This is a genomic window from Blautia sp. AM29-29, assembly GCF_003480555.1.
Taxonomy (GTDB): domain Bacteria; phylum Bacillota; class Clostridia; order Lachnospirales; family Lachnospiraceae; genus Fusicatenibacter; species Fusicatenibacter saccharivorans.
Genome location: NZ_QUJD01000014.1, coordinates 57672 through 100484, shown reverse-complemented (window position 1 = coordinate 100484; position 42813 = coordinate 57672). Strand labels below are relative to the sequence as shown.

The window sequence follows — 42813 nt, the reverse complement described above, 5'->3', positions numbered from 1 at the left end:
CAGCGGTCTATTGCAGGCTGTCAAAGGACGATGACCTGCAAGGCGAAAGTGCCAGTATCGCAAACCAGCGTGATATGCTGGAAAAATACTGCGAAAAGCAGGGATGGGAGGTTGTGGCAGTCTATCAGGACGATGGCTTCACAGGTCTTAACATGGAGCGTCCTGATTTACAGAGAATGTTGAGAGCCATTGAGCGCAGGCAAATCAACCTTGTCATCACGAAAGACCTCAGCCGACTGGGGCGTAACTATCTGCAAACCGGGCATTTGATTGAGGACTTTTTCCCAAGGAACGGTGTCCGCTATATCGCCATGAATGACGGTATCGACACCCTGCGGGATAACAACGATATTGCCCCGTTCAAGAATATCCTGAACGAGATGTACAGCAAGGATATTTCCAAGAAAGTCCATTCCTCTTATCTTCTGAAAGCGCAGAAAGGACAGTTTACCGGGTGTCTTGCCCCGTTTGGGTATCGAAAAGACCCGGAGGACAAAAACCATCTGCTCATTGACGAGGAAACCGCCCCGATTGTGCGGCTGATTTTCGGATATGCCCTAAACGGTCATGGTCCGAACTATATCCGCAGACGGCTGGAGGAAGAAAAAATCCCCTGCCCTACATGGTGGAACCGGGAACGGGGGCTTCGCAATACCCGAACCAAATGGGAAAAGAAAGACCCGGAAAATGGGCGGTATATGTGGGACTTCTCCGTTATCAAAGACCTTTTGATGAATCCCGTTTACACCGGGGCGATTGCTTCCCAGAAAAAAGACTACCGTTTCAAAATCGGCACGATTGGGGAAAAGAAGCCGGACGACTGGATTGTGGTGGAGGGACAGCATGAACCGCTGATTGACCGCATGAGCTTTGATATTGTGCAGAACAAGCTGAAATCCCGCCAGCGTCCGGGGCAGACCAATGAAATCAGCCTGTTTGCCGGACTGATAAAATGCGGCGAGTGTGGGAAGTCGCTGACGATACGCTACACAAACGCAAAACATCCCCAGCAGATTTATTCCTGCAAGACCTACAATGCCTTTGGAAAGAACCACTGCACCCAGCACCGGATTGATTATGACACCCTTTACAGCCATGTGCTGCGAAAAATCCGGGAATGTGCCAGAGCCGCCCTGATGGACGGGGAAGCGGTTGCCGACCGCCTGACCAATACCTGCGAAGCCGAGCAGCGGGAACAGCGGGAAGCAATGGAACGCTCCCTTACAAGGGACGAGGAACGGATTGAGGTTCTGGACAAAATGGTCATGCGGCTGTATGAGGATATGATTGCAGGGCGTATCAGTGAGCAGAATTTCAACACCATGCTGGAAAAGACACAGACCGAGCAGACGGAGCTTAAAGCAAAAGTGTCCGAGGGCAGGAAGCGGCTGTCCGATGAAGCCCAGCTTGCCAATGACGCAAAACAATGGGTGGAAGCCATTCAGGAATATGCCAACATCACAGAGCTGGACGCAGCCACCCTCAACCGCTTAATCAAAGAAATCGTCGTGCATGAGCGCATTGACGAAGATAAAACAAGACACATTTCTATCGAAATTCATTTTAATCTCAAACCCATCCCGGAGGTGGAACAGGTCACTGCCTGACCTGTCCCGCCGGGACGGTTCTCTTAAAAATACCATATAGATTTTTTGTACGCCGCCGCCCGCCATCGAGCAGAGTTTTACACCTAATTGGGGATAAAACAGTTGATGAGCGGTGGTGGTGTTATCCTGATCGGAACACAGCTAATCCCGCTTCTGAGTGGATTATTTGGTTAAGAGAAAGGAGTAGAGATCCATGTTCAGTCAGATTTTTGATGCGATTGAGGAATGGATGAGGGAACTCTTAACCGGGATGATCACTTCCAACCTGGACACGATGTTTACTGATGTCAATCAAAAGACCGGTGAGATCGCTACCCAGGTTGGACAGACCCCGCAAGGGTGGAACGGCAGCATATTCAGTATGATCCGGAACCTATCGGATTCCGTGATCATGCCGATCGCAGGTATTATTATCACACTCGTACTCTGCTACGAATTGATTTCTATGCTGACCGAGCGTAACAACATGCATGATATTGATACCTGGATGTTTTTCAAGTACTTCGTAAAAATGTGGATCGCGGTTTATCTGGTGAGTAACACATTTACAATCACAATGGCGGTATTCGATGTGGGCCAGCACGTAGTTAATTCTGCGGCCGGTGTTATCACAGGAAGTACCGCCATTGATATTTCTTCGGCATTGACGGATCTTTCCGCAACCCTGGAAAGTATGGAAATCGGAGAACTTGTTGTATTGGCGCTGGAAACCCTTATCGCCGGCTTCTGTATGAGAATCCTGTCTGTACTGATCACAGTGATCATGTATGGACGTATGATAGAGATTTACCTATATACCTCAGTTGCGCCGATTCCATTCGCAACTATGAGTAACAGAGAATGGGGGCAGATCGGCACGAATTATTTCAGAGGACTCTTTGCCCTGGCTTTCCAGGCATTTCTGATGATGGTATGCGTTGCAATCTATGCAGTGCTTGTTGCAGGTATCCAATATTCAGATAATCTGAGTTCTTCATTATTTGGCGTTATGGCTTACACAGTAATCTTATGTTACAGCCTCTTTAAGACAGCATCATTAAGTAAGTCGATATTTAACGCGCACTAAATTACAGGAAGGAGTGAAAATCATGGCATATGTCAGCGTACCGAAAGATTTAACGAAGGTAAAGAATAAAGTAGCATTTAACCTGACTAAAAGACAGCTGATCTGTATTGGTATAGGTGCTGCAATGGGAATTCCAAGCTATTTCCTCTTGCGTAATGTGATGGGAAACAGTAATGCAGCAACGGTCATGGTGCTTTTGATGTTACCGGCATTTTTATTTGCCATGTACGAAAAAGACGGGATGCATCTGGAAGATGTTCTGATGCATATGATCCGGGTGAAGTTTCTTCGTCCATCCGTCAGAAAATATGAAACTGAAAACTATTATGAAACAGATCCGGAACAGATCAGACAGTCTCCGGATGCAGGAAAACCGAAAGGAGGAAAAACGGTTGCGAAAAAAGAAAAATAAGAAAACTGTCGCAGATACCGGATACAAAAAAGTAGACAGAAAAGAGAAAAAGAAAAAAGAAAAGCAGGAAGAGAAACGCAGGCAGAAAAAACTGTCCGTCCAGCAGTCGATCGCTTATAAGGAAATGGGAAGAGATGGAATCTGCAGGGTACAGGGAAAAACTTATTCTAAGTGTATCCGCTTTTATGACATCAACTACCAGCTGGCTCAGAATGAAGATAAAAATGCAATCTTTGAAAACTGGTGTGATTTCCTCAATTACTTTGATGCCAGTATCCATTTTCAGCTGAGCTTTATCAATCATAAGAGCAGCATGAAGGAGTTTGAGCAGGTGATCCAGATCCGGCCACAGGAGGATGCTTTTGATGATGTTCGCATGGAATATGCAAAGATGTTGAAACAGCAGTTGGCAAAAGGAAACAACGGTCTGGTGAAGTCAAAATATATCACATTTGCCATTGAAGCAGAAAATATCCGGGAGGCAAAACCAAAGCTGGAACGTATCGAGTCGGATATCCTGAATAACTTTAAGATTCTGGGAGTTCCGGCATATCCGCTGAATGGCGTGGAACGTCTGCAGATCCTGTATGAGACATTCAATCCGGATGTGATGACAGATTTCCAGTTTGACTATGGATCCATGATCCGGACAGGACTCAATACAAAGGATTATGTGGCACCGACCAGTTTTGTGTTCCGGGACAGAAATACATTCCAGATGGGAAATACCATCGGGGCTGTCTCCTATCTGCAGATCCTGGCGCCGGAGCTTACGGATAAGATGCTGGCAGAATTTCTGGATATTGATAAGAACCTGATCGTCAACCTGCATGTGCAGTCGGTGGATCAGATGAAGGCAATCAAGCTGGTAAAAAGCAAAGTGACGGATATCAATCGTATGAAAATCGAAGAACAGAAAAAAGCAGTCCGGGCCGGATATGATATGGATATTATCCCATCGGATCTGAACACGTATGGCGGAGAAGCGAAAAGGCTTCTGGAAGACCTGCAGTCACGAAATGAGCGTATGTTCCTTGTAACAGCGCTCTTTTTAAATACCACAAAGACAAAGCAGGCACTGGATAATGCCATCTTCCAGACTGCCGGTATCGCCCAGAAATATAACTGTGTACTGAAACGTCTGGATTATCAGCAGGAAGAAGGACTTATGAGTAGTGTTCCGTTGGGAGTAAATCATATCCCGATCAAGCGGGCTCTTACGACTACCAGCACAGCAATCTTTGTTCCATTTACGACACAGGAACTATTTATGGCGGGAGAATCCTTATATTACGGATTGAATGCCCTTAGTAACAACATGATTATGGTGGATCGTAAAAAGCTGAAAAACCCGAATGGATTGATCCTTGGTACACCTGGATCCGGTAAATCCTTTGCAGCAAAAAGAGAGATCACCAATGCGTTCTTTGTTACGAAGGATGACATTATCATCGGAGATCCGGAGGGCGAGTATTACCCGCTGGTCCATGCACTTGGCGGACAGGTAGTACACATCTCACCAACCAGTAAGGATTATATCAATCCGATGGATATCAATATGGATTATTCCGATGATGACAATCCACTTGGTGTAAAATCCGATTTTGTCCTGTCCTTATGTGAGCTGATCATGGGAAGCAGGGATGGTATTGAAGCAGAGGAAAAATCAGTGATCGACCGTTGTCTTCCACTGGTGTATCAGAAGTACTTTGCAGATCCAAAACCGGAAAATATGCCGGTCCTTGGTGACCTGTATGATTGCCTCAGAAAGCAGAAAGAACCCCAGGCCCAGAGAATTGCAACAGCACTGGAAATCTATGTAAATGGATCACTGAAAGTATTCAACCATAGAACCAATGTGGAACTGAATAACCGTATTGTCTGCTTTGATATTAAGGAACTTGGAAAGCAGCTGAAGAAAATCGGAATGCTCATCGTCCAGGATCAGGTATGGAACAGAGTTACGATCAACCGTGGCATCAAATCTACCAGGTACTATATCGATGAATTCCACCTTCTGCTCAAAGAAGAACAGACAGCAGCTTACTCCGTAGAAATCTGGAAGAGATTCAGAAAATGGGGAGGCGTACCGACTGGTATCACACAGAATATCAAAGATCTTCTTGCCAGCAGGGAAATTGAAAATATCTTTGAGAACAGTGATTTTATCCTGATGCTGAACCAGGCGGCAGGTGACAGACAGATCCTCGCAAAACAGCTGAATATTTCCCCATATCAGTTGTCTTATGTGACGAATTCCGGGGAAGGAGAAGGACTTCTTTTCTATGGAACAACAATTATTCCATTTAAGGACAAGTTCGATAAGACCTTGAAGCTGTACAGTTTGATGACTACAAAACCGGAAGAAGTTGAAAAACGAGAGAAAGAAATGGAGGCGGAAAAACATGAAGGAAATCGATAAGATCCGAATCAGGCAGTGGAACCAGGATAATCCTTACATTCAGATGAAAAATCTGGAAAATGCGCAGCCTGGATACCGTGTTCATACAGTCAATGATGAACATCATCTGTATGAGCTTCCGCTGGAAACACAGAACATTATCCTTGACTGGGTATTCTGGAATTTCTATCCGGCACAAAAGATCTACCCACATCTTACTAGTGATGATCTGAAAGAAGTTTTGTATAAACGTACCCAGATCCATCTGCACAACAATCAGTTCAAGGAGGCTATGCTGATCAATGGTTTCTGGCCGAGAGATCCGAGTGAATTGAACTGGGTATTTCATATCCAGGCGAGCTCTCCGGCAATCAGGATACAGGCAGATGGTTATCCTGGTATCCCGATTATTGGACGCCAGGAACTGAATGAGTACAGAAAGAAAAGTTGTGCCTGGAGGTGATGACCTATAGCTGGAAAAAAATTTAAAGGCAAAGATAAAAAGGTCGCAAAGATGACCAGGGATGGTCTGACAGAAGAAAATCTCCGTGATGGCAGCATAAAAGATATCAGTCACAGGAGCCGGGGGCGACCGGAAACTAAGGAAGAATTTGTTCCTGAACGGGAACGAAAAAAGGCTGAAAATGAAGATACAAAATCGGGAAAAGGAAAACGACTGCAGATGGAGAAAGTCCGTAAATCTTCTGTCCGGCAGGAAGCTGTTGAGGATACAGTTGAAGTTACACCGGAAGAAAAAGTATCCGGATATCGAAAGAAACTGCATCGTTATGAAAAAATCCCGGATGATGATAATAATCTGAACAGCCAAAAGAAATCCATTCGGAAGAAACAGTTGCAAAAACAGATGACCAAAGAACAGGCAAAAGCTGGAAGATTATCTTTTGATGATGAAGGAAATCAGATGGTGAAAGGTGCTGGCATGAAACCGGGAGGGACAGCCGGGAAATACATTGCTACACAAGCTGTTATATCTGGCATGAAAGCAGTCTCTTCCGAAGAGGAAGAAACAGATGAAAATGCAGGTGTGGAAAGTGCCAGACTTGTAGAGCGTGAAACAGAAGATGCGTTACGTGGTCTGCGTCATGCTCAGATCCGCAGCAAACGGACGGATGTGAAAACCCATCGCAGAGGTTATCGTGAGGCTACCGTAGAAAAGAAACTGAAATTTGGTTCTGCAGAAAGTATGGAAGGAGTCAAGAATGCAGAAACGGTAAAGAAAGCCGAACAAAAGAGACATTTCTATAACCGCTTCTTCCAGAAAAAACGATATAAGGATGCTTACCGAGCAACCAGAGCCGGAAAATCCGCTGGCAGTCTGGGTGGAGCAACAACCATTTCCGGTGTCGAGAACATGACGGTAAAAGCAAAGATCGCCTTGAAAGAGATCATAAAGCGTAATTGTGCCATGTTCGCAGGCATCGGTATTTTTGCGCTTCTTTTTCTTGTCATAGCGGTATCTCTGGGGAGCTGCAGTGCTTCTATCGAGGGTGCTGGATCTGTGATCGGTATTACAACGTATCCAAGTTCAGACGAGGATATTTATGCTGCCGAAAACAGATATGCTGCTTTGGAAAGTGCCTTGAATCAGCAGATCAATGAGATGGAACGAAGACATCCAAATTATGACGAGTATCAGTACAACATTGCTGAGATTGGTCATAATCCATACCATCTTATCTCGTATCTTACCGCAAAATATGGGGACTGGACGTACTCAGATGTTGAAAATGAACTGCAAGCTCTTTTTGAAGCACAATATCATCTGAATACTGAAGGTCGAACAGAAACGGTGACAGAAACCAGAAATGTTCGAGTCGGAGAATCATTGGGACAGGTAGTGACCAGTGGATATTGTAACTGTCGAATCTGTTGTGGTGTATGGTCCGGAGGACCAACTGCTAGTGGTGCATATCCAACTGCAAACCATACCATTGCTGTAGATGCTTCCAATCCATTTGTGCCGATTGGCACTAAGGTAGTAATGAATGGTGTGGAATACACAGTTGAGGATACCGGAGCCTTTGCACGATATGGTGTGCAGTTTGACGTTTACTATGATAACCATGCTGCCGCTTCTGCTCATGGACATCAGACCTGGGAAGCCTATATCGCAGATGACAATGGCAGTCAGGAAGTAACGGTTACCAGTACAAGCACTAAGAAGATTCTATATGTGACACTGACAAATGGAAGCTTTGATGCTTTGGCAAGAGCCAATCTGAATGCGGAGCAGCTGATCATCTATAATGCATTAAATACGACCTATGGAAACAGAAATTATCTGTGGGATGTAAACAATGTAACCAGTGGATCAGGCGGTAATGGAATGAGCTATGAGATTCCACCGGAAGCACTGCAGGATGAAGAATTTGCCCGGATGATCCGGGAAGCAGAAAAATATCTGGGAGTACCTTATGTATGGGGTGGCTACTCTCCGTCCGGATTTGATTGCTCAGGTTTCGTATCCTATGTCATTAACCACTGTGGTAATGGATGGAACTATGGACGATTGACCGCGGATGGATTAAGAGGCGTATGTACTTATGTATCACCGGAAGAAGCAAAACCAGGAGATCTGATCTTCTTTCAGGGAACGTATAACACATCTGGTGCAAGCCATGTGGGTATCTATGTCGGTAACAATATGATGATCCATTGTGGGGATCCGATCCATTACTCAAATATCAGCACATCCTACTGGCAGCAACACTTCATGTGCTTTGGAAGACTGCCATAAAGGGGTGAACGAAGGGAGGTGAAAGTTTGAATAAAAAGATTAAAAAATATCTGGATGAGATTGCCAAGACAGAGAAAAAGATTGCGGATCTGCAGCAATATCTTAGGGGTGTCCAGGCTGCATTAAAGCAGGAAGAGGACAATGAGATGATCAGGTGCATCCGTGGTATGAAGATGGATAATGATCAGTTATATGATCTTTTGGATGGTATCCAGAGTGGAAAAGTTAAATTTCAGGTAAGCAGGGAGTCTGACGATGAAGGTTCAGGCTCCTTTGTATTCACAGAAGAAAATAAGGAGGAATATCAGAATGGTGAAATGGAAGAAAATGAATAAGAAAATGGCAGGACTGCTGTTGGGAGTCATGATGCTTTTTACAGCATCAACCACAGCATTTGCCTATGTGGATGAATCGGCAGAGGCATCCAAAGTAGAGACAACTCAGACGGAACAGTCAACAGACAAAGAAGAGAAAAAGGACGAGGCGACAAACACAAACGAGGTGCTGCCAGAAGATGGAACAGACCAGGGAACTGCATTTACGACACCTGGAAATGGCGAAGTTAAGGATGACATTACCGATGATTCCACAAAGGAATTTCTTACGGTTACAACGAAGAATAATAATACTTTCTATATCGTGATCGACCGCAGTGCCACATCCCAGAATGTCTATATGTTATCCCAGATTGATGAAAATGATCTGTCAGAGTTTCTGGATAAAGACAGCACTGCTACTGTCGTAACACCACAGCCAGATACATCAAAGGTTGTGCTGGATGAAACAAATAATGAGGATGTAGACAAGGAAGCTACCGTTGATCCGGAGAAAACAGCATCTACCAAAACCAATATGGGTGCAATGGCAACAATCCTGATCCTGGCTCTCGGCGGTGTAGCAGCATACTACTACTTCAAGATCTATAAGCCAAAGAAAGAGGAAGACGAGGATGATCAGCCGGAAGGGTTGGAAACAGGTGGACTGGAAGAAGTTCCGGATGAGGAAGAGTCTGAAGACGAAGATTTTGAAGAAAATGAAAAATAAATATACTTTTTTAGCGGAGGGGGCTGTAAAACATGCTCTCTCCGTTTCGTTATATGAAGGAGGTAATACATCATGTATTTAGTAATTGCAGAAAAACCAAGTGTATCAAGAGCAATCGCAGAAGTGATTGGAGCCCAGGAACGAGAAGACGGATATTTACAAGGAACCGACTGTATGGTCAGCTGGTGCTTCGGACATCTGGCCGAATATGTTTCACCGGATGCTTACGATGAGAAATTTAACCAGTGGAGATATGAAGATCTCCCGATCATCCCGAAAGACTGGAAAGTTACAGTCTCAGAAGATAAGAAAGATCAGTTCTATATCTTAAAAAGACTGCTCAACAGTCCGGAAATTGAATACGTCGTAAATGCCTGTGATGCCGGACGTGAAGGAGAATTAATCTTCAAACATGTCTATGACTTATCCGGAAGTAAAAAGCCGGTGAAACGATTATGGATCAGTTCTCTGGAAGATTCCGCAATCCTTGATGGAATGCAGCATCTGAGATCCGCAGAGGAATACCGACATCTGGCCGAAGCTGCTGTATGCCGTTCTCAGGCTGACTGGCTGGTAGGAATGAATGCAACCAGAGCTTACACCACAAAGTACTTCAAAAAGCTGACCGTTGGAAGGGTTCAGACACCGACACTTGCCATGTTGGTGGAACGTGCCGGACAGATCAGCAATTTCCAGAAAGAAAAGTATTTCAATGTAGAACTGGATTGTGACGGAATTCCGGCAGTAAAGCCAAAGATCTTTGATCCGGATGAGGCGGAACAGTTAAGAAGCAGATGCCATGGAAATGAAGCTATTGTCACTTCAGTAAAAGAAACGGAAAAGAAAGTAAAAGCACCAAAGCTTTATGACCTGACCACACTGCAAAGAGAAGCAAACCGTATCTATGGAATGACAGCCAAACAGACACTGGATACCGCTCAGAGCCTGTACGAAAAGAAACTGATCACTTATCCAAGAACAGACAGCCAGTATCTGACAGAAGATATGGAACAGACCGCAAGAAATGTGGTTCGTCAGATTTATGAGAAATATCAGCTGACAGGTCCGTTTGATCAGCCGGAGCAGCCAGATGTGAAGAAAGTCATGAATAACAGCAAAGTGACAGATCACCATGCAATCATCCCAACGATGGAGCTTGCATCCAGCCATCTGGATGAACTGAAATCCTGGGAAGAAAAGATTCTCTTCCTGATCGCAGTCCATACGGTCATGGCAATGAGTAAGGCTCACATTTACCAGGAAACAGAGATTGAAGTGGAATGCCAGGGAGAAATCTTCAAAGCAAAAGGAAAGATTGTTCTGCAGGATGGATGGAAACTCTTTGAAAACTGCTTCAAGAATAAGGACCGCATGGCAATCGTAGATCCGGATCAGGAAATGAAAGAGAGGATGCCGAAAGTAACCCAGGGACAGACTTTCTATGCTGTAGCTGCAGAAAAGACAGAACATTTTACATCGCCACCAAAACCATACAGCGAAGATACTCTCCTTGCGGCAATGGAAACAGCTGGAAATAAGGAATTCGATGAAGATACGGAAAAGAAAGGATTAGGAACTCCGGCAACAAGAGCCGGTATCATCGAGAAACTGATCTATTCCCAATATGCCACCCGAAAAGGAAAACAGATTCTTCCAACAGATGATGGAAAAGTCCTTGTGGAGATCCTGCCAGACTTCCTGAAATCTGCAAGTATGACTGCAGAATGGGAAAACCAGTTGCTTTTGATGGAGCATGGAGAGATTGCACCGGAACAGTTTATGACCGGGATCAAAAACATGCTGACCATGATGCTGAATGGATGCGATGCGATTTCCGAAGAAGAAACAAGAAGATTTCAGACCAGAGAAAGCATTGGAACCTGTCCGGTATGTGGAAGCCTGGTATATGAAAGTAAAACCAACTTCTATTGCAGCAACCATGATTGTCACTTTGCTCTCTGGAAAGACAACCGCTATCTGCAGAGCATGGAAAAAACCATGGATAAAAAGATGGCTGCAGAACTTCTGAAAAACGGAAGTGTGCATGTAAAAGACCTGTATTCCAGAAAGAAAAATATGTACTTTGAGGCAGATCTCCATATGGATACAGATGAAACCGGAAAGGTGAATTTTTCTTTATCCTTTCCCAAAAAGAAACCAAAAAACAAAAGCAAAAAGAAATAAGAAAACAGATTAGAGGAGGAAACGAAGAATGAATTTTAATGAATTTGTAAATGAAGTAAAGGACAATATCAGACTCTTTTTACCGAAGGATTATGAGAATGCAGAAGTATCAACGATGGAGTGTCAGAAACTGAATCGTGCCTATACGGGACTGATGGTGAGAAAAGAAGGTGAGATGCTTACCCCGACGATCAATCTTAATCAGCTGTATGAAGCATATAAAGCACAGCCTGGCGTAACAATGGAAACTGTATGCAGAAAGATTGCAGATATAGTTATTGAGGCACCGATACAGGTTGATCTGAAATCCATTTTAAATTATGAAGACGTGAAGGACAAGCTGTTTATCCGTGTATCATCAGCCGAAGCAAATAAGGAAGTACTCGAAAATGCTCCACATCAGCTGAAGGAAGACCTCGCAATTACCTATCATGTGGCAGTAGGCAAGGATCAGGATGGATTAAGTTCCATGTTTATCAAGAATGATCTGCTTGAACAGTATGGAATCTCTGCAGAACAGCTTCATGAAGATGCAATGAAAAGTTCACCGCATGTCATGATCCCGGAGGTATCAAGTATAGGTGCATTGATAGATGAAATGTACCAGAAAAATATTCTCATGCTGACACCGGATGAACGTGAAATGCTGCAGGAAACATTGCAGGAATCAAGCGAGATGCCGACATTCTTTGTTGTTACGAATACAGACAGAATTGATGGAGCCGGTGTGATCTTTTATCCGGAATTCATGGATAGCATGGGGGAACTTCTTGGAAATGATTTCTTCATTTTGCCATCATCCATCCATGAAATGCTGGTCTTGCCAGATGACGGGCAAGTGGATGCAGAAATGTTAAGAGATATGGTAAAAGAAGTCAATGCCACTCAGGTAGCCCCTGCAGAACGCCTTACCAATGATGTATATCACTTTGATATAAAGGATCATGTCTTTGAAAAAGCTGACAGATTCACAGAACGTCAGAAAGGAAAAGAAGCACAGGCTGCAAAAACAGAGAAAACAGGAAAAGAACAGCCAGATCAGAAACCGAAAACAAAGAAACATGATATGGAACTTTAATACCAAGCATGAAAACCGTTAAATAAGCAAACGCCCTGCGGCATAAGGAAATGTCGTGGGGCATTTTTGAAAAGGAGAAGATTATGACGAAAGAGAACATTAAAACAAATACAAGCTTAAGATACAGCCAGTATCGAAAAAAATTATTACACACATTTTCGTTTGGGAATTTGAAGAAGCAAATTGAGAAGTTACATGATCAGGAATTTATTATGAATGTGCCGATTGGAGGTGTTGCTGATGGCAGATAAATTAGAGCAGGTAGCAATTCGTATGGTGGAACAGCCACCCCTTTATAGTAAAGAACCAATGAACAATCCGGATGCGGCCATTCGTGTTATGAATGAATTTCTCTCCCAGATGGATCGTGAACTCTTTTGTATCGTTAATTTACAGGCAGATTTAACACCGATCAATATGAATATCGTATCTGTAGGATCGCTGAATGAAGCATTGATTAATCCAAGAGAAATATTTAAGAGTGCAATTCTTTCTAATGCTCATTCAATGATGCTCATTCATAATCATCCGTCCGGAAATCTGACACCGTCTACATCGGATATCCAGACTACGGCAAGAATGCAGGAATTAGGTGAATTGATGGGGATTTCCTTGGTTGATCACATCATTACAGGACGGGATGGAAATTACTATTCCTTTCGAGATAAAGGAGAATTTCCAGATAGCAGGATCCGTTTTTCAACTCGTGTTGAAGACATTGATTTAACTAAAGGAATGGTGACAGAAGCCATCGCACCCTATGAAGAAGTAACAGATACAAAAGAAAAAGATAACGTAAGAGATATTCCAACGGTGCAGACAACAACAATTCCATTACCGGTTCAGGGAAAAGATATGGACAGCATTATGCAGTCACTGGAATCCGGTGTGGAAGAACTTTTTACAAGTAACCGCTATCAGGAATTTCTTAAAACCATGGCAAAGTTTCACAATTATTCCTTTAACAATACAATGCTGATTGCTATGCAACGACCGGATGCCACACTTGTTACCAGCTACAAAAACTGGCAGTCCATGGGTAGACAGGTCATGAAAGGCGAAAAAGGAATTACGATCATCGCACCAGCACCATATAAGAAAATGAAGGAAAAAGAGGTCCTGGATGAAAATCAGCGACCGATCATGGGAACCGATGGAAAACCTAAGACTGAAAAAGTGGAAGTTACGGTTCCACATTTTAAAGCAGTTACCGTCTTTGATATTGCTCAGACATCCGGGGAACCAATCCAGACACTGGCACCGGAATTATTGACTGCAGCTGTGCAGGATTTTGATTCTTTCATGCAGGCTATTCAGAAAATATCCCCAGTGCCGATACGATTCGATGAGATCGATGGCAATGCCAATGGATATTATCACAATGCAGATAAGGAAATCGTGATCAAAAAAGGACTCAGTGAAAGCCAGACCTTAAAGACTGCTATTCATGAAACCGCCCATGCAAAACTGCATGACAGTGAAATCATGGAAAGCCTGGGTGTAGAAAAAGACCGTCTGACAAAAGAGGTCGAGGCTGAATCCGTTGCTTACTGTGTGTGTTCTTCCTTTGGTTTGGATACATCGGATTACAGTTTTCCTTACATTGCAGGTTGGAGCAGCAGCCGGGAAATGAAAGAAATGAAAGCATCTATGGATGTGATCCGCAAGACAGCCGGTGAAATGATTGATCAGCTGACAGAAGAACTGGAAATCATTCTTGAAGAAAAACAGAAAACAGAATTACATGAAAAATACGGCATTCTGGTAGATGCACTGGAAGCAGCCGGATACCGCTATGATTATCGGGAAAGCGAACCGGGACATATTGTACTGGCACCGGATGGGACACATGAAATTGCCGGCTATCTACAGTTTGAATCATGGGGAGATATCCAAAACTGGCTGGAAGACACGATTACAGAAGGGACGGATATTTCGGAGAGAGTTGATCGGACTATGTACCCATTTAAGTATGATTATACCCTAGAGGAAGAAATGTTCAGAGGTAATGGTGACCGCTATGCGATTTATCATGTGGATGAAGACACACCGGGAAAACAACATTTATTTATGAATATGGCAATGGTCAAAGAAGATGGCATTACAATCGATGCAGCAAATTATAAGTGTGTCTATTCTGGCAGATTACATGAAAATGAAAAGCTGGATGATTTGTATGCCGTATTCAACGATAATCCACCGGCAGATTATAAAGCACATTCTATGTCGGTCAGTGATGTTATCATTACAAACCGTGGTGGGGATATGCAGGCATATTACGTGGATCGATTTGGATTTGCAGAACTTCCAGAGTTTGCAGCACAAAGAGAAAAAATACTCGATATTGTCCCGGAAATAGAAAATGTGGATTATGAAAATGATCTTACATGTATCAGCTTTTATGCGGCTGAATGTGCTGAATTTCCTGTAATGGGTGAAGTACATTATGACCTGACATTACCGGAAGCCTTGGAAGCTTATGAGAAAATCCCATCAGAACGTATGCATGGACTGAAATGTGTTGGCTTTGATTTGAAAGACGGAAGTGATTATGAAGGGATGCAGAGCCTGATGATTGAAGGAAAAATACAGAAAGAATTTTTGAATTCGATTCCTGGATTTAGAGAAAACTCTTATGTGCAAAATGCAATCAGTCGTGTGGAAAAGTACTTGGAAGAAAGACATCCAAATGTGGAAAATCCTCTGAAATCCAATAAGAAAGTGGATAACGAAAAAAATATAAGCGAAGAAAAAAACGAGAAGGAGCTGAATATACAGATGAAACCAATACCGAAAAAGAAAAGGGGGGAAATGAGCCTATGAGAAATGTAAACCTGGAAGAAAACGAACTGACTATTACTGCTATCTTCCAGCAGCACACAAAGGAAGAAACAATCCAAACACTGAAAGAAGCTTTGGAAGTTTTGGAACAGGAAGAAAGTGATCCTGAGAATGATGAAATGATTGAGATCATCAATTCTACAGTTGGAAAATTACAGCAGATCGAAGACAAATACTACTATTCTCTGGATCTGAATTATTATCTGAATAACTTGGAGGATGATGCCTATGAAGCTTAATCAATTTGCAGTCTACCGAGTAGATCAGCAGACAGCAGGAAAAGCACTGTGGCATCTGCCATACCAAGAGGCAAGACAGCAGAATGTGTCGATTACTGTCGAAAATTACCGATTAATCTCGATTCATGAAATGCAGGAAAATGAAAAAGTCGCTGACATCTGGAAACGGACGAAAAATCAATGCGAAGTCAGTGACGTGCTCGTATTGAACAAGAATGGAGAAATCAGCTGCTACTATGTAGATGAGAACTATCCACAGTATCTGGCCGGATTTATTCGTATCAACACATCCGGTGCACTGATCACTATGGAAACTGAGAATTATCAGATTGATGGGAAAAAGGGGAACTGGATTGCAACAGACACCGTCATTATTGATGGAAAACAGTTTTATTTGATGGAACATCAGGTATACCGAGATCAGGCCCAGGGTGTTATCCTGGATGCTTATGGAAAAATGGTTGTCGAAGAATGTAAGAAATTCGATGAAAAGACAAAACAAAAGATTCATGATTACATCCAACAGCAGGTACCGCTAAATCCGGTCGAACAGCTAAAACAAGATGGTAAAATCCGTCTGGAACATTACCAGAAATTCTACCAGAACGGCACTTATGAACGAAGCAGAGAATCTGGTACAGAAGCTAACTATGATATGGTGGACGGTCTGGTGAATAATCAGAAGAAGAACCTGGAAAAAATTTCTGATGCACGCAATAACAAACAGACGTCCCGAAATCAACAAAATAATAAACCTAAGAAACGAAGGTCCGTAATCAAACGACTGCATCAGAAACAGATTGCTATTGCTCGCCGGTCCGGAAAGCCGATACCAAAGTACCTGGATCAGGAAATGGAAAGAAAGCGGGGATAGAATATGCGAAGGTTAAAGTGTGAAAAAGAAACGATTATTCTGACTAATGAAGATGATGGATTCTATGATGTGTATACCTTCAATCAGAACTTGCAGAAACGGTTGAGGTCTTTTGCGGAGAAGTATCCGGATGATTGCTGGTTGAAAGGATCTTCGGAGGATGGTAGTGAAACGTATATGATTAAAAAAGGGCGGTTATCATTGAATTTAAGACCACCCTATTCCAAGGATAGAATTCATAAAGCAACCGAACGAATTATTGAAGAACAGAAAGAGCAGTCGAAGGATTCATAGAATGCGATTTAAGAGAAAAAAGCCTCATGACCATGAGAAAAAATGAAAGCAAAATACGTTAGCTGATAAAGTGTATAGGCTCAAAAGGGAAAGTGCCCTTTTGGGCCTTTTTAATTTAAAATAGTTCTAAAGAACAAGTTGACAATCTGTAGATTCTGTATGTTTTAAAGATCAATCGTTATACTAATTTTAGACCGAATTATCGTTCTAAAGGAGGTGTCACAATGGATTTAAAGGCGGTTGGTCAGAGAATAAAAGCTGCAAGGGAAGCTAAGAATCTTACACAAGAAGAATTGGCAGCACTGGTAAACTTGAGTCCAACTCATGTAAGTGTTATAGAGAGAGGACTGAAAGTAACAAAACTTGATACTTTTATTGCGATTGCAAATGCATTAGATGTTTCAGCAGATACACTATTGATTGATGTTGTGACACATTCGGTTAGCGGCGTTACGAATGAATTATCTGAAATGATAGAGAAACTACCTAAAGAAAAGCAACAGAGAATTATCAATGCAGTGAGAGCATTGGTGGAATAAATACGTGAATAAGAAGATGGAAGGGCTTATTGCTCTTCTTTTTTATTTGGTTTAACGTGAAAATATGATATAGTAGTTCTAAAGACTTATATATAATTCTAAGGAACTTGATAAAATGAAGAAAAAAAATATAACACTTGTATTTGTTGCTATCGTTTTTTCGATTATTGTTGGAATGATAATTGGGAAAAGCTTATTAAAGCATAAAGAAGGTGAGCCAGATGTAGTTGGCAGTTTTTCTATGAATAGAGATGAGAATCTTACAGTAGTTGCTAACAGAAAAAAAATTTCTGATAAAGAAGCATTTACAAGACTGCTTTTAAAAATGTACAAAGAGAATTCATTTCATTCAATAAAATTTTCTACAGATCATGGATATGCAACCAGCCTTGATATGACCGTATATTCTTGGAAAGAAGATATCGAAAATGGAAAATCCATTATGCAGATAGAATTTAGACCGATTGAATATGGAAAAGATTATGATATTGTTCATAATCCGGATAAATATGTGCTTTTTATCGATGGAACAGAAATAAAATGAAATATATAGATATGCAGATAAAGCGCAGAAAAAGAGGATTGCTCAACACAGGAGGATATTTTCAATTACCCTCAAAATGATAAAAGCGAGGCAGCGGAAAATCCGTTGCCTCATATCAGTATTATGACAATTAATCTAGTTCCGCCCCTAACTCATACCTCCAATACTCCGCCGCCTCATATTCCCTAGGTTCTGAGAGTACCGGTACAGTAAAGAGTTCAACCGGAACACCGAGTGTTGATGCAAAGATTTTCATAAGATCCTCTTTTGGTGTTCGGACATCGCTTTCATACTGAGCAATCCGGACATCAGCACAGCTGTCGGGAAATCCAACAGCCATGCCAAGTTCTTTCTGGGTGAGATGATTTTTCTGTCTTAAGTGTTTTAATTTTCTTCCAAATGTAATCATAGTATTATTCTCCTGTGCTTCCAAAAGCCCCAGTTCCTCGTTCTTCACCGAGATCCAGGACAAAGTCTGCAATCACAACCGGTGTGATCACCAGCTGACCGACGCGTGTGTCTTTATGAATGATCTGAGAAGATGTGCTCACGTTGCTGATAATGGCATGGATCTCACCACGGTAACCGGAGTCAATCGGTGGAAGTTCGCATACCAGTCCTTTTGCTGCCATGCTGCTTCGTGGAAAGACATATCCGGCAAATCCATCGGGGATGATGAGACCAAATCCAAGTGGAATTCTTGCAACCTCACCTGGTTTTAATACGCAATCATAAGGCATGAATACATCAGCACCGGCATCATTTTCATGTGGCCGGAAGGGATAATGATTTGCTTTCAGACCAAAGTCAATCAGTTTAATCTTTATGGCTGCTCACCTCCCTTCTGATGAGCAATGGATAATCTGCTTTTAAGATATCTGACGGTATCCAAAGTTTTGAAATAGGATTCTGGCAGGACATCTGTTTTTCCATACAGCTTCCTCTCTGACAGAATGGACCGGTCAAATCCGGTGCAAAAAGAATCGGGCTTAATTTGTACAATCTCTGCCAGATCTGTAGCATCACAATCCTTGTTTCATCCGTATTTCTTCTGCAGGTTCTCTGACCGATCATATGCTTCCACTGGTAAGGCGTTGCACTGATGATCAGTACGTTTCGAAGTCCCTGAGGTGTGGCATATCCGGCTGAATCATGATCAATGCCTAAGGCACAGAGTTCTGTATAGTGGTCCAGATCTGACTGACAGCTTTTTTTGTAAATATCCTGGATTTCTTTATCTGCTTTCATGATCCCATATGGAATAGCAAATGCAGCGTGACCGGAATAATTGCTGTACTGCAGAGATGCACTCATGTACTTTACTTCGTTCTGATGCCTTGTGATCTGTGCCAGGAAGCGTCTGCTTGCACCAACAACAGCCACGGTAATGACCATGAATTTCTGTACGGTTGGATGTGGAAGCCCCGCAATGTTTTCTACGGTCTTCTGACTGTAGGATTGATGGTAAAGGTCCATCAGATCTGCCATGCTCTGAATCGTATGACCGTGTTGTGTGAGCCTGGCAGCAAAGACCATATTTTGTTCTGCTTCCCGGATTCCATAGCAGTTTAAGATAGCTGTTTCAATGTGATCCATAGGCCTGTTCCTCCTTTACCAGAGCTTTTAAAAGGATCAGATAATTGATGCAGTCTGTGATTTTTTCATCCCACTGTTCCATGTCAAAATGTAACAGAGTGGAATAACACATATCGTAAAGGGATACGACATGTTTCGACATCATGCCGGCCAGTGCTGCTTTTGGATCACAGTTCTGTAAAGCGGCAGCAATCTTGAATGCACTGAGGCGGTCAATATTATCACCGGTATATTCTTTCTTTTTATGTGCCAGAATATCGGCACACTTTCTCATCTGAAGTTCAAATACAACATTAAATTCTTCTTGTGTCATGTGATAGTTCCTCCTTTGTTTTGTAATAGTTATCGTTCGAGATCTTTGGTTTTTGATTTCACTGGTTCTGGAATCTGCATCTGAAGAATGGCATCAACATTCTGATCGGCAGTGTCCAGATCTTTTAATTTTTCTTTCAAGCTGCTTATTGCTTCTTCTTCGGAAGCTATCTGCTGTTGCAGTTTTTCTTTTTGTAAAGTCAGGGTTTTTAGGCTTGTCATCTTTCCATCCTGATAAAAGGATCTCAGCCAATCTCTGGCTTCTTCATATTTCTGAATTTCTTTCGCATGTTCTTTCCGGTACTTTCCTTTGTACTTTGCATTTGAAAATTGGGAATAAACTTCCTTGTTTGCATAGTACTGTCCGGTGTAGCGGATCTGATCATTGAGAGTCCTTAGATTGGACCGATGCTGAGCAAACTGTGTCTGCATTTCTTTCAATTCCTGCTTTGATGCAAGCAGTGTGTTTTTCAAATCTGACTGCGTATCAAATCCATGTTCCTGCACATAGATAATGGTATTTGCCATTTGCTGCAGATTAGAAAGTTTTACCCGATGAGCATAAGCCGGGCTCTGCATTGCTTTCACATTTGTCTGGAGATTTACAACCAGGCACAGGTGAGATCTGACGTAGAGAATGGCCAATGGATCCTTGCGTAAGAAGGTCTGTTCCAGGTGTTCTTTTCCATATCGTGTTCCAAGTGCACGTTCAGAAATCCGCTTCTGTCGATCAGGATGAAGATAGCTGTATCTGCCACGATGCTCAATCACAGAGATCTGAAATAGTTCCAGAAGTTTAGATTGGAATTCATCAAAATTACTGGAAGTGACAGCACATTCATCAATCGCTTGTCGCAAATATTCTTTCTGCGTAAGGAATACGGTGGATGTTGGTTTGAGACCATCTTCGATAATTTTCCGATTGATCTCATCTATTGTTTGCTGGCCGTGTTTCTGTGCCATATACTCTTTCTGAGTGATTTTTCTTTCAGCCGGAGCAAGAAGATCTATCTGGTGAAGTCCTTCCTGTAGGCAACGATCCATGACAGTTTTCTTAAAAGTGTTCATGAATTTATCCGTGGAACGATGCTTGTATCCGGCAACTTCTTCATGTGGTTTATCCATATAAGGCTGCCTTTCCACTGCAGTCTTCCTCATACTGTTGATGACGATGTGAGTATGGATATTTCCGGATTCATTGTGGCCATCGGTGTGAGTAACTACCAGTGCCTGATATCCAGGAAACATCTGCTTTGCAAGTTCCAAACTGATTGCTTGTGCTCTCTCGCCGGTAAGTCCATTTTCTGTAACATCGGCTGGATCGTAGCTGATAATGTAGTGGTGACTTTTGATATCTTCACGTTTCTTATTTTTGTGAAAATGAGCATTTGTCAGTTCGCATTCCTTGTCAAAAGACATCGGATCACAGTTCAGTCCATCCATATAAAACTCTTTTCGCAGGATGCTTCGTCCGGATTCATCTACAATCTTTTTCCCGGTTTTTTCATCATGTTCAAACAGAAGATAATTGATAGCAGCCGAGTAATTTGCATTTCTGCTTTTAATGTGTTTTACGATTGCCATTCATACCACCTGCCAGTTTCAGTACCTCTTTTCTTAATAGGAATAAGTCCGTGATGCACTGATGAATCTCATTTTCTATAGCACGTGACTGACTGCCACCACTGTTAAAATGCTTGGCAATCTGATTGAGATTCGATCCGATTTTTCCATATTCACTGACCAGTTTTCTGAGATCATTCATGTCTGCAACAACTTCAATCTGATGATGGATTTGCTTTTCCAATAGAAGTTTCCTCAGATATTCTGATCGGCTAACAGATAAACAAGCAGCGCCTTGGTCTAATAAATCCAGTTCGACATCGGTAAGACGTAATCCTATAAAATGTCTGTGATTCAGTTCTTTATCTTTGTTTTCTGTTCTCATATTCCTCCTTTCGCTACGATTATTCCTCCCACTGGGAGTCCACGTATTTCAATATCGGCTGTCCCTTCCGATATTAGAAATAGTGCTGTGAACACCTTTAGGTGGAACCAACAGACAAGTGAAGCGTCTGTTATTGAGAGGGTATGGGGAGATCCCCATCAAGATAAATCCCATAGGATGACAGGATGCCAAATGGCAATACTGTTAAACATGGGTGGATCTTGCTCTGTATGTGTACCCTTCTATATAACGAAACGCTCAGAGGCTGTTTTACAGTGGGGGAAAAGAAAAAATATCAAAAAAATGATGATTAATGGTGAGCTTGTGATAGAATGAAAAAAAGAGAAAAGCATAAAGAATGTAGTTGTGGAGAAATTTGTTATGATTAGAAAGTTGCTGAACGGAGATATCGATAGAGTTGCTGACATATGGTTAAAGACAAATCTGAAAGCACATTATTTTATTTCCAATCAATACTGGAAAAGTAATTATGAATTAGTAAAAGAAATGATGTCACAATACGAAGTTTATGTGTTTGAAGCAGATAAAATGACACAAGGATTTGTAGGACTAAATGATAAATATATAGAAGGTATTTTTGTCTCCGATGAAATGCAGTCATGTGGCATAGGTAAGCTTTTATTAGATTATGTTAAGGATAAAAAAGTTAGCTTACGGTTAAATGTATACCAGAAGAATGCCAGAGCAATTTCTTTTTACCAAAGAGAAGGGTTCATTATTCAATGTGAAGGCTTGGATGAAGCTACTGGTGAAAAAGAGTACACTATGCTATGGAAACGAAAATAGAAATCGGAATTTGTGGAGGAAACAAACATGGAAGATAATAAATCAATGACTGTCAAGAAAACGGTAAAATCAGGAATAACTTTTGGAAGTGCATTAGCTATGGTTATTAGTTATACAACGTGGAAGTCTGTCGGCTGGGCGATTTTTCATGGATTACTTAGTTGGGTGTATGTCATATATTTCCTTTTGCGCTATTAAATTAGAATTTAACGCTTGAAAAAAGGAGAAATAAACATGGCAAAGAAAGAAGAAAGATTTGAAGTTACATTTAGAGACGGAAGTCAGCTTAAGGATGAAGGAGTTCGCCAAATCCTTGTAGATAAGGAGACTGGGGTTAACTATCTTTGTTGGAAATCTGGATATGGAGCGGCTATTACACCTCTTCTGGATTCAGAAGGAAAAGTCATAGTTACAAAGTAAAATCGAAAGTTGTAGTAAAGGAGGTTTACAATGGGGTTTTGGATTTTTATGTTGATTATGGATTTGCTTCTTCCATTTACGATGATTGGTTTTGGAAGATATTTTATGAAAAAGGCTCCAAAGAAAATAAATTCAGTATTTGGATATCGGAGCTCGATGTCTATGAAGAACAAAGACACATGGGAATTTGCTCATAAATATTGTGGTAAAGTTTGGTATGTCTGTGGAATGGTTATGTTGCCGATAACAGTAATATTCATGCTTTTAGTAATTGGAAAAAATGAAGATTGTGTTGGGAGTATAGGAGGAATTATCTGTGGTGTTCAACTTATTCCTTTAATTGGATCTATTCTCCCAACAGAAATAGCATTAAAAAAGAATTTTGATAAGAATGGAACAAGACGATAAATTCCAGTTTTTGAAACTGAGAAATTGGTATTTTAAGAGGAGGTATGTATTATGAATATAGGATTTTGGTCATGTATAATTTTGGTTATACCATTTGTAATTATAGGTGTGTTATTTGCGATTTTTAAGGAAAAAGCAACTAAATTTGTTTCAGGATTTAATTCATTTTCTAAAGAAGAACAAACAATGTATGATAAAGCTCAGATCTCTCGTGATATAAGAAATCAGTGCTTCATATGGACTGTTATAATGTTAGCAGGAGCGACATTATCCTGCCTTTTAACCCCATATATGGCTATACCAACCTATATTATTTGGTTAGTTCTGTTTTTTAGAGAAGTCCACTTTGATAATCATAAAGCGTTTAAAAAATATTTATTAAAATAAATTATTGTTTGCAGGAGATGCTTATTTATGAAAAAAGGGATAAACAAATCAATCTTATTTTACATTGCATCAGTTCTGTTTTTCATAGCGTCAGCTATTGGCTTTACGAGTGGAAATGAAAGTTCTATGGCTATAGTATGGTTATGTCTTGGTTCTTCATTTCTTTGCTTGGGTTCGACTCATAAGAAAAAGGAAAACAATACAGATGATAAATAATTTCCTGCTTGTATTGTTGGAAAATCGGTAGTTATGGAGGTGAAAAATGTATTTCACAGACGAAAAAGACTATATTATGCGAATGATAAAAGAAATGGTAAGAGTATTATTTTCTTTAATGTTTGGGAAAAAGTATGTTTCTGTTGAACTTGAAAAAGAAAATAAATATGAAGTATCAGGGAAAAATTTGAAAGATTTTCTTGATATGATTGATTCTGGGGAAATTAACGAAGCAGAGAATATACTTTTAGATAGCATTGATTACACAGACAGAAATGAGGTAATGGCAGCAGCTCTTTTCTACCAATACCTTAGTGAGAAGGATAGTGAGTTTTTGAAAAATAATAATTATACAAAAGAAGAAGTGATGTCTGGTTTTAAGCAATTACTTATGCAGTCAGGATATACTGATTTGCTATGTTTGGTCAAAGATGAGGAGTAATGTAGAAAATTCAAAGAGATAAGAGTGATTGGTTGAAAGGAGAAATTGTATTATATGTTCTATGATTATATGATCTATATTGTTTTTGACTTTATGATGGCAGTGATTATGTTTTTGTTTGGAATGTGGTTTTATAAATCAGAAGGAAAAGCTGCTAATTTCTTGTCGGGTTATAATATGAAATCAGCGGATGAACGAAAGAAATACGATGAGAATGCTATGTGTAAGGCATATGGAAAAAGAATGATGTTTATGTCAGTTCCTTTTATTATTGGAATAATCATAGATATCCAATATCTAGGAATTGGTTGTTTGATTGCATGGGGGATATGGTTTATTATGTTTGTTTTGTTGCTTATTGATAGGCATAAAAGAGAACGTTAAATTCTCGTTTATCCAATAGAAAAATAAGAATAGATTGGAGAAAGATATGGCTTCAAGTAAAGAATATTTAACCTTTATATTGGAACAGTTATCCGATTTAGAGGGAATTTCATACCGTGCGATGATGAGCGAGTATATCATCTATTATCGTGAGAAAATTGTTGGCGGTATATATGACGATAGGTTGCTTGTAAAACCTGTAAAATCTGCTGTTTCACTTATGCCTAATGCAATTTATGAGTTGCCCTATGATGGAGCAAAAGAGATGTTGTTGGTTGATAATGTTGATAACAAAGATTTCCTGACAAGATTGTTTGTCGCTATGTATGATGAACTTCCTGCACAAAAAAAGAAGAAGTCATAAAATCGGGAGTTGAAGAATTCAGGTGGTTGTGCCATCTTACTGTTAAGAGAGGAGATTGCTTATGAAGAAAAAAGTACTTGCAATTATGTTAATTGCCGTGTCAATAATGTTGATTTCGGTGTGCGAAAAAAAGAAAAACTGTACGAAATTCCTGACCTATCGCAGTATAAGACAGATTATGTAGGAGATTCTTCAAATGTTATAAATATTGTAAGCAGTCAAGAGTATCCAGAAGGATACTCATATGACAGTATAGAGATACAGTCTGAAACAGAACCTTATGGATTAACAGTTTTTCTAAAAGATGAGCCGTCTGCCCCTAAGCTTGAAGATGAATTGCAGGTTAATGCAGATATGACATTTGATTTGATTGGTAATTTGGGAACACTTGATTATAAAATAGCAGATAGCAAAGAAATTATTGCATCGTATGAACGGTAGAGTTATTGCTCTTCAAATTCCGGTTGAACAAAATCGCTGCGCGATGGCCTGCCAAGGCTGTGGCGCAGTTTTATTTTTATTAAAAAAGCAGTGGAATTACTTTCCATAATCCGTTATTGTTAAGTTACCACACGAAACAACTGAACTAAGAAAGCTCCACTGCCTATGATAAGAATAACATTTTCCAGTCTCTTCCGCAATCGGAATTATGACGCTAACGCACCTCCGAATAGGTAGATGTAATTATTAACACTACTTATTCTGGAGGTTTTATTATGTATAAAGATATTTTTGAATCCATCCGCAATGAAGCGGAAAAACGTAACCTGCGTGAAAGAACTATTCAATTGTATTGCTCTGATGTCAGTTACTTCCTTCGTTGGATTGGAAAAAATGTTTCTGATCTTACACTTGAAGATGCGGAAAGTTTTCTTACTGCCAAACGTCTGGAAGGCAGGTCTCCTGAAACTCACAATCACTATCGGTCTGCAATCAAGTTCTTATATAAAAAGGTGCTGAAGATTCTCTGGGATGATGACACTGTTCCGGCTATGAAAAGAGAGCGAAATCTTCCTGCTGTTCTATCCCGTGATGAAATAAATGCAATCATTGACGCCACTCCGAATCTGAAGCATAAAGCGATTATTGCAACTATGTATTCTTCCGGATTACGTGTATCAGAGGTTGTTCATCTTCATTATGATGACATTTCACGTACCAACATGACAATTCATGTTCGTGAAACCAAAGGTAGAATTGACAGGTATACAATTCTGTCTCAAAAAAATTTAGACCTTCTCACAGAGTATTGGTACAAATGTGGTCGCCCTAAAGATATCCTTTTCCCAAGTTCCTGGTCCGGTGGATATCTTGATATAGCCAGTGTTAACCAGTTTTTTAAGAAAAGTGCTAAACTCGCCGGCATTAACCGTCATGTTTCCTCTCATGCGTGCCGTCATAGTTTTGCCAGCCACCTATTCGAAAGTGGCACAGATATAAAATATATCCAGTCACTTCTGGGACATGTTGATCCTCGCTCTACAGATGTTTACCTTCATGTGAGCAACAAGACACTTCTTGGAATCCGCAGCCCGTTCGACAACCCGGAAGGTGGTGAATCATGAGTAAGGATTGTACGATTCAGGATGTTTTTCATCGTTTTTATTCATCTTTTGAATCCACACATAGTATTTCTCCCGCTCAGAGAAAAGTCGCTTACCACATCATGAATTGCAAAACCGGCGCCTTTGGTGTGAATGTAAGCGTATGCGAGGACTGCGGCTGCATATCAGTCCACTATAACTCCTGCCGTGACAGGTGCTGTCCTATGTGTCAGGAGTTTCCAAAAGAAAAATGGGTAGATGCACGGCGTGAGGATATCTTAGATGCTCCTTATTTCCATGTGGTTTTTACAGTTCCGGAAGAACTTAATCCCATTATCTACAGCAACCAGAAATTCTTATACACTGCTCTTTATCATGCGGCTTCAGATACTCTCAGTGAACTTGCTGCTGATAGTAAATATCTTGGGATTGATATCGGCTATATTTGTATCCTCCATACATGGGGAAGTACCATGAATTTTCATCCTCATATCCATGCAATTGTTCTTAGTGGAGGGCTGGATGTGAAAAATCATTGGAAAGACAACGGGAAAGAGTTTTTTCTTCCGATTAAGGTGATCTCCAAAATATTTCGTGGAAAATATATGGCTGAACTTAAGCAGCTCTGGGAAAATGACAGGCTTGAATTTCATGGATCGGCTGCACCTTACAAAAACTACTATACTTTCAAGGAATTGTTAAATACCTGCTATACAAAGGAATGGATTCCTTATTGCAAGAAACCATTTGACGGTGCCGAATCTGTCATCAGATACCTTGGAAAATACACCCACCGGATTGCTATCAGCAACTACCGTATCAAAGACATGACAGAATCTACAGTTACTTTTTCCGCTAAAGATTACAAAAACCAAGGGCTTTGGAAAGAGATCACCATATCCGGTGAGGAATTTATCCGTCGATTTTTAATGCATGTTCCTCCAAAACGTTTTGTACGTATCAGGCACTATGGTCTTCTTTCATCCAGAAATAAGAAGAAAAAGATTACCCTATGCAGAAACATCCTTGGTTGCAAAAAATATATTTCCAAGCTGAAAGATATGGATGCACCTGCCATTATCCGTCTTCTTTATAATAAAGATATATGCAAGTGCTCTTCCTGTGGTGGTAAGATTATTCCTCTGCCTACAGAACAACATTTTATAAAACCAAAACCACATATGCTCTGTTAACGTATCATAACTGTATATTTTTTTAGCTTCCTTAGGGAGGCTTATTTCTGGTGTCATAATACAGGACTGAATTATAAATTCTATGTGTTTCTATGTGTACACGCTATCCTATTATAAATAGAGTGTCATAATTAAAAGTCCATATAGAGTTGACGCGCTTTGTTCAACCAGAAAAAATCGAAATTGATGCAAACGAAAGGGCAGTTAATGAAAAGTCTCCATACTGCTTTTTCGTTTGCACCACCTTCGATTCTTTCCTTAACGATTTATAGAGTTAAAAAATATAAGTGAAGGAGGCATGTATTATGAAAAAAGTAATCTATCTGCTTGTATTATGTATGGTGCTAGGAATGGCTGGATGTGGAACGAATCAAGAAAATAAAGAACCTGTGTCTGGAAATGTGTCCGTAGAAATAGAAAATAAAGAAAATGATGATGTAGTACAAAATGAGCAAACAGCAGATACTGGCTCATATCCTTCATGTGTTATGGTTGATGGTGTTATATATAAAGACACAGGATATGTAGCGTCAATGCCTGGTTGCGGAACAATGGATGGAGAAATTGTGTCAACAGTGGCAGGGACAGAGTTACCATCTGAAAATAATCAATCAAATTTCGGAAGCGGATATCATTATCAAAGGAGTTCTGAAGGTCAGCTCATAGTAGTCATTGATGACGAACGAATCATATTTAGAGATATTGAAAAAGATGATACGTCTATTCCAATAGAGGTTATCAATTTTAATGCAAAAGTAAAAGAAATTACCGATGATGGAGAACTTCTTGTAACGCATGTGAGTACAGCTGAAGGCTTTTGTCAGATGAATGATGGAGAGTATTATGTATCGGCAGAAAATTTAGCGGAAGATGTTCAGGTGGGAGATATCGTTACAATATGGTTTAATGGAATGATTCAAGAAACATACCCTGCTCAACGGGGCGGTGAATTAAGAAAACATTGAAGCAAGGGACGGTATAGCCAAACGGCTATGCCGTTCTTTGCTGTTTTTGAGTTGTATTTTGGGCTTTTTCTTTTGCCCGTTCAAAATCAAATGCACCGATGAAGTTATAAACAATCGTGATTTCCCTTGTCTTGGATTTCTTATCGGTATGGGAAACCTCGATACGGTCTATAAACTCCCGCAAAATGGAAGCGTCAAGTTCCTGCATATCGGTGTACTTCTTTACGACGCTGATAAACGCCTTAACGTTGGTTTTTTGCTTTTCCTGCTGCTTGATTTCTTCCCGCAACACTTCTGCCATTGATTTTAAGTTTTCCTGCTCCAACTCATAATCACGGGACATTTTGATAAACCGTTCATCTGATAATTTCCCGGTTACATTGTCCTCGTATAAATGCTTGAACAGGTTATCCAATTCGGCAATCCGGCTTTCGGCTCTGGAAAGTGTTTCGCGCTTGCGAGAAAACTCCGCGTCGCGCTCCCGTAAACGGCTGTCCGCTGCTTCTTGGATAAACTCGGCTTCGTACTGCGTTACATACTCGATTGCTTCCCGCAAGTTCCGCAAAACAATTTCGTGCAGGACAACATTTTTAATGGAATGGGTCGTACACAAATCTTTGCCTTTCCGATAGGTCGAACAGATAAAATACTTCTGTTCTTCGGTAAAGTTCGTTGCGCGGCATTGATACATCTTGCCGCCGCACTCTGCACAATAAAGCAGCCCGGAGAAAATACCCATATCGCCCATTTTGGTAGGACGGCGGCGTGATCGGCGTATGTTCTGCACAATGAGGAATACGCTTTCTTCCACAATCGGCGGCTGCGTGTTCTCAAAGATCACCCATTCCGACGGGTCGTTCCACAACTTCTTTTTGCTCTTGTAGGATTGCTTGCGGGTCTTGAAGTTTACGGTATGCCCTAAATACTCTATGCGTTCTAAAGTGCGGGAAACCGTTTCATTTGTCCATTTATATGGGTTAGCCGTTGGCTTGTTGGTAACAGGCCGCCCCTTTGCTTGGGAGTAAGCTGTCGGATTATAGATTTCGTGCTTTTCTAACCATTTTGCAATCTGCGTCGGTCCCATGCCGGAAACGCACAATGCGAAAATCTGCTGCACAACGGCTGCGGCTTCCTCGTCTATAATCCACTTCTTTTTGTTGTCCGGGTCTTTCATGTAGCCGTAAGGCGGGATTGTGGTAAGATGTTCGCCGGATTTACCTTTTGATTGCCAAGTAGCGCGTATCTTCTTTGAAGTATCGCGGGCGTACATCTCATTGAACACGTTGCGGATTGCGGTAAACTCATTTTCGCCCCGCGTACTGTCTACTCCGTCGTTGACAGCGATAAAATGCACGCCAAAATCGGGAAACAGCATATCGGTATAAAAACCGACTTGCAAATAATCTCGCCCAAAACGGGACATATCCTTGACGATAACGCGCTTGATTTTCCCCGCCTTAATATCGGCTAACATACGCTGAAAGCCGGGGCGGTTGAAGTTTGTACCGGAATATCCGTCGTCCTCGTCATAGTGCCGATAGGCAGTAATCCCATGCTCCCGGCAGTACCGTTCCAAAATCTTCTTTTGGTTTGCAATACTGTTGCTCTCGCCCTCTAATTTGTCCTCTTGCGAAAGTCTTTCATATAAAGCCGTTATACCCTCGTCCTGCGTGTCCTGCTGCTGATCGCGCACATAGAATTGCAAGACATTGTTTGAAATGACTTCGCGGACTTCCGCGCTTAACACTTTGGGGGCTGCAATCTGCTGAAAGGAAAAAGTGTTACTCATCTGCGCTCACCACCTTTCGCGGCAAGTGCAGCGTTCCCGTTCCGGCTTGCGTAGTAAAGAAGTCTTTGCATTTGATTGTCAAGGTACAAAGTATCTGTTTGAAGTGCCGCACGAAAATAGTATGCGGTCAATTTATCCGACTGTTTCATGTTACCTCCTATTCCGACAGCCGGACAAACAGGTTATATATATTATACCACATAACCCGCCGCCCGTCTGCAATAGGAGAGTATTTTCGGCATTATACCGGGCTTTTTTCTCGTTTTAGGTCATTGTGGATTAGGCGGCGTACCTTTGTCGCGGCGTCCTCTTTTACACCGTCTTTTACAACGGCTTTGACGATATAGGTTATATCCCCGATCTTGTATTCGCGTACAATCGGGGATTTTGCTTCTTGTTTATTTGTTTGTTCCATAGTAGAAAATCCCCCTTTCGTGGGATAGAAAGAGAATATTAAACTGAAAAGGCAAAAACGGGCGGTTGTTAGCTGCAACCTCACGGGAGTTTCACCCCGGCCCATGCTTATGGGTGCGCCGCGCAATACTTTGAGGGTGTTCAACGCGGGAGTATCATTGTGCCGCCTTGTATGTCGTCGCCCACAAGCTGCTAAACTTGTTTTACGGCGAGGTAGTTCTCGCTCGGCTTTCCCCGTAGGGGGAAAAGCTGTCATGGCGTACCCGCCGACTGGCTCGGTACAGACGGAATGTACCCGTTGCCTGTTATGCTGCGCACCAAAGGCCGCTTTCTTTGTCAAAGAACAATAGGCTTTGTCGGCCTGCAAAAGCACATCAACAGCGGATATGCTTTTGCGGAACGACAAATAGCCCATAACGGGAAGCGTGGAAAGGGGACACGCTCCCCGCATGGGCTAAAAGATTATCCTACATGAAAAGCAAGGGTGCGGGTAATAAGGCGCACTTGCAGCCTGTTACGCATTTCCTCGTCCACATAGGAATAGGTATTGCCCGCGTCGTCTTTCAGCGTGCGGGTACAAAGTTTCGCTATGTAACCCTCGTAGTGCTTCAAGATCGCGCACATGGCGGTTGTGTCGCCGTTTGCCGCTGCGGAAATGACAGGGAACGGCAACAGATTTTCAGACTTCCTAACGGTATTCATCATCTGCTTTTCCCTCCAAATACTGTTTGATTTTCGCAAGCGCGGATTTCCTGTGCCGGAAAACCGTCGTGCGTACAACATTCAGCAGTTCGCCAATTTCCGCGTCGCTCATATCCAAGAAGTAGGACAAAAGGATAATGTCGCGTTTCCTTTCGGGCAAAGCGTTAAGGGCTTCGGCAAGCAGTTCATTTTTGACGAGTACATCAAAGCCGGACACTTGAAAACGGAAATAATCGCTTTCGTATTCGTCCGTTGTGAAAAGCTGCGCGAGTTCGCTTTCGCTCAAATCCGAAAAAGTAACTTCGCGTGCTGCGCGTTTCGCAAGAGTGCGACGGTGGCTTTTCGCTTCGCCGACCAAAGTTTTCTTTGCTAATGCGTCGTACTGATGTTGTATTCTTTCCTTGTCGGAAGAAGATAGCTCCATAGAGTTCACCTCCTTCCCGCGTGGAGTAGAGGACGGGAGTTAAGGGCTTGTCCTCTCTGCCCCTTTCGCTCCGTACCCGTTCGGGAGATGGCTCTTGAGTGCGCTTTTCAGAAAAAAGTTGAAAAAAGCAAAATGCGCCCGTCCGCAAGACGCGGACGGGCGCAAAGGAAATGTAAGCAGTAGCTAAATGTATTGACAGTTCACATTCATAGCCGGAATATCCCGCTTGCGGAGCATAGCTTTTTTTGACCGCAAAGCATTAGGCGGGTTACAGTAAATAAAAATGGACACGGCGATACCTCCCCGATACCGCCGTATCCTTAAAAAAGGGCGACTTTAATACACTACCCGCAATCCATTCTATAATAGGGAACAGCGGCTTTTGCGCAATATTAAATAAAAAAGCCGATAACACATAGGTTTTTTGACCTAATGCGTTATCGGCTCTGCGTCTATGCGTCTGGCACTTTTAATCATTTTTTTTTGAATTTATTATATGTGTTAGCTAACTGTCCACAAGCCGCGTTAATCTCTCTGCCATGAGAAACTCTCATAGTAACTTCAAGTCCTGCTTGCTCTAATTGATGTTTGAATGCAACTATTTCCCGTTTCTGTGGTGCTTTAATTCTTGAATTGCTTGTTGGGTTGTATTGTAACACGTTAATCATAACTTTTTTGCCCCGAAACCATTTTGCAAGTTGTCTTACATCTGAGGGCCGGTCATTTATACCCGGTAAAAGCAAATACGCAAAGACAATTTTGCGATTATGCCTTTCAGAATAGGATAAGGCTTGCTTAACAACATCTTCAATAGCATATATGCGCATGTGAGGAATAATACGATTTCTTGCAGATTGTGTTGCTGCGTGTAAAGATATTGTCAACTGAATTTTAAGATGTTCCTCGCGCAATTTTTTTAATTGATCGACCGGACCAACTGTTGATATGGTAATGCCGTCGGTTGGAAAGTTGAGCCCATATCTATCTCGGAGAATATGGATTGCTTTTATCAAGTTGTCATAATTGAATAAAGGCTCTCCCATACCCATAAAAACGATACGGTTTACTTTTCGACGCAACAATATAATCTGTTGTACGATTTCTGACGATGTTAGATTACGAACAAAGCCATTTCGCCCGGACTCACAAAAAATACAACCAACAGGACAACCGACTTGTGTGCTCACGCAAACAGTTCCACCATCTCGCCGCTTGATAAAAACCGTTTCAATGTATTTGTTGTCTTTCAGTTCGTAAACATACTTTTCAGTATCACTGCTTTTGCAAATATTTTTTACCAACATTGATAGATTTTTTTTGCGTGGTAATTGCTTATATAATTCTTCATATAAGGCTTTTGCTTCATTCTCGCCAATAACTTCCGACATTTCTTTGTAAGTAAATCCGTATGGATCATTCCGTACTTCCGCAGGCGTATATTTAGGTAAACGTTTCATTTTTATATCCTTTCTTCTAAATAATAAAAGTTTGTTTTTCTGTATTTTTGATTACAATCTCTAATTTTTCTACATCAATGATATGCGTCAATTTGCATTTAGGGCAGAAAAGAGGAAAATCTTTTAATACAGTATTATGAAATACTTGAACTCTCGTCTTTCCGTTACAAATCGGACATTTTATCCAATATTTTTTAAGCATTATATTTCACTCGTCCTTTTTACACAAAAAAATGCAGGTCGATCCTCAACATGAGCATTGACCTGCATTTATAATGCACAGAGCAGTACAACAAAACTAAGGCATAGCTTGCACTATGTCTATACTATATCTATACGTCGTTAGTTTTTTGTATAGCATCCGCAAAATAAGCATGACAAAAAAGCCCATGTTGAAAATGGGAAAATCCTTTTTTTCAATGCTTATCTAATACGCATGCTATGCAACATAAACGCCGCCTCCTTTTACATAAATTTTATTTTATCAGAAAATCAGTCTACTGTCAATACACAACAGGAAGTATTTAACCTAATGATATGAATTGTGTGGACATATCCAAAAAGAAAGGTGAACTGTAAAATGTAACAGGGTGAATGAAAATGGCAAAAAGACCCGTACCATTGTACGACTTTAAGGCTTTCGGGGCAGCTATAAAAGCCGCGAGAAATGAATACGGCGAGAGCCGCAAAAAGGTAAGCGACGAGTTATATATTTCCCCGCGCTACCTTGCGAATATCGAGAACAAGGGACAACAGCCGAGTTTACAGGTATTCTATGACCTTGTAACCCGGTATCATATTTCGGTAGATCAATTTTTCTTCCCGAACAGCAATGCGGAGAAATCCACCGGGCGGCGGCAGCTTGACGCGCTGCTGGACGGTATGAGCGATAAAGGCATACGGATTGTAACCGCAACAGCAAGGGAGATAACGGAAGTCGAAAAAGCAGAGGATTAACCTCACAATATGAGAAATCGGGAGATTGCAGCGCATGGCGGCTGCAATCTTTACCGGGTAAAAAATACCTCAGGCTTTCCGGCTGACCGTCTGGAAAAAATACAGGCTGCCTTTGCCGACTTTAAGAAAGAAGCATTACAGAGAAAAAAGGCTGTAAAAACAGGAACAGCCAGCCCGAAAGAATTTACGGACTGGCTGTATCAACAGAGTGATATTATTTTGAAATTAACTACCTTTTAAGTGATGTCTATACAAAAGATCATTCCTCCCTTATGGCAGACAAGATGCTTGTTTTCTTCAACTCGGATTTTGCGTATGCAGTGAAAATCAAATATATAACTGCTAAAACAACGACTAACGCCAGTAGAAACAGCCACGGCAATACCAACGTAATGCAATGGTTTACCGCATCCAATCGTCTACAAACAATTACACTTAAAATGCTTCCAAATACAAGAGCTATTACCAACGAACCTCCGAGGTAAATTCCAATCTCACGACTCAACATAGCTTTTAGCTGCTTCTGCGTTGCCCCAACAGCTTCCAGCAGACCAAATTCCCGTTTTCTGTTCTGAAAATCGACCATCAGCATATTCATAAGACTGATGCTTCCAAATGTAAACAGGATCGCCGCTGCCATATATAGTGCCTTTATCGACGAACTATACCGATACTGAATGTTTTTAATTGTCTGTTCAATCGTATTAACCGATATTTTACCGCTCTGCTCTGCAATTTCTTGAACCGCGCTTAGAACTTCATCAAAATGATTGGGAGTGATCTTGAGCGCCAAGATGCCAGTCTGATCTGTTATACCTGTCAGATTCTTTGCCATATCGTATGTCATCATAAAATACGGACTGCCTGGAACAACCGGATTGCGTTCCATCAAATCGGTCGGGTCATAGGTGCCTGCAACAACTGCGTTGATATTAAACGTGCTGCCATCGGGAGAACGCCCTTCCAACTGCAAGGTGTCGCCAACGCTCGCAATATTCTCTGCAACCAATATTCCGTTTCTTTCGGTCATATCATCGTAATCTGCCGTTCCAGACGATAAAACCGCTTGCTTTTCTGCCAGTTGTTCACGGTTCAGTGTCGGGAAATCATTCATGATACTTGTGAGAGAACCACTCCCGCCGGGGAAGGTAATGGACATATGGACGCAGTTAAATGCAGTTATTTTTTCTACTCCGGCAATGTTTTCCAAGTCATGCCGTAGTGTCTGGCTTTCAAGCGGGTTTTCTTCCAGTTGCAGCTTTGAACTTCCGTATGGCTCAGATTCTTTATCAAACGAACTGCCGACTTGATTTTTCACCTGCAAAAGAATACTGCCAGCAGGATAGTGTTTGAAAGTTGCCTGTTTTTCCGGATCAATAGAGCCTGCAACCGTAGATGCGCCCAGCAATAGCGCACCGCTTACGCCCAGCATCACAAGCGTCAAAATAGCTTTTTGCCTGTTACGCTGGATATTGATTCTTGCGAGATTGTGGGGTGACAGATTGCGATGCAGCTTTGAACTGGCTTTTGCTTTCCCTGAATAAGCGAGGTATCTTGCACCCTCAATGGGAGAAGTATTCATTGCAACTCGAACTGGCTTGAAAATCGCAATATTCACCATTACAACACCTACTATGGCAATCAGCACCGCATAGATGGCAACCGTTTTGATTTGAAATCCCTTCGGATACACAATAAATCCAATCAACAAGCCAGCAATTAGTCCAAGAGGAATACCAGTAAAAGCATACCGGAGTCCTTCTTTTCTCACCATCCGTTTAATTTGCTTTTTTGTCATTCCGATTGTCCGTAGCTGACCAAACATCTGCACGTTCTTCGCAATCTTCGTGTAAAAGACCCCATACACAATCGTTGCAGCCAGCACCGCAGTCAATGCAGCCAGCAGAGGGATTGGGAGCTGGATGCCAGATTGAACAGCTCCGGTCATAATAGCAGAATACTCCGTGAGATATACCTGATCTTCCACAATGCCTGTGTTTTCAATGACTTTATCCGTAAAATCAAGAAGGGTTTCCGAGCGAATGGCATCTGTATTCAGCCGCGTATATGCTGTTACTTGAAGATGATTCATTAAGCTCATGGCAAGTTCTTTGCTCAGATAGACGAAATAACCATCACTCTTGCTGCTTTCGCTCAAAATGCCGGAAAGCGTGTATTCTGCCTCATGCCCCGTGCCGGTTACATCAAAAGTAATGGTGTCACCGGGGTGATATGACTTCCCCAAAAAATCAATATAATTCTGTGGGAGCATGATCTCATTTGCCTTTTGCGGTGCTCTGCCCTGCAAAGATTTTTCTTCCTGATGCGTAAAATAATCTTCGCTTCCATAAGCGACCGTAATTGTTTTATTGCCTGAATAAAAAAGTCCGATTGCAGCATATTCGCCAATCCATTGAACATCTTTGTTTTGACGTAAACCGGATAACTGGTCATCTGTTATTCCCAGAATTGCAACCTGCGCTTTACTGCGCTGTGTATTCTTAAATTCTTCCTGCGCGCCTGCGGATATTAGAACGATTGAAAAAATCATGCAGACAGAAAGGGCAATCGTGAGAAGCAGAAAGGCTTTGCTTCGTTTGTCTGTTTTCATGCTCCGATTTGCCAGCTTTTTTATGATAGCGCTGGTATCATTTTCAAAAGGCCATGTCATAGCTTTCCCCCTCCTTATTCCACAATCTTTCCATCTTCAATGCGGACAATCCGATCTGCAAGACGGGCTATGTCGTTGTTGTGGGTAATCATCACGACAGTTTGCCGGAACTCCGCACTGGTACGCTTGATAAGTCCCAGCACCTCGGCGCTGGTCTTGCTGTCAAGGTTGCCGGTCGGCTCGTCAGCCAGTACAATAGCCGGTTTGGTAATCAGGGCGCGGGCAATCGCCACACGCTGCTGCTGTCCGCCGGAGAGATTGTTCGGCATATTTTTCAGTTTATCTTCCAGCCCCAACAAGTGAACGATCTCGTCCAAAAACTTCTGATCCACCGTGTCCCCGTCCAGCTCCACCGGCAGGACGATGTTCTCATACACATTCAGGATGGGAACAAGGTTATAGTTCTGAAAGATAAAGCCGATGTTGCGGCGGCGGAAGATAGTAAGCTGTTCATCGTTCATTTTCGACAGTTCTTTGTCCCGGACAATCACATTGCCGGAAGTGGGTGTGTCCAGCCCTCCCATCATGTGAAGTAAGGTGGATTTGCCGCTGCCAGATGTTCCCACAATAGCCACAAACTCGCCGTCCTCCACGGAGAAGTTCACACCGTCAAGGGCGTGGGTAATGTTCGGCTTTGTGCCATAATACTTTTTCAGGTCGATAGTCTGTAAAACGCTCATATTCAAAACTCCTTTCAAGGCTTCCTGCCTGTTGATAAGGGTATTATAAAACCCAAATGTCCGCGAAATGTTACAGCGGCCAAAAAATTTCATTGAAAATCGGGGTGAAATGTTACAACGCTCGGACATTTCAAAAAAATTTACGGCGGGCAGCCGAAAATGGCCGTCCGCCGCGTTCTATTTTGTAGGCAGCATAATAGAAAATTCCGAACCCTTGCCCAGCTTCGAAACCACTTTGATATAGCCGCCCTGCCGCGTTACGATCTCGCGGGCCAGATACAGGCCAATGCCCACGCCCTGCTGTTCGTGTACTTCTTCCTCACGATAAAAGCGTCGGAAGATGGCAGCCTGATTGCTTTCGGAAATGCCCTTGCCGGTGTCGGTCACTTTGATCTCCACATACATTTCCCACTGAACCACTGATACAGAAATCTTTCCACCTGACGGAGTGTATTTTACTGCATTGTCCAGCAGATTGAAAAGGGCTTCGCTTGTCCACTTGCTGTCATGGGAGATTATCAAATTTTCCGGGCAATCCACGGATACAGCAATTTCTTTTTTCTCTGCGGCATATACAATACTGCTCATAGCTTGTGCAAGCGTATGGAATAAGCTGCTGTCTTTCTTTTCTAATCGTATTGCTCCGGTTTCTAACCGGGATGTTTTAACCAGTGCTTGGAACAGAAAATCCAGTTTATCAGTCTGACTGCGTATGCCTTGCAAAAAGTCCATCCGTTCTTCTTCTGAAACAGGCTTTGTTAAAAGTGTGTCCGTTACCATTTGCAAATTGCTGACAGGTGTTTTGACTTGATGCGAAATATCAGAAATCAGCATTTGAAGCTCCTGTCGTTCCATGTCTACCTTGTGCCGATTTTCCTGCATAATCTCATACAACCGGATTAAGCGGTGGTTGATACGGGCAAAAAGAGTTTCACTATCATTTGACTTTTGTAATTCCTCGTTTCCATCAATCATGTTGTCCAGCGTCCGGCACAAATTAGAAGTAAAATGAGAAAGGCGTTTTCCAAAAAACAGCACCAATAGCCAAATCCAGAAAAATGCACAGAGTGTCAATGTTCCACCTGCTATGAAAATTCGTATATCCTGCATTATACCGCCGAGAATACCGGTAATTACCAGCATAGAGAAAACCATGCCAGCACTAATCAGTCTACAAATTTTCTTAGCAGAAAGGTTATTCAGTTTCATTTCTTTTCGCCTCCTGTCCATTGATAACCCATACCGTAAACCGTTTTGATATATGTGTCGCCATCCGCTTCAATCTTACTGCGAATGCGGCTGATAGAAGTAGTAAGGGTATGTTCATCTACATATTTTTCATCAATGTCCCACAGCCTTTCCAAAAGTTGTTGGCGGGTAAGTACCTGCTTCGGATTTTTAAGAAATAGGTTCAGCATTTTATATTCCATCGCAGAAAGCGCTAATGGTTTCCCGTTCAAGCTTGCAAATTGTTCCGAAAAATCCAGAAACAGGCTGCCATCCTCGTAAATATCCTTAGCTGGTTTGTGATGTTCCAACATAGCGAACATGGCTTTGATCTTTCGCTGCAAAGCACTAATCGAAAAAGGTTTCGTGATATAATCCACTGCACCAGCTTCATATCCTCGTATCTGATCGCTTTCCTGATCGTTGGCAGTTAGAAATATAACTACTGTATCAGGATGCTCTGGCTTGATAAGACGGCATAGGTCATAACCATTTCCGTCTGGTAAATTTATATCCAGCAATACCAAATCAAAAATGTTTGTTTTTAATGATTCAGCGGCTGTCCTTGCATTCAGAACAGAAGTTATTGTGTAACCGTCCAATTCCAAATTATAAGTAAGCGTTTTATTCAAAAGATTATCGTCTTCGACAATTAAAATCTGCTTCATATTGTCACTTCCTTTTCTTTTTGCAGATAGTATAACAGGCAAATGTCCGAGAATTGTTACAAGGACAAATATATTTTTCATTTTACAGCTTTTTTCTGTGTACTGCAATTTTATAAAAGAAAGGACAGCAGTGTCAAATTGCTGTCCTTAACGAACATATTTAATGAAACATCGGAACCATCTTCTTTTTGTTGTCTACCTATAATAACGATTGGAGTAATCGATTATAGACACTGCAATCAAAAAAATCTGAAAATATATTTATCAACATTACATAAAAATGTGTAGATGCACATAAAATGGGAATACATATTGAAATTCAGGTCGTTCTGTGATAGAATCTCATTACTAAAAAGTGTGTAGGTGCACGGAAATGGGGAGTGTAACGATGGAGATTAAAAGAGACGCTTACCTACAGCAGCTGATCGAGCGAAAAGATAATGGAATGATAAAGGTGATTACCGGCATTCGTAGATGTGGCAAATCCTTTTTGCTGTTTACCATCTTTAAGAGATACTTACTGGAGAACGGCGTTGATGTTGATCATATTATTGAAATTGCATTGGATGGTATTGAGAACGAGGAATTAAGAGATCCCAAGGTATGCTTCAAGTACATCAAGGATGCCATGAAAGACGACGGGAAGTATTATCTCCTTTTGGATGAAGTGCAGTTCATGCCACGATTTGAGGAAGTGCTGAACAGCCTGCTCCGCATGAGCAATATTGATGTGTATGTCACCGGAAGTAATTCCAAGTTCCTGTCCAGCGACATTGTGACCGAATTCCGTGGCAGAGGTGATGAGATTAGAATCTACCCTCTCTCCTTTGCAGAGTTTTATTCTGTCTATGACGGCGATTATGATGATGCCTGGGATGACTACATGATCTACGGAGGATTGCCGCAGATCGTAAGTTTCCAGAGCGAACAACAGAAAGCGGACTATCTGAAGAACATCTTTGCAAATGTCTATCTGAAGGATGTTATTGAAAGAAATAAGATTCAGAACGTGGATGAGATTGGGATTCTGGTTGATGTGCTTGCATCTGCAATCGGCGCACCGACCAACCCTTCGAAGATTGCCAATACCTTTGCCAGTGAGCGCCAGATGACTTATGCTAATAAAACCATCTCCAAGCATATCGACCATTTGACAGATGCCTTTTTGATTTCCAAGGCAAGCCGATACGATATTAAAGGCAGAAAGTATATCGGTGCAAATCTGAAATACTACTTTACTGATCTGGGACTGAGAAATGCACGTCTGAACTTCAGACAGCAGGAGCCTACTCATATCATGGAGAACATTGTTTATAACGAGCTGCTGATCCGTGGCTACAATGTTGATGTGGGTGTCGTGGATATCTTCGATAAGGATAAAGAGGGCAAACGTGTTCGCAAGCAGTTGGAGGTTGACTTTGTGGTGAATCAAGGAAACCAGAGATACTATATCCAGGTTGCATATGACATGACTTCGGAAGAAAAACAGACGCAGGAGTTCAATTCTCTGCGTAATATTCCGGACTCTTTCAAGAAGATCGTCATTGTAAATGGCAGCAAAAAGCCTTGGAGAAATGATGAAGGTTTTGTCATCATGGGAATGAAGTATTTCTTGCTGAATGCGAATAGTCTGGAATTTTAAGTCGATTTGAGTTGTTGCTGTGGTGTTGTTCTATTTCAAAAAAGAGTGAAATGATATAAATAAGGCCACGGCTGATTTCATGTTGGAACAGCCGTGGCTCAGTTTATTTTTTTATCCGTATAAACGAGACTGTTCCGCAGATTATGTAGAACAGACAGAGTACGATTCCGATAGTGAGAACATACGAGAATAAAGATGAACTTAAGAACGAGATAAACAAAAGTTTGTTGAATTAAAAATGAAATAAAGTTCCAGTAATCATAGAGTGTATGGATTCAATTCCATATGCTCTTTTTCTTTACTGAAAAATTTAATGTTACGAGTTTCTTACGAGTGGTATTAAAAAACTCGCAAGAAGACTCGTAGGAAAAAAAGTAAAAAAATTTGCTTTTGACCACTGTAAAACATGCTCTGAGCGTTTCGTTATATGAAGGGATAATTTTTCTTTCATATTTCAAAGAAAAGAGGATAAAGAAATGTCAGAGAAAAGATGTTATACAGTTCAAGAGTTACAGGAAATCTTAGGAGTCAGCAGACCTACTATTTATAACCTTTTGAAGAAAAAGGAATTCCGGTGGATCCAGTTGGATGGCGGAAAGTATCGCATCTCCAAGAAGAGTTTCGATGACTGGCTTGATAACTTGGAACAGTAAAAAACAGGGTGTTGATCAGACAGATTTTGTCTACATCGACATCCTAAATTTTTATCTGGATTTGAGATATGATATAAGAAAAAACACTAACACTAAAAAAGACAGGAAGTGAAGAATAAATGGCAACAGCAATTATGAAACAAAAAGGAATTCCGGAAATGGACGATGTGGAAGAAATCATTTCGAAGATTTCAGAAGAAAGTCCTTACAAACGGCGTCCAACACAAAAGAGAACCTGGATGACCGTGCCGGAAATGGGAAAGCTGCTGGGATTAAAAAAGACAGATCGATACTGGCTGGTACATAAAAATGTTTTTGAATCTAAAGAGATTGCCGGAAAGATACGAATCAATATTGCCAGCTTTGAAAAATGGTACGCCAATCAGATTAAATATCATAAAGTTACTGGAGAAGAGCCAGGGAAAGAATTGAAATCCTGGTCCTATTCTGTTAAGGAAGTCGCGGATTTGTTGGGCGTTGATGATTATCTTGTTTATGATTTACTCAAGAAAAATCAAATGGAAGCTGTTATTGTCGATTACTGGAAACGAATACCAAAAGAATCTTTTCAGAACTGGTATAAAAGCCAGTCCCGGTATCGAACAAAGGAAGACAGAGAAAAAGACGCTCTTCTGGAAGATGCAACAATTACAATGCCTGAG

At 41.5% G+C, this 42813-nt stretch carries 49 protein-coding genes and 3 pseudogenes (1 of these 52 cut by a window edge); 35 read left to right on the top strand and 17 right to left on the bottom strand.

Annotation, left to right across the window (positions count from 1 at the left end):
* From DW769_RS11375 to DW769_RS11295, 17 genes and pseudogenes are all read left to right on the top strand, one after another.
* The coding region (locus DW769_RS11375; protein ID WP_118750390.1) for a recombinase family protein at positions 1 to 1607 on the top strand (1607 nt) is incomplete at its 5' end.
* 90 nt (positions 1608 to 1697) lie between these two features.
* Positions 1698 to 1781: pseudogene (locus DW769_RS11370) on the top strand (Maff2 family mobile element protein); the annotation flags it as partial.
* 19 nt (positions 1782 to 1800) lie between these two features.
* A complete protein-coding gene (locus tag DW769_RS11365) occupies positions 1801 to 2673 on the top strand; it encodes a VirB6/TrbL-like conjugal transfer protein, CD1112 family (RefSeq protein WP_015514791.1) in 873 nt (290 codons plus the stop codon).
* A 22-nt stretch (positions 2674 to 2695) separates the two neighbouring features.
* Positions 2696 to 3085 carry a PrgI family protein gene (locus DW769_RS11360; protein ID WP_040466129.1) on the top strand — a complete coding sequence of 130 codons (390 nt, stop codon included), beginning with the start codon at positions 2696 to 2698 and terminating at the stop codon, positions 3083 to 3085.
* A complete protein-coding gene (locus DW769_RS11355; RefSeq protein ID WP_118750389.1) occupies positions 3036 to 5507 on the top strand; it encodes a VirB4-like conjugal transfer ATPase, CD1110 family in 2472 nt (823 codons plus the stop codon). The genes DW769_RS11360 and DW769_RS11355 overlap by 50 nt, the downstream gene beginning before the upstream one ends.
* Complete coding sequence (locus DW769_RS11350; RefSeq protein ID WP_117528497.1) at positions 5491 to 5949, top strand: hypothetical protein; 459 nt, start codon at positions 5491 to 5493, stop codon at positions 5947 to 5949. Before DW769_RS11355 ends, DW769_RS11350 begins: the two co-directional genes overlap by 17 nt.
* A gap of 51 nt (positions 5950 to 6000) precedes the next feature.
* Positions 6001 to 8244 (top strand): C40 family peptidase, encoded by a 2244-nt coding sequence (locus tag DW769_RS11345; RefSeq protein ID WP_117528496.1) that lies wholly within the window; start codon positions 6001 to 6003, stop codon positions 8242 to 8244.
* Between the two features lie 26 nt (positions 8245 to 8270).
* Complete coding sequence (locus DW769_RS11340) at positions 8271 to 8579, top strand: DUF4315 family protein (protein WP_005334805.1); 309 nt, start codon at positions 8271 to 8273, stop codon at positions 8577 to 8579.
* Positions 8554 to 9288, top strand: coding sequence for a CD1107 family mobile element protein (locus DW769_RS11335; protein WP_117528494.1), 735 nt, complete (start codon positions 8554 to 8556; stop codon positions 9286 to 9288). The genes DW769_RS11340 and DW769_RS11335 overlap by 26 nt, the downstream gene beginning before the upstream one ends.
* 72 nt (positions 9289 to 9360) lie before the next feature.
* Positions 9361 to 11472 (top strand): DNA topoisomerase 3, encoded by a 2112-nt coding sequence (locus DW769_RS11330; RefSeq protein WP_117528493.1) that lies wholly within the window; start codon positions 9361 to 9363, stop codon positions 11470 to 11472.
* A 28-nt stretch (positions 11473 to 11500) separates the two neighbouring features.
* The gene (locus DW769_RS11325; protein WP_117528492.1) at positions 11501 to 12550 is read left to right on the top strand and encodes a DUF5688 family protein; all 1050 of its coding nucleotides are present in this window, start codon (positions 11501 to 11503) and stop codon (positions 12548 to 12550) included.
* Between the two features lie 83 nt (positions 12551 to 12633).
* Positions 12634 to 12801: a hypothetical protein gene (locus DW769_RS16625; protein ID WP_181967029.1), complete on the top strand. Its 168-nt coding sequence runs from the start codon at positions 12634 to 12636 to the stop codon at positions 12799 to 12801.
* Positions 12791 to 15373 (top strand): JAB domain-containing protein, encoded by a 2583-nt coding sequence (locus DW769_RS11320; protein WP_118427358.1) that lies wholly within the window; start codon positions 12791 to 12793, stop codon positions 15371 to 15373. Before DW769_RS16625 ends, DW769_RS11320 begins: the two co-directional genes overlap by 11 nt.
* Positions 15370 to 15630: a transposon-transfer assisting family protein gene (locus tag DW769_RS11315; protein ID WP_005423594.1), complete on the top strand. Its 261-nt coding sequence runs from the start codon at positions 15370 to 15372 to the stop codon at positions 15628 to 15630. Before DW769_RS11320 ends, DW769_RS11315 begins: the two co-directional genes overlap by 4 nt.
* Positions 15620 to 16504: a YodL domain-containing protein gene (locus DW769_RS11310; RefSeq protein WP_005334798.1), complete on the top strand. Its 885-nt coding sequence runs from the start codon at positions 15620 to 15622 to the stop codon at positions 16502 to 16504. Before DW769_RS11315 ends, DW769_RS11310 begins: the two co-directional genes overlap by 11 nt.
* 518 nt (positions 16505 to 17022) lie before the next feature.
* Positions 17023 to 17337, top strand: coding sequence for a helix-turn-helix domain-containing protein (locus DW769_RS11300; protein ID WP_003864550.1), 315 nt, complete (start codon positions 17023 to 17025; stop codon positions 17335 to 17337).
* Between the two features lie 115 nt (positions 17338 to 17452).
* Complete coding sequence (locus DW769_RS11295) at positions 17453 to 17881, top strand: hypothetical protein (RefSeq protein WP_118427362.1); 429 nt, start codon at positions 17453 to 17455, stop codon at positions 17879 to 17881.
* Between the two features lie 130 nt (positions 17882 to 18011).
* On the opposite strand, the gene DW769_RS11290 is transcribed toward DW769_RS11295, so the two are convergent.
* The 6 genes from DW769_RS11290 to DW769_RS11265 are packed head-to-tail and all read right to left on the bottom strand — an operon-like array spanning position 18012 to position 21737.
* Complete coding sequence (locus DW769_RS11290; RefSeq protein WP_118001297.1) at positions 18012 to 18290, bottom strand: helix-turn-helix domain-containing protein; 279 nt, start codon at positions 18288 to 18290, stop codon at positions 18012 to 18014.
* A gap of 4 nt (positions 18291 to 18294) precedes the next feature.
* Positions 18295 to 18681 (bottom strand): dCTP deaminase domain-containing protein, encoded by a 387-nt coding sequence (locus DW769_RS11285; protein WP_226855245.1) that lies wholly within the window; start codon positions 18679 to 18681, stop codon positions 18295 to 18297.
* Positions 18682 to 18697: 16 nt separating this feature from the next.
* On the bottom strand, positions 18698 to 19477 hold the full coding sequence (locus DW769_RS11280) for an FAD-dependent thymidylate synthase (RefSeq protein WP_029471618.1): 780 nt from the start codon (positions 19475 to 19477) through the stop codon (positions 18698 to 18700).
* Positions 19464 to 19790: a hypothetical protein gene (locus tag DW769_RS11275; RefSeq protein ID WP_029471619.1), complete on the bottom strand. Its 327-nt coding sequence runs from the start codon at positions 19788 to 19790 to the stop codon at positions 19464 to 19466. The genes DW769_RS11280 and DW769_RS11275 overlap by 14 nt, the downstream gene beginning before the upstream one ends.
* A gap of 29 nt (positions 19791 to 19819) precedes the next feature.
* The gene (locus DW769_RS11270; protein WP_118427368.1) at positions 19820 to 21373 is read right to left on the bottom strand and encodes a relaxase/mobilization nuclease domain-containing protein; all 1554 of its coding nucleotides are present in this window, start codon (positions 21371 to 21373) and stop codon (positions 19820 to 19822) included.
* Positions 21351 to 21737: a plasmid mobilization protein gene (locus DW769_RS11265; protein ID WP_004843919.1), complete on the bottom strand. Its 387-nt coding sequence runs from the start codon at positions 21735 to 21737 to the stop codon at positions 21351 to 21353. The genes DW769_RS11270 and DW769_RS11265 overlap by 23 nt, the downstream gene beginning before the upstream one ends.
* Positions 21738 to 22118: 381 nt before the next feature.
* Between DW769_RS11265 and DW769_RS11260 the strand changes: the two genes are divergently transcribed.
* From DW769_RS11260 to DW769_RS11205, 13 genes and pseudogenes are all read left to right on the top strand, one after another.
* A complete protein-coding gene (locus DW769_RS11260; protein WP_117698774.1) occupies positions 22119 to 22544 on the top strand; it encodes a GNAT family N-acetyltransferase in 426 nt (141 codons plus the stop codon).
* Between the two features lie 27 nt (positions 22545 to 22571).
* Entirely contained in the window at positions 22572 to 22742 is a 171-nt protein-coding gene (locus tag DW769_RS16620; protein WP_015535374.1) for a hypothetical protein, read from the top strand.
* Positions 22743 to 22778: 36 nt separating this feature from the next.
* Complete coding sequence (locus DW769_RS11255; RefSeq protein WP_005342831.1) at positions 22779 to 22964, top strand: DUF6440 family protein; 186 nt, start codon at positions 22779 to 22781, stop codon at positions 22962 to 22964.
* A 30-nt stretch (positions 22965 to 22994) separates the two neighbouring features.
* A complete protein-coding gene (locus DW769_RS11250) occupies positions 22995 to 23372 on the top strand; it encodes an SdpI family protein (RefSeq protein ID WP_117606933.1) in 378 nt (125 codons plus the stop codon).
* Positions 23373 to 23423: 51 nt separating this feature from the next.
* On the top strand, positions 23424 to 23759 hold the full coding sequence (locus DW769_RS11245; RefSeq protein ID WP_117606934.1) for a DUF3784 domain-containing protein: 336 nt from the start codon (positions 23424 to 23426) through the stop codon (positions 23757 to 23759).
* 27 nt (positions 23760 to 23786) lie between these two features.
* A complete protein-coding gene (locus tag DW769_RS11240) occupies positions 23787 to 23975 on the top strand; it encodes a hypothetical protein (RefSeq protein WP_005342828.1) in 189 nt (62 codons plus the stop codon).
* A gap of 46 nt (positions 23976 to 24021) precedes the next feature.
* Positions 24022 to 24417, top strand: coding sequence for a DUF6483 family protein (locus DW769_RS11235; RefSeq protein WP_117606935.1), 396 nt, complete (start codon positions 24022 to 24024; stop codon positions 24415 to 24417).
* Positions 24418 to 24471: 54 nt separating this feature from the next.
* Positions 24472 to 24801: a DUF3784 domain-containing protein gene (locus DW769_RS11230; RefSeq protein WP_330415344.1), complete on the top strand. Its 330-nt coding sequence runs from the start codon at positions 24472 to 24474 to the stop codon at positions 24799 to 24801.
* Between the two features lie 46 nt (positions 24802 to 24847).
* Positions 24848 to 25165, top strand: coding sequence for a TfoX/Sxy family protein (locus DW769_RS11225; protein ID WP_117606936.1), 318 nt, complete (start codon positions 24848 to 24850; stop codon positions 25163 to 25165).
* A 61-nt stretch (positions 25166 to 25226) separates the two neighbouring features.
* Positions 25227 to 25606, top strand: a pseudogene (locus DW769_RS11220) (DUF4825 domain-containing protein).
* Positions 25607 to 25881: 275 nt separating this feature from the next.
* Entirely contained in the window at positions 25882 to 26730 is an 849-nt protein-coding gene (locus DW769_RS11215) for a tyrosine-type recombinase/integrase (RefSeq protein WP_118085135.1), read from the top strand.
* A complete protein-coding gene (locus DW769_RS11210; protein ID WP_118238317.1) occupies positions 26727 to 27902 on the top strand; it encodes an IS91 family transposase in 1176 nt (391 codons plus the stop codon). Before DW769_RS11215 ends, DW769_RS11210 begins: the two co-directional genes overlap by 4 nt.
* A 305-nt stretch (positions 27903 to 28207) precedes the next feature.
* Positions 28208 to 28867 carry a hypothetical protein gene (locus DW769_RS11205; RefSeq protein ID WP_118332822.1) on the top strand — a complete coding sequence of 220 codons (660 nt, stop codon included), beginning with the start codon at positions 28208 to 28210 and terminating at the stop codon, positions 28865 to 28867.
* Between the two features lie 25 nt (positions 28868 to 28892).
* Here DW769_RS11205 and DW769_RS11200 read toward each other — a convergent pair whose 3' ends face one another.
* The 7 genes from DW769_RS11200 to DW769_RS11170 all read right to left on the bottom strand — a co-directional run bounded on the left by DW769_RS11200 (position 28893) and on the right by DW769_RS11170 (position 33855).
* The gene (locus DW769_RS11200; RefSeq protein ID WP_118520950.1) at positions 28893 to 30656 is read right to left on the bottom strand and encodes a recombinase family protein; all 1764 of its coding nucleotides are present in this window, start codon (positions 30654 to 30656) and stop codon (positions 28893 to 28895) included.
* Positions 30653 to 30805 (bottom strand): hypothetical protein, encoded by a 153-nt coding sequence (locus DW769_RS16450; protein ID WP_158575519.1) that lies wholly within the window; start codon positions 30803 to 30805, stop codon positions 30653 to 30655. The genes DW769_RS11200 and DW769_RS16450 overlap by 4 nt, the downstream gene beginning before the upstream one ends.
* Before the next feature lie 92 nt (positions 30806 to 30897).
* Complete coding sequence (locus DW769_RS11195) at positions 30898 to 31071, bottom strand: transposon-encoded TnpW family protein (protein WP_226855230.1); 174 nt, start codon at positions 31069 to 31071, stop codon at positions 30898 to 30900.
* A gap of 461 nt (positions 31072 to 31532) precedes the next feature.
* Positions 31533 to 31775, bottom strand: coding sequence for a helix-turn-helix domain-containing protein (locus DW769_RS11185; protein WP_002604473.1), 243 nt, complete (start codon positions 31773 to 31775; stop codon positions 31533 to 31535).
* A complete protein-coding gene (locus DW769_RS11180) occupies positions 31759 to 32196 on the bottom strand; it encodes a sigma-70 family RNA polymerase sigma factor (protein WP_002604474.1) in 438 nt (145 codons plus the stop codon). The genes DW769_RS11185 and DW769_RS11180 overlap by 17 nt, the downstream gene beginning before the upstream one ends.
* A gap of 473 nt (positions 32197 to 32669) precedes the next feature.
* The gene (gene rlmN / locus DW769_RS11175; RefSeq protein ID WP_002584956.1) at positions 32670 to 33653 is read right to left on the bottom strand and encodes a 23S rRNA (adenine(2503)-C(2))-methyltransferase RlmN; all 984 of its coding nucleotides are present in this window, start codon (positions 33651 to 33653) and stop codon (positions 32670 to 32672) included.
* A 16-nt stretch (positions 33654 to 33669) separates the two neighbouring features.
* Positions 33670 to 33855, bottom strand: a complete 186-nt coding sequence (locus tag DW769_RS11170) for a cysteine-rich KTR domain-containing protein (protein WP_003431289.1) — start codon at positions 33853 to 33855, stop codon at positions 33670 to 33672.
* Between the two features lie 398 nt (positions 33856 to 34253).
* On the opposite strand from DW769_RS11170, the gene DW769_RS11165 reads away from it, so the two are divergent.
* Together DW769_RS11165 and DW769_RS11160 are read left to right on the top strand one after the other, a co-directional pair.
* Entirely contained in the window at positions 34254 to 34610 is a 357-nt protein-coding gene (locus tag DW769_RS11165) for a helix-turn-helix transcriptional regulator (RefSeq protein ID WP_002584957.1), read from the top strand.
* A gap of 54 nt (positions 34611 to 34664) precedes the next feature.
* Positions 34665 to 34850, top strand: a pseudogene (locus DW769_RS11160) (hypothetical protein); the annotation flags it as partial.
* Between the two features lie 19 nt (positions 34851 to 34869).
* Here the strand turns inward: DW769_RS11160 and DW769_RS11155 are convergent.
* The 4 genes from DW769_RS11155 to DW769_RS11140 all read right to left on the bottom strand — a co-directional run bounded on the left by DW769_RS11155 (position 34870) and on the right by DW769_RS11140 (position 39856).
* A complete protein-coding gene (locus DW769_RS11155) occupies positions 34870 to 37281 on the bottom strand; it encodes an ABC transporter permease (RefSeq protein ID WP_117529029.1) in 2412 nt (803 codons plus the stop codon).
* A 14-nt stretch (positions 37282 to 37295) separates the two neighbouring features.
* Positions 37296 to 37961 carry an ABC transporter ATP-binding protein gene (locus tag DW769_RS11150; protein ID WP_019162602.1) on the bottom strand — a complete coding sequence of 222 codons (666 nt, stop codon included), beginning with the start codon at positions 37959 to 37961 and terminating at the stop codon, positions 37296 to 37298.
* A 177-nt stretch (positions 37962 to 38138) separates the two neighbouring features.
* Positions 38139 to 39170, bottom strand: coding sequence for a sensor histidine kinase (locus DW769_RS11145; protein ID WP_117529028.1), 1032 nt, complete (start codon positions 39168 to 39170; stop codon positions 38139 to 38141).
* On the bottom strand, positions 39167 to 39856 hold the full coding sequence (locus DW769_RS11140) for a response regulator transcription factor (RefSeq protein WP_019162604.1): 690 nt from the start codon (positions 39854 to 39856) through the stop codon (positions 39167 to 39169). Before DW769_RS11140 ends, DW769_RS11145 begins: the two co-directional genes overlap by 4 nt.
* 388 nt (positions 39857 to 40244) lie before the next feature.
* Between DW769_RS11140 and DW769_RS11135 the strand changes: the two genes are divergently transcribed.
* From DW769_RS11135 to DW769_RS11125, 3 genes are all read left to right on the top strand, one after another.
* Positions 40245 to 41498 carry an ATP-binding protein gene (locus DW769_RS11135; protein WP_117606939.1) on the top strand — a complete coding sequence of 418 codons (1254 nt, stop codon included), beginning with the start codon at positions 40245 to 40247 and terminating at the stop codon, positions 41496 to 41498.
* A 476-nt stretch (positions 41499 to 41974) separates the two neighbouring features.
* Positions 41975 to 42151, top strand: coding sequence for a helix-turn-helix domain-containing protein (locus tag DW769_RS11130; protein ID WP_003864535.1), 177 nt, complete (start codon positions 41975 to 41977; stop codon positions 42149 to 42151).
* 254 nt (positions 42152 to 42405) lie between these two features.
* Positions 42406 to 42813, top strand: the 5' end (the start) of a protein-coding gene (locus tag DW769_RS11125) for a helix-turn-helix domain-containing protein (protein ID WP_243105452.1). The gene runs 447 nt beyond the window's last position; only the first 408 of its 855 coding nucleotides appear in the window; the start codon lies at positions 42406 to 42408; its stop codon lies off the right edge, out of view.

Excerpts from the sequence above, each read along its gene's own strand:
- DW769_RS11365 (WP_015514791.1), top strand. The coding sequence starts at position 1,801 with ATGTTCAGTCAGATTTTTGATGCGATTGAGGAATGGATGAGGGAACTC.
- DW769_RS11360 (WP_040466129.1), top strand. The coding sequence starts at position 2,696 with ATGGCATATGTCAGCGTACCGAAAGATTTAACGAAGGTAAAGAATAAA.
- DW769_RS11355 (WP_118750389.1), top strand. The coding sequence starts at position 3,036 with ATGCAGGAAAACCGAAAGGAGGAAAAACGGTTGCGAAAAAAGAAAAAT.
- DW769_RS11350 (WP_117528497.1), top strand. The coding sequence starts at position 5,491 with ATGAAGGAAATCGATAAGATCCGAATCAGGCAGTGGAACCAGGATAAT.
- DW769_RS11345 (WP_117528496.1), top strand. The coding sequence starts at position 6,001 with ATGACCAGGGATGGTCTGACAGAAGAAAATCTCCGTGATGGCAGCATA.
- DW769_RS11335 (WP_117528494.1), top strand. The coding sequence starts at position 8,554 with ATGGTGAAATGGAAGAAAATGAATAAGAAAATGGCAGGACTGCTGTTG.
- DW769_RS11330 (WP_117528493.1), top strand. The coding sequence starts at position 9,361 with ATGTATTTAGTAATTGCAGAAAAACCAAGTGTATCAAGAGCAATCGCA.
- DW769_RS11325 (WP_117528492.1), top strand. The coding sequence starts at position 11,501 with ATGAATTTTAATGAATTTGTAAATGAAGTAAAGGACAATATCAGACTC.
- DW769_RS16625 (WP_181967029.1), top strand. The coding sequence starts at position 12,634 with ATGACGAAAGAGAACATTAAAACAAATACAAGCTTAAGATACAGCCAG.
- DW769_RS11320 (WP_118427358.1), top strand. The coding sequence starts at position 12,791 with ATGGCAGATAAATTAGAGCAGGTAGCAATTCGTATGGTGGAACAGCCA.
- DW769_RS11315 (WP_005423594.1), top strand. The coding sequence starts at position 15,370 with ATGAGAAATGTAAACCTGGAAGAAAACGAACTGACTATTACTGCTATC.
- DW769_RS11310 (WP_005334798.1), top strand. The coding sequence starts at position 15,620 with ATGAAGCTTAATCAATTTGCAGTCTACCGAGTAGATCAGCAGACAGCA.
- DW769_RS11300 (WP_003864550.1), top strand. The coding sequence starts at position 17,023 with ATGGATTTAAAGGCGGTTGGTCAGAGAATAAAAGCTGCAAGGGAAGCT.
- DW769_RS11295 (WP_118427362.1), top strand. The coding sequence starts at position 17,453 with ATGAAGAAAAAAAATATAACACTTGTATTTGTTGCTATCGTTTTTTCG.
- DW769_RS11290 (WP_118001297.1), bottom strand. The coding sequence starts at position 18,290 with ATGATTACATTTGGAAGAAAATTAAAACACTTAAGACAGAAAAATCAT.
- DW769_RS11280 (WP_029471618.1), bottom strand. The coding sequence starts at position 19,477 with ATGGATCACATTGAAACAGCTATCTTAAACTGCTATGGAATCCGGGAA.
- DW769_RS11275 (WP_029471619.1), bottom strand. The coding sequence starts at position 19,790 with ATGACACAAGAAGAATTTAATGTTGTATTTGAACTTCAGATGAGAAAG.
- DW769_RS11270 (WP_118427368.1), bottom strand. The coding sequence starts at position 21,373 with ATGGCAATCGTAAAACACATTAAAAGCAGAAATGCAAATTACTCGGCT.
- DW769_RS11265 (WP_004843919.1), bottom strand. The coding sequence starts at position 21,737 with ATGAGAACAGAAAACAAAGATAAAGAACTGAATCACAGACATTTTATA.
- DW769_RS11260 (WP_117698774.1), top strand. The coding sequence starts at position 22,119 with ATGATTAGAAAGTTGCTGAACGGAGATATCGATAGAGTTGCTGACATA.
- DW769_RS16620 (WP_015535374.1), top strand. The coding sequence starts at position 22,572 with ATGGAAGATAATAAATCAATGACTGTCAAGAAAACGGTAAAATCAGGA.
- DW769_RS11255 (WP_005342831.1), top strand. The coding sequence starts at position 22,779 with ATGGCAAAGAAAGAAGAAAGATTTGAAGTTACATTTAGAGACGGAAGT.
- DW769_RS11250 (WP_117606933.1), top strand. The coding sequence starts at position 22,995 with ATGGGGTTTTGGATTTTTATGTTGATTATGGATTTGCTTCTTCCATTT.
- DW769_RS11245 (WP_117606934.1), top strand. The coding sequence starts at position 23,424 with ATGAATATAGGATTTTGGTCATGTATAATTTTGGTTATACCATTTGTA.
- DW769_RS11240 (WP_005342828.1), top strand. The coding sequence starts at position 23,787 with ATGAAAAAAGGGATAAACAAATCAATCTTATTTTACATTGCATCAGTT.
- DW769_RS11235 (WP_117606935.1), top strand. The coding sequence starts at position 24,022 with ATGTATTTCACAGACGAAAAAGACTATATTATGCGAATGATAAAAGAA.
- DW769_RS11230 (WP_330415344.1), top strand. The coding sequence starts at position 24,472 with ATGTTCTATGATTATATGATCTATATTGTTTTTGACTTTATGATGGCA.
- DW769_RS11225 (WP_117606936.1), top strand. The coding sequence starts at position 24,848 with ATGGCTTCAAGTAAAGAATATTTAACCTTTATATTGGAACAGTTATCC.
- DW769_RS11215 (WP_118085135.1), top strand. The coding sequence starts at position 25,882 with ATGTATAAAGATATTTTTGAATCCATCCGCAATGAAGCGGAAAAACGT.
- DW769_RS11210 (WP_118238317.1), top strand. The coding sequence starts at position 26,727 with ATGAGTAAGGATTGTACGATTCAGGATGTTTTTCATCGTTTTTATTCA.
- DW769_RS11205 (WP_118332822.1), top strand. The coding sequence starts at position 28,208 with ATGAAAAAAGTAATCTATCTGCTTGTATTATGTATGGTGCTAGGAATG.
- DW769_RS11200 (WP_118520950.1), bottom strand. The coding sequence starts at position 30,656 with ATGAGTAACACTTTTTCCTTTCAGCAGATTGCAGCCCCCAAAGTGTTA.
- DW769_RS16450 (WP_158575519.1), bottom strand. The coding sequence starts at position 30,805 with ATGAAACAGTCGGATAAATTGACCGCATACTATTTTCGTGCGGCACTT.
- DW769_RS11195 (WP_226855230.1), bottom strand. The coding sequence starts at position 31,071 with ATGGAACAAACAAATAAACAAGAAGCAAAATCCCCGATTGTACGCGAA.
- DW769_RS11185 (WP_002604473.1), bottom strand. The coding sequence starts at position 31,775 with ATGATGAATACCGTTAGGAAGTCTGAAAATCTGTTGCCGTTCCCTGTC.
- DW769_RS11180 (WP_002604474.1), bottom strand. The coding sequence starts at position 32,196 with ATGGAGCTATCTTCTTCCGACAAGGAAAGAATACAACATCAGTACGAC.
- rlmN (WP_002584956.1), bottom strand. The coding sequence starts at position 33,653 with ATGAAACGTTTACCTAAATATACGCCTGCGGAAGTACGGAATGATCCA.
- DW769_RS11170 (WP_003431289.1), bottom strand. The coding sequence starts at position 33,855 with ATGCTTAAAAAATATTGGATAAAATGTCCGATTTGTAACGGAAAGACG.
- DW769_RS11165 (WP_002584957.1), top strand. The coding sequence starts at position 34,254 with ATGGCAAAAAGACCCGTACCATTGTACGACTTTAAGGCTTTCGGGGCA.
- DW769_RS11155 (WP_117529029.1), bottom strand. The coding sequence starts at position 37,281 with ATGACATGGCCTTTTGAAAATGATACCAGCGCTATCATAAAAAAGCTG.
- DW769_RS11150 (WP_019162602.1), bottom strand. The coding sequence starts at position 37,961 with ATGAGCGTTTTACAGACTATCGACCTGAAAAAGTATTATGGCACAAAG.
- DW769_RS11145 (WP_117529028.1), bottom strand. The coding sequence starts at position 39,170 with ATGAAACTGAATAACCTTTCTGCTAAGAAAATTTGTAGACTGATTAGT.
- DW769_RS11140 (WP_019162604.1), bottom strand. The coding sequence starts at position 39,856 with ATGAAGCAGATTTTAATTGTCGAAGACGATAATCTTTTGAATAAAACG.
- DW769_RS11135 (WP_117606939.1), top strand. The coding sequence starts at position 40,245 with ATGGAGATTAAAAGAGACGCTTACCTACAGCAGCTGATCGAGCGAAAA.
- DW769_RS11130 (WP_003864535.1), top strand. The coding sequence starts at position 41,975 with ATGTCAGAGAAAAGATGTTATACAGTTCAAGAGTTACAGGAAATCTTA.